Consider the following 57,671-nt stretch of genomic DNA (forward strand, 5'->3'; position numbering starts at 1 on the left):
ATCGCTGGTATCGGCGGTCTGGTTGGCGTCGCCGCTGTCGATCCAGGCCTGCACCAGCGCCGGCGAATCGCCCACGTTGTCGACCTGCACGGTGACTTCGCGCGCCTGCGCCGGATAGATCACTCGCGTGCCATTGACCACCACGCCGGCCAGTGCGTTCTGGCAGAAGGGCAGCGTGAACGCTGCCAGCAGCAGCGCCCGGGGAAAGAATGCTTTCATCGGAAGTACTACGCTCGAGGGGTGTGGCCAGCGGCCGCGGAACACCGGCCGGCGCGAACGCCGGCCAGTGGGGGCATGACTGCGATCAGTTGTAGATGATCGTGTACTTGACGCTGCTGGTGACGTCGCCCGGGGTGGCGGCGGCAGTGGCGTAGTACTCAGCGTAGTAGTTCAGGTCGGCCGAGCCGTCGGTGCCGACGGTGACCCACTGCGAGTTGGTCTGGGCCAGGCCTGCACCAGCCGCCTTGATCGGCAGGAACTGGTTGTTCGAGCCCAGCAGCTGCAGCTGCACGTTGGTGGCAGCGTTGGCCGAGGCCTGGTTGACCAGGCGGCCACTATTGAAGTCGACGGTCGAACCCGGCTCGAAGTAGGTGGCGACGTTGCCGGCGCTGCACTTGGTCAGGTTGATGGCGAACGGGGTACGGCCCGCAACGGCGCCGGCGGTGGCCAGGGTGTTCTTGGACACGGTCGGCAGCGTCACGGCGAAGTCCTTGCCGCCCGGGGTCGAGATGGTGCAGGTCTTGTCGGTCACCTTGCCATTGAAGGTGATGGTGCCGTCGGCGGCGTTGGCGGCCAGCGGAGCGGCGGCCAGCATCAGAGCGGCGATGATATTGATCTTGTGCATTCGCTTTTACCTAACCCTACTGAAGAGATGAGAAGTAGAGGAGGAAGCAAGGAGCACTGCCGGGCTAACAAGACCCATCCTTGCGTCTCACCTGTGGCCGGACTCGGACGTAGCTTTCCCTGAATCCGTGACGCAAGTATAGGTACAAGTGTGATGAAAGTCTCATTATTTTTCTGAACGTCAATTCATTGACGCTGGAAATGTGACGTGATAGCCGAAATCAGGACCCACGCGGGTTCGGGAACCCGACGGTCGCCGGATCAGGTCAGAAGCGACCCTGGATGACGCTTCGGGTGGCGCGTTCGGCATGCACGGAAACAAACCTTTTCCCGGCGGAAATCGGCTTCTTTGATGCACATCACTCTTTCTTGGTGATGTCCCTAGCAGATTCGAAATCGTCCTATTAAAGGCTGATCGAAGCTGTCGCTAACTAGGACACACCGAACCAGAGAACGTGTCATGAGGAATTCCATTCTGCTGTGCGTGGCCCTGATGTCCGTCAGTGCGCTGGCCCAGGCCAGCAGCGGCAGCATCCGTTTCAGTGGCCGCATCGCCGAGCCGGGCTGCACGACGAATCTGTCCCAGGGCGAGCTGAGCCTGGCCGCCTGCCCGCCGTCGGCCAAGGGCTCGACGGTGGAAGTGACGGCGCTGGCCAACGGCCCGGCCGCGACGCTGCGCGACGGCAAGCGCCACGGCCAGAAGCTGTCGGTGTCGGCCAGCGCGCTGCGCGCCGGCGATATCGCCTTCTCCGAGCGTTACAGCGTGCAGGCGTCGACGCAGCAGCCCCTGCAGGGCGCCTATCTGGTGGTGGTCGACTACCTGTAAGCCGGCACGCTTACGCCGGCGGCAGCTCGAACACCTGGCGCAGGTAGGCCAGGTAGCCCGGGTCGTCGCACATGCTCTTGCCTGGCGAATCGCTGAGCTTGGCCACCGGCTGGCCATTGCAGCGGACCATCTTGATGACGATGTTGAGCGGCGTTGGCCCCAGATCATTGGTCAGGTGGGTGCCAACGCCGAAGGCGACCTGGCAGCGACCACGGAAGTAGTCGTACAGGCGCATCACCTTGGCGATGTCGAGCCCATCGCTGAACACCAGCACCTTGGTGCGCGGATCCACCCGGCGCTGCTGGAAATGCGCCAGCATGCGGTCGCCCCAGTCGAACGGATCGCCCGAGTCGTGGCGGACACCGTCGAACAGCTTGCAGAAATACATGTCGAAATCGCGCAGGAACGCGTCCAGGCCAACCACGTCGGACAGCGCGATGCCGAGGTCGCCACGGTACTCGCGTGCCCACGATTCCAGTGCCGCCACCTGCGAATCACGCAGGCGCGGGCCCAGTGCCTGGAATGCCTGCAGGTACTCGTGCGCCATGGTGCCGTGCGGGGTCATGCCGTACAGGCGGGCGAAGTGCACGTTGCTGGTGCCGACCAGTTGCGGGCCGAGCGCATCGCGCAGCAGCGGCAGCAGGCGCGCATGCCAGTCACGCGAATAACGGCGGCGGCTGCCGTAGTCGGCAATGCGGCACTGTTCGAAACCGGGAGTATCACGCAGCAGCGCGGCCTTGGCCTGCAGCCGACGCTCGCCCTCGGCAAAGTCGGCGGTGGTGGTGTTGCGGAACCAGACTTCGTTGATGATCGCCAGCAGCGGGACTTCGAACAGGATGGTATGCAGCCACGGGCCAGTGATGTCCAGTTCGATTTCGCCGGGCACGGCCGTCGACGCGCGCAGCTGGATGTACTTGCGGTCCAGATGGAACAAGCCGAGGAAATCGGCGAAGTCGGGCTTCACGAAGCGCAGGCCGCGCATGTAGTCCAGTTCCGCGTCGCTGAAACGCAGGCTGCACAGGTGGTCGATCTCTTCGTCGATCTGGTCGATGTAATGGGCCAGGTCGATGCCGGGCGTGCGGCACTTGAACCGGTACTGCACCTGGGCACCGGGGTGCTGGTGGAGCACCGCCTGCATCATGGTGAACTTGTACAGGTCGGTGTCGAGCAGGGACTGGATGATAGGCATGAGGCGGATTATGCGCCCGGACGGGTGAACCGGGGTGGCCGCGGGCACGCTCGGCTCTCCGCGTGGGTAGATCCGCGCCATGCGTGGATGCAGGTTCGGCCCTACAACGACCTGCGCAACAGGCGCGGTACCAGCATCAGGGCGTGCCCCCAGATCGCGGCCCACACCGCCACGCGCACCGGCAGCGAACGCTGCCTGGCCTCGAACTTCTGAAAGTAGCGCCACAGGCCCCTGTGCTTGTGCCATTCAACGAAGAACGGCCGCGATCGGCTCGAGACGCCACGTACATGGGTGACCTGCAGGTCGTTTGCAATCGCCACCACGGCCCCGGCTTCGCGTGCACGCCGGCACAGGTCCAGGTCTTCGGCGTGCAGACGATACCCGGCGTCCCAGCCTCCGATCCGGTCGAACAATGCACGCGGCATCATCAGCAGTGCGCCAGACAGTGCCGGCACCCGCTGCAGCACCTGCTGCGGGTCACGCGGCAGCGCCAGCTTCGAGCCCTTTCCCGGCGAGCGCAGCATCATCAGGAAATCCGGGTCGCGGCGGCGCACGGCTTCGTCGGCATGGCCCTGCTCGTCCACCTGCTCGACACCGAGCAGGCAATCGCCCAGTGCTTCCGCCCGGCTGCGCAGTGCGGCCAACGTCTCCGGCTCGACCATCAGGTCCGGGTTGATGAAGGCCAACCAGGGGCTGCGCGAATCGGCCACGCCCTGGTTGTTGGCAGCGGCGAAGCCGGGATTGTCCGGGTTGCCGACGAAACGCACGCGCGGATCGTGGCTGGCATGGCGCTGCACGATGTCCAGCGTGCCATCCATCGAGCCATTGTCGATCACCCGGATCTCGGCCACGTCCTGCGCCTGGCGAAGGCGCGAGAGGCAGGCATCGATGGTGCTGGCACTCTGGTAGGTCACGACGATGGCGGCGATGGCAACATTCAAGCGAGTGACTCCGGCGCGGAAGGAACGAACAGGTCGCCCTGTTCCTTCGGCATTATCGCCTGCCGCATGCGCTGCTGCAGGTCGGCGCGCAGCCCGTGCAATGGATCGTGCATCAGGAAATCGGCCAGGCGCGGCACCCAGCCAGGCCAACGCGCAGCCAGCGCCTCAAGGTCGCCATCGCGGCTGGCCGCCTCGCCCGCCCGGCTCACAAAGGCGGTCTCGCACAGTACGTTGCGCCAGCCCAGGCCGGCCATGCGCAGGCTGAGGTCGACCAGGGCCGCGTTCCAGCCAGCGTAGCTGTCCACATCCAGGCCACCGGCGCGGCGGCGCGCATTGCCACGCACCAGAACCGCATGGGTGACCGCCGATGGCAGTTCCGGGTGCAGCGCCGGCAAGGCGGCGCAGGTCTGTGCCAGCAGCGCCGCATCCTCGGGCTCGGGATTGATCTCGCCCAACCGTGGCCACGCTGCGGTTTCGCCGGCATTGCACCACGGGGTTGCGGTCGCGATGGCGGCATCGCGGGCGAAGGCGTCCTGCAATTGTTGCAGCCAACCCGGCGCAGGCACGCTGTCCGGTGCCAGCACGGCCACGTCCAGGCCATCGCAGGCGCGCAGCATCTCGTCCAGATGGGCGACCTCGCCCAGTGGCCGCGCGCGCCGGGTGTACTCGGCCTGTAGTGGCGTATGTGCCAGCCAGTGTTCCACCACCGCCTGCGCACGCGGCCCGGTCTGCGCATCGTCGGCCAGCCAGACTGCGGTGCCCGGCGCGGTGCCCGCATCCAGTGCGGCCAGGCAGCGGTCGAGCGCGGCATCGTCCACGCACAGCGGCAACAACACGATCGCCCCCATCCCGCCTCCGTGGTTGTCGGTGGCCACAGCCTAGCACCGGGAGGGTATCGGCCGGGTTGCTCCCGGCACCCGCTTCAGGCCAGGGCAACAGCAACAGCCGAAGCAAGAGCTGGGTTCCTGGGGTTGGCGGGGTGGGTCCGGTTGCGGGGGACGCTGCAAGTACGTCCATGTAGGTCGGTCGCCGCATCCATGCGGCTCACGCCCCCACAACCGGACCCACCCCACCGTCGACAGTTTTCCGCGACCTGCCTGCTCTTCTGTAGAGCCGAGCCGTGCTCGGCTCAGATCTCACAGATATCGAAATATTCGATTTCGATGGAGAGTCATCCACGCATGGCGTGGATCGTGTCGACCAAGGTCGACACCTACCAACAGCAAGCAGGAAACTGTCGAAGGCGGGGCACTGCGGGTTTGCGGGGTGTGAGCCGCATGGATGCGGCGACAAGCCTACATGGACGTATTCACGGCGTCCCCGCAAACCCACAGTGCCCCGCCATCCCTCAGTAAACCCGCTGTTGCTGTTGCTCCGGCCTCGGCGGGTGCCGGGCGCAGCCCGGCCGCAAACCCCTTACTTCTTTGCGCGCGGCTGGTTCAGTGGCTCCATCGCGCGGAAACGCTGGCTGTACTCGTCGGTCAGATTCCGCGCTTCCAGGCTGTTGCGCACGATGCTCGGGGTCAGCAGCACGATCACTTCGGAACGGCGGCTGGAGCGGCTCTTCTGCCCGAACAGCGCGCCAACCACCGGAATCCGGCTCAGGCCGGGAATGCCGCTGCTGCCATCGGTGCCCGAATCGGTGATCAGGCCGGCCAGCATGATGGTGTCGCCGCTCTGCACCGCCGCTTCGGTCGACAGCTTCTTTGTGGAAATGCGCGGGTTGCAGTTGCGCTCGGTCGGATTGCAGTTGTCGGGCACGTTCGAGGCGCTGCTCACTTCCTGCACGATGTCGAGGAACACCGTGCCGTCGCGGGTCACGCGCGGGCGCACCTTCAGGATCACGCCGGTGTCGATGTACTGCACCGAGCTGTAGCTGCTGGTGCCGATGCCGGTATTCACCGTGGTGGTGTTGATCGGCACCTTGTCACCGACGTTGAGCGTGGCCTCGGCGTTGTTGCGCACGAACACCGAAGGCGTCTGCAGCAGGCGTACATCCGTGACCTTGTCCAGCGCACTCACCACCGCCGCGCCATTGTGGCCGGTGAATGCCCAGCCCAGACCTTCGCCGCCCGTTGCGGCACCGGCGAAGCTGCTCCACGAGCCACCCGCTGCCGCCGGCAGGGTCACGCCGCCCAATGCGCCCGTCAGGGCACGCCCGGCCACGGCGTTGTCGAAGAACCAGTTCACGCCGTACTTCAGGTCGCCATCGAGCGAGACCTCGGCCACCTGGGCTTCGATGTGCACCTGCAGGGGCATCACATCCAGCTTCTCGATCACCTCGCGGATCGACCGCCAGGCCTGCGGGGTCGAACGCACCAGCAGGGTGTTGGTCTCCTCCACCGCCGACACGCCCACGCGGTCGCCTTCCACTTCCAGGCTGACACTGACGTTGCCGGACTGGCGCTGCGGCAGGTTCATGCTGCCGTTGCCACCGCCACTGGAGCTGCTGCCCGGGACCGAGCCGAAGCTGCTGCTGTTGTTGGTGCTGTCCATGCCACGATCGGAGTCGCTGCCCAGCTGCGACGGCATCGCCCCCGGGGCCAGCGAGGCCGGACTGGAACCGCCGCGGTTGCCACTGCTGGCAAATGCTTCACTGAGCCGTTCGGCCAGGTCACGCGCCTTGATGTAGCGCAGCTCGTAGGAAAACAGGCGGGCACTGCCACCGGCGGTATCGATGCGGTCCAGCCACTGCTGGATCTGGTCCAGGTAACGCACCTGCGGGGTGATCACCAGCACCGCGTTGGCGTTTTCCAGCGGCAGGAAGCGGAACATGCCGGCACTGGGCGTCTTGCTCTCCTCGCCGAATACTTTCTCCAGGTCGGCAGCCACCTGCTCGGCCTTGCCCGACTGGATCGGGAACACGCCCACCGACATGCCCGACAGCCAGTCGACGTCGAAGATCTCGACGGTGCGCATGTAGTTTTCCAGCTCTGCGCGGGTACCGCCCAGGGTGATCACGTTGCGGCCGCTGTCGACGTTGACGATCGCATTGGGCCGCGCATAAGGCTCCAGCACCTTCTTCATCTCGGTGGCGGAGATGAACTGCAGCGGGACCACGCGGACCTCGAAGCCACGCGCGCTGGCGGCTGGCGCCGTGCTCGGCGCAACCGTACCGGCCAGCGCCTGGTCGGCGGCAACGATGTTGTAGCGCCCACCGCTGTAGACCATGCGTGCGTTGTTCCAGCCCAGCACCATCTCCAGCAGGTTCAGCGCCTGTGCCGGCGACACCGGCTTGGGGGTGGCCAGGGTGACCGTGCCCTGCACCCCCGGTGCGATCACGTAGTTCTGGCCCAGCATGTCGCCGAGGATGGCCTTGACCACCGCATGCAACGATTCGCCTTCGAAGTTGAAGGTAGCCTCGCCGGTGCTGGCGCCATGCAGCGCCGGTGCCGGTGCGCGGGCTGCTTCGCGGTTGATCATGGTGCCGGTGCCACGGCGGATCACCGCCTGCGGCGCGCCCTGGGCGTCACGGGCGGCGTCAGCGGTGACATCGGCCGCCCGGCCAGCCTCGGAGGTGGGCGACAGATTGCCCTTACGCTGCACGTGCGGCGCGGACACGGTGCTGCAGCCGACCAGCAGCGCGAGGGCAAAGGACCAGGGAAGGAAACGCAGGCTCATGCATTCACTCTATCGGTTGGTGCCATCGCCCGGGGGCGGCGACGGTTGTTGCTGCTGTTGTTGCTGCTGTTGTTGCTGCAGCTGGCGGCGACGGGCCTGGATGCGTTCGCGGATGGCCTGCATCTGCGCTTCGCTGGGGCCGTTGTTGGTGGCAGGGGCGGATGCCGCAGCCGAGGGCGCTGGCGCACTGCCAGCAGGCGACGGCGATGGGGTTGCCGCAACCGGCGGCGGTGCCGGCGGAGCGCCTGCCGGGGGCGGCACAACGATCGCACCTGCCGGCGGCACACCATTGGCGCCGCGCAGTACGGTCGGCGGTTCACCGCCCTGCCCGTTGAATACCGCCAGTTCCAGCACCTGGTTGCCACCGGGGCCGATCACGGTGGCCTGGCGCGGCTGCAGCGCCACCAGCTGCCAGCCGTCGACAGCTTCACCGTTGAGGCGCAGGCGCAGCGAGCGGTTCTGCTCGGTGGTGAAAGTGGCCATCCCGAAGTTGCCGGTCAGCAGCACGCCGGTCAGGCGCAGCGCGGCACTGGCGGCGGGCTCGCTGCCACCGAGCAGGTAGGGCTTGGGCCTGCGGTCCTCGGCGAACAGCGGCCGCTCGCTGATTGCGCTGTAGCTGTCGGCGCTGGGCATGCGTTCTGCAGCCAACGGCGGCAGCACCGGCAACGAGGGCACCGCGTCGGCATTGCCGCCGGCAGCTGGCAGCTGGCTGCCCAGCCCGAAGCCGGTGGCCAGCCAGACCGCTGCCGCCCAGCCGGCCAGTGCCAGCAGGAAACCGGTGCGCAGGCTGATCTGCTCAAGCTTCATCGGCCACCTCCTGCCCCTCTTCCGGCGCAGCCGGTGAGGGTGCCGGTGCAGCCGAAGGCGGTTGCGGCGCCGCGCCCGGCTCGGCTGCCGGTGCCGCCGCAGCGCCATCGGCAGCGGCACCGGGCAGCAGGTAACCGGCCAGTTCGAACGACACGTCCAAGCCGAGCCCGGATTCATTCGGCGACTGCTGGAAGCGCTGCGCGATCAGGTTGAGGTTGTCGACGAACAGGCGCGGGCTGCCGGTTTCCAGGCTGTGCAGCACCGTGGCCAGTTCGGCCACACCGCAACGCAGGCGCACCTGCATGGCCACGCGCACGAACTCGGCGTCACGACGGTTGTCGGCCAGTGGCGTGCGGTTGCTGATGGTGCAGCTGCGGTTGCCCGGGCTGGCCATCGCCACCGCATCCTGCAGCTTCGCGCCGAGCGCAGCGGCTGCAGCTTCGGCGGTGGCTTCACGCAGGAAGCCCGGCCGCTGCTGCAGTGCCTCGCGGGTGGCGCGCAGGCGTTGTTCGATCTGCGGCTGCTGCTGCAGCTGCGCCTGCACGCGCTGTTCGCGCTCGCGCAGGGCGGCCACGTCGGCGTCGATTTCACGCAGTGGCCGGGTGAACCAGGGGTGCACCAGCAGCAGGTAGGCCAGGCCCAGCACTGCCAGCAGCAGCGCCAGTGCCAGCCAGCGGTCACGGCGTGCGCTTGGCATCGGCATCGGCCGCCTCCCGGGCCGGGGCTGCAGCCGGCAACGGCTGCAGTTCGGCAGTCATGGTGAAACGGTCACGGCCGCTGGCAGCACCATCGGCCTGCAGTACGCCGGTCAGATTGACCTTGCGCCACTGCGGTGCGTCCTGCAGCAGCTGCACCAGCTGCGACGCCTCGCGGCTCAGGCCGATCAGCTGCAGGTTGTTGTTCTCGATGGCCAGCTTTTCCAGATAGGTGCCCTCCGGCAGGCGCCGGGTCAGTTCATTCCAGATTTCCACCGTTCCGGCACGCTGGCTGCGCTGCTTTTCCAGGAATGCGGCACCATCGATCAGCGCCTGCAGCTGCGCGCGTTCGCTGGCGACACCACGCGCACTGCGTGCACTGCGCTCGACCTGCGCACGCAGCGCATCGGCAGCGTCACGGCGGTTGTCGAGCAGCTGCACGGCGGCCAGCACCAGCATCACCAGCGCGGCCACGGCCAACAGCACGTTCCAGCGCCGCATGGGATCCGCGCGCAACTGGCGCTGCGCCGGTGGCAGCAGGTTCACCTGCAGAGGCTCACCCTCGCTGTCGATGGCATCGACACCGGCCAGTGCATCGGCCCACTCGCCCACGCTGGCCCGCCACGCTTCCAGCTGGCGCAGCGGCCAGGCGATCAGTTCGACCTGCAGCTGGCCCTCGGCTGCGCCCCCCAGCTCACGCACGTCAAAGCTGACCTGGCTCGATTCGAACGGCGTCTGGCGGTCGATCTCGAAACCGACCACGGCGCGCAGGCGGCCGGCCGCAGCCGCGGGCAAGCGCAGATGACGACGCAGTACCTCGCTGGCCGGCAGCAGCCACACCCGTGGCAGGCTGCGCAGCCGCGGTTCCAGCACGCGGTCCAGTTCCACCGGCGACAGCGGCCATGGCACGCTGGCAACCGCTTCGCGGCGTTCACCGGCCTCACGCCAGACCTGCAGCTGGTCACCCTGGCGCTGCAGCAGCAGGCGCGCCTGTGCCCAGCCCAGCGCCCACTGCCAACGGGCCGGCACCCACGCCAGCAGCGATTGCCGCCACCAGCGCAGGAAACGACCGGCGCCCGGGCCGATCCGGCCCTGCACCTGCCGCACACTGTCCTGCCATGCCGTCATCTTGCTGTCATTCCCTGCTCCCAGCGAAGCACTGTGTAGGACCGCCCGGGAACCCCGCCCGAGCCATTGCGTACCACTGCCTGCAACACCGACCGGCGTCCACTGCTGTCGGTTGCACGGGACTCGATACTATAGGTGCCGCTGCTGCTGGCAAGCGTTGTCGCACCGCCAGCGGTATCTGCGTCACGCTCCTGCTGGGCGCGCTGCGCCAGCACGGTATCCGCATCCAGCCCCAGTGCGGTCAGCACCGGCGCGCTGGCGAACTGGGGATCCGGGCGCGCCTGGCGGCTGTACAGGGTCAGGTGGGGCAGCATGGCCTTGTACAGCGGGCCGCGCATGCCCAGCACCCGCTGCAGTTCGCCGAGTGTCTCAAAGCGCTTGTTGCGCGGGCCATACGGCAACCCGGCCGCCGCGTAGTCCGGCGCTTCGGCACCGCCACCGGGCTGCAGCAGGCTGTCTTCATCACGCCAGTCAACAATGGCGCCGGCCATCTGCCGGGCAGCGCCTTCGTCTTCACCGAGTGCCTTGAGGAACGCCGTCAGCAGGGTCACGTCGGCCAGGTTGAGGTTGATCTTGCCATTCTCGTCCAGCACCTTGATCTCGATGCTGGCGTCATCGAACTGCCAGCGGTAGGTGCGGCCATCGGCACGCCAGGGCGCCCGCAGCGGATCAGCGGACAGGCGCAGCAGCGCGTACTCCAGGCCGGCGCGCGCACGTTCCTGCCCGCGTGCATCGTCATCCAGTACCCGCTGCTGCAGATGCTCGACCCGTGCGCTCAGCGCGAACGCACCGACCAGCGCGGTCATCAATGCGATCAGCCACAGCACCAGCACCAGCGCCGCACCGTGTTGCCGGTTCATCGCGCACCTCCACTGCCACCGGCGCGCGGTGCCACCACCAGCAGTGGCCAGGGCGCGCCCTTGGCGGGCACAATCCTGATCTCCACCAGCATCGGCAGCCGCCGGGTATCGTCCCAGCGCGGCATCCAGTCACTCATCTGACCGGTGCCCGCATCGATGCCGCGATAGCGCAGCTGCACCGACTTCAGGTTCTCAACCAACACCTCCGGCGGGCGTGGCGGATTCTCGGCGATGCGCTCGCCTTCCTGCAGCAACACCAGGTCCAGCAGCAGGCGCTGTTGCCCCTCGCGTCCGTCCACCTGCAGCGCGTGCAGGTAGGAGCCGCCACGGCCGAGGTAGCCGGGCAGGTCGGCGGCGAACAGCATGCGCTGTTCTTCGCCCTGGAAGAACACCGGTTCGCGGGTGGGGTCCGGGACCTCCAGCGGGGTGCGCAGTGCGCCGGCCAGCTGCCTGCGCAGCAGAGACTCGACCGCCCGCATGCGTTCACTTTCGGCGGCGATCTGTTCGCCGCGCTGGCTGACCGCCATCGCCGAGCGCACGCTGGCAAAGGCCAATGCCAGGCCGCCGGCCAGCAGCACGGTGGCCAGCATTACTTCGACCAGGGTGAACCCTGCGGCACGGCGCTTCACCGCGCATTCTCCAGGTCGGGCGGCAACAGGCGCAGGCTGCGCCAGCGCAGCTGTTCGCGCTCGCTGTCACCCCAGCGCACCTGCAGCTGCAGTTCGGCCAGCCAGGGGGTTCCCGGTGACGTTGCCTGCGCGACATTGCCTGCGCGCGGCTCCGCCCACGGCTGGACCTGCAATTCCCAGTGGTAGCGCCCCTGCTCCCAGTCTCCCTGCTGCCTGCCTGCCTGCAGCGGCGAGGCGACGCCGGTTTCGGCCAGCAGCGACTGCGCATGCAGCACCGCGCGCGTGCGCAGCTCGGCATCGCGCACCTGTTTTGCGCCGCCGGACAGGCTGCCCAGCAGCAGCGTCAGCGCCAGGCCCAGCAGGGCGAAGGCGATGATCACTTCCAGCAGGGTGAAGCCGCGGGCGCGCCGCTTCATTGCGCCCGCCAAGGGCCAGAGCGGACCTCACCGGTCAGCCAGCCCACGTCGATGCGCCACTCGGCGTCGTCACGCTGCAGCCGGATGCGGCCACCGCTGGAGCCGCCATCGGGGTGGAACTCGATCACGCCCTGCCCCGGCGCGGTGGCCAGCTGCGCGGCGCCTTCGAACTGCACCTGCAGCTGTGCCGGCACGTCACCGTGGCGCTGGTTGGCGCCTTCCCAGCGCCGCTTGGCCGGCTCGATGACAAAGCGCTGCGGCTCGCCGCGGGTGATCGCCTGCGCGCGCACCATGCGCAGCTGGTTGGCGATGTCCTTGCCGGCGCTGCGCAGCTGCATGCCAGCGAAACCGCGTGACAGGCCGGCAGCGGTGATCAGGCCGATCGCGGCGATCAGCGCGATCACCAGCAGCATTTCCAGCAGCGACAGGCCCGCTGCGCGCCTGCCGGGCAGGCGCGGGCGTTGCAACCGGCGCGGCAGGAAACGCGACATGCCCGGTTACGGCTGGTAGCGGATGTCGGCGTCGACACTGCTGCCACCGGCCTTGCCGTCCTTGCCCAGGCTGATCAGCTCATACGGCTGGCCCTCGCCCGGCGTGCGGTATTCCAGCGCATGGCCCCACGGATCGTTCAGATCGGCCGGCTTGGCATAGGGCCCCAGCCAGCCAGCCACGCCAGCCGGCGCAGTCACCAGATCATTGAGCGAGCCGGGCAGCTTGCCGGTATCGATCTGGTAGTTGTCGACCTTGGATGCGACGGTCTGCACCTGTGCCTTGGCAATGTTGGCCTTGCCGCGGTCGGCGCCACCCAGCACGCGGCTGGCGACCAGGGTCAGCACCGCGCCGATCAGCACGATGACGATGATGATCTCCAGCAGGCTCATGCCCGACTGGTTGCGCGCTGCGGTGAAGGAAAGGCGGATCGGTCGACGGGAAGCAATCATGGTCGGTCCTTTCAGTTGCGGAGTGTCGGGGTTGCGTAGGGATCCATCGTCAACCGATGGCATTGGTCAGGTCGTACAGCGGCACCAGCACGGCAACGATCACCGCACCCACCACCGAGGCCAGCACCAGGGTGATCGCTGGCACCATCGCCGCCAACAGGCGGTCGATGCGGCGGGCGCTGTCCTGTTCGAAGGTGTCAGCCGCTTTCAACAGCATGGTATCGAGTGCGCCGGACTCCTCGCCAACCTGGATCATCTGCAGGGCCAGGCGCGGGAAACGCCTGCCTCGCGAAAGCGCCAGCGACAGGCCGGCACCGTTCTTCACTTCATCGGCGGCGGTTTCCACATCGGCAGCCAGCGCGCGGTTGCCCAGCACGTTGCGGGCGATGCCCAGGGCACCCAGCAGCGGTACGCCATTGCGCAGCAGGGTACCCAGCGTGCGCGCCAGCCGGGCAGTCTCCAGTTCACCCAGCAGGCGGCCGATGCCGCGACGCTGCAGCAGCCAACCATCCAGCGCCAACCGGAAGGCCGGCTGCCGCGCCTTGCGTTCGAAGAACAGCGCCACCAGCGCCGGCACCACCAGCAGCAGCACCCACCAGTCACGCACGAACAGGCCCAGCTGCAGCACTGCGTTGGTGAACCACGGCAGCGCCACATCCAGGCTCTCGTACATCTGCGCGAACTGCGGCACCACGTAGCCAAGCAGGAACAGCAGCGCACCACCCACCACCACCAGCAGGATGGCCGGGTACACCAGCGCGTTGATCACCTTGCCTTGCAGGGCCCGGCTGCGTTCGAGGTAGTCGGCCAGGCGCTGCAGGGTTTCGTGCAGGCTGCCGCCGGCCTCACCGGCACGCACCATGTTCACGTACAGGCGCGAGAACAACCCGTGCTGGCGTTCCAGTGCGGTCGACAGCGGCGCGCCACCGCGCACCACATCGCGGATGTCGGCGATCGCGCGACGCGAACGATCGTCTTCGGGCAACCCGAGCAGGATCGACAGCGCGCGGTCCAGCGGCTGGCCCGCACCGAGCAGTGTCGCCAGCTGCTGGGTGAACTGCAGCAATGCCGCGCCCTGCAGCGGCCGTTGGCGGAACAGGTTGCGCCAGGTACCGCCACCGATCGCACCGCCATCGGCCAGCTGTGTCTCCATCGGCAGATGGCCCTGGTCCTGCAGGCGCGCGACCAGCTCGGCCTCGCTGGCCGCTTCCATCTGCCCGTCGAAGATCTCGCCGTGCGGATTCAGTGCCTTGTAACGGTAGGTCGGCATGTCAGCCCCGTCGTCCTGCGCGCATCAGCTTTCCTCGGTGACACGCAGGACTTCCTCGATGGTCGTCTGCCCACTGAGGGCCTTGGACAGGCCGTCTTCGTACATCGTGCGCATGCCGGCTTCGCGGGCAATGCGTTCGATCTCGCCCATGCCGTCGCGGCGCATCACCGAACGCCGCAGCGCATCGTTCATCACCAGGAATTCCATGATGGTGGTACGACCGAGGTAACCGGTCGGCGCCAGCGCCGAGGGCCTGGGGCGGAACAGATGGATCGGCCCTTCCGGCTGCAGGCGGCGCAGCTCGAAGCGTTTGATTTCCTCCGGCGAAGCCTCGTAGCGCTCGGCGTGGGTCGGTTCCAGCCGGCGCACCAGGCGCTGGGCCAGAATCCCGTTGATGGTGGAGGTGAGCAGGTAGTCTTCCACGCCCATGTCGAGCAGGCGGGTGATACCACCGGCGGCATTGTTGGTGTGCAGGGTGGACAGCACCAGATGGCCGGTCAGTGCCGACTGGATCGCGATGCGCGCGGTTTCCAGATCGCGCATTTCGCCGATCATGATGATGTCCGGATCCTGGCGCACGATGCTGCGCAGCGCGTTGGCGAAGTCCAGGCCGATCTGCGGCTTGGCCTGGATCTGGTTGATGCCCTCGATCTGGTACTCGACCGGGTCCTCGACCGTGATGATCTTGACGTCGGCGGTATTGAGCTGGCTCAGCGCGGTGTACAGCGTGGTGGTCTTGCCCGAGCCGGTCGGGCCGGTCACCAGCAGGATGCCGTGCGGCTGTTCCAGCACCTTGCGGAACTGCGGCAGGAACGCATCGGTGAACCCCAGCCGGTGGAAATCAAACACCACTGTCTCGCGGTCGAGCAGGCGCATCACCACGCTTTCGCCGTGCGCGGTCGGCACGGTGCTCACGCGCAGGTCCAGCTCCTTGCCCTGCACGCGCAGCATGATGCGGCCGTCCTGCGGCAGGCGGCGCTCGGCAATGTTGAGCCGGGCCATGATCTTGATGCGGCTGATCACCGCTGCGGTGAGGTTGGCCGGCGGGCTTTCGCCCTCCACCAGCACGCCATCGACACGGTAGCGGACCTTCAGGCGGCTCTCGAACGGTTCGACATGGATGTCCGACGCGCGCAGTTCCACCGCACGCTGGATCACCAAGTTGACCAGGCGGATCACCGGCGCTTCCGAGGCCAGGTCGCGCAGGTGCTCGATGTCATCGACCGCACCGCCCTCGCCATCGGCGGTTTCGACGATCGCGCCCATCGCGCTGCGGCCCTGGCCGAACCAGCGCTCGACCAGGTCATCGATCTCCGCACGCATGCCCAGCACCGGTGTCACCGGAACCCCCAGCGCCAACTGCACGGCCTGCTGCGGATAGGCATCGTGGGCATCGGCCAGCCACAGACGCACCCCGTGTTCATTCAACTCCAGCGGGCACACATGGAACTGCTTCAGGAAGCGCAGCGACAGTGGCATGCCCTCGGCCAGTGCCTGTGGCGGGGCCTCCGGCACCTGCCTGCCCTCCAGCAGCGGCAGGCCCAGCACCTCCGCGCTGGTCTGTGCCTGGTCGCGTTCAGACACCAGGCCCAGGCGCACCAGCAGGCCCAGCAGGCTGCCGCCGGCCTCGGCGTGCAACGGCCGCGCGCGCGCCAGGTCTCCTTCCTTGAGCCGGCCGCGTGCCAGCAGCGCATCCAGGATGCGGCCTTCGGCATCGTCGGTAACGGTTGCAGCGAGCGCGTTCACGTGACTCTCCTGTCAATCGGACCGACTTTAGCAGTTAAGCCATGATTTCCGCCGCCCTGCGGCCAGCTTTCGCAAAAAGACGAAGCCCGTCACACAGGATGACGGGCCTCGGCCGTTCAACTACGACACGTCAGGCTTACTGCGTGGCGAGGATGCTCACGCCGTTGTAGGCCGCTTCGCCCACTACCTTGATGTAGTAGGTGCCTGCCACCGGCTTGTTCACCCGTACCGTTTCGGACGTGCCGGGACGGGTCGACTTGCCATCGTTGTCGCTGGCGCTCGGCTCGCGACCCTGGGCGATGTAGACGGACACGTTGCCGGTGCCACCGTAGGTGATCACGCTGAGCTGCTTGCCAGCGGCTGCCTCGAAGCTGTACAGGCGGCTGCTGCCGGCCGTGCCGTTCAGCCCCCCCACGGCGGCCTTGTTGGTCAGCGGCGTCGCCACCGGTCCACAGTTCTCGGTGCACGGCTCTTCCAGCGCCTTTGCCAGCGCCGCCTTGGCATCGACGATGCCGGTGCCGATCGGAGTGGCGGTCGGGATGCTGACCGGGAACGGACGCGCGGTTTCCTTCAGCAGGGTGCGCATCGCGGCGGGGGCCAGCGGATCCTTGCCCTTGGCGATCAGCGCGCTCTGCACCAGTGCAGCGACGGCAGCCACGTGCGGCGAGGCCATCGACGTGCCGCCCATGCCCATGTAGCTGTAGCTGCCCGACTCCGGCGTGGTGGCCGCATCGGAACCGGACTGCCAGACGTAGCCGCCGGGATTGCCGTCGACGCTGCCACCACCACCCGGACCGGACAGGTCCACGCGGGTGCCGTAGTTGGAGTAGTAGGTGATGCCGCCGGTAATGCGGGTGGCGCCGACGGTCACCACGCCGTCGCAACTGGCTGGACGGTATTTGGAGGCGTTGTCGGTCTCGTTGCCGGCCGCCACGACCACCGTGGTGCCACGCGAGATCGCGCCATTGATCGCTTCCTGGTAGGTCCCGTCGCAGCTGCCGCTGCCGCCGAGGCTCATGTTGATGACTTCGGCCGGGTTGGCATTGGCGGGTACGCCGGCCACCGTGCCGCCGGAGGCCCAGGTGATGGCGTCGGCTATATCGGAAAGGTAGCCACCGCACTTGCCGAGCACGCGGACCGGCAGCACCTTGGCCTTGTGCGCGACACCGGCCATGCCGACGCCGTTGTTGGTCTGCTCGGCCACGGTACCGGCCACATGGGTACCGTGCCAGGAACTGTCCTCGGCGACGGAGCCGGTGTAGCACTCGTTGTCGTTCTCGACCCAGTCGCCATAGTCCTGCGCGCCCGGCACGCGATCGTTGGTGGCACGGCGCGACGTCTCGGCATCGCTGATGAAGTCGTAGCCTTCCAGCAGGTTGCCGACCAGGTCCGGGTGCTGCGGCAGGATGCCGGTGTCGAGTACCGCCACCACCACGCCTTCGCCCTGCGATACATCCCACGCCGACGGTGCGTTGATGCCGCCGGTGGCGTTGTGCAGGTGCCACTGGTACTGCTGGTAGTAGGGATCATTCGGCGCCAGCGCCGGCTGCACGTCACCGGCACGCAGCTCGGTACGGCGCAGCTTCACATCGGCCTCGGCGTACTGCACAGACGGATCGGCCTTCAGTTCCTTCAGCACGCGCTGCAGTTCGGCAGGCGCCAGGCGCCCCTGCAGGCGGATCAGGTCGGCACCGACGCCCAGCCTGCGCACGACCTGCGGGCCGAGCGCGCTGGCGCGGGTAGTGCCACCGGACAGGCTGGCGCGGGTCAGCGCGGACTGCACGGTGGACAGCTTGGCCGACCGGTCGCCCGCCGCAGCGGTGCCGGCACGGTACTTGACGATGATGCGCTGGGTGCCCGGCTCGGCGGTGCTGGCCTGGCGCACCGGTTCACGGGTCGGCAACCCGGCGGCGTGGACGGCACCGACGGCGGTCATCGACAGCACGGCGGCGGCAAGCACATTGATGCGAAGGTTCTGCTTCTTGATCACGTCGAATTCCTCTTCTGGGTCATGGATCGAACCAACACTGCGGCCATCATTCCTTGACGACTCCCGGCCGGCCCAGCCGGGATTGCCGTGACCTCCCCCCAGGCCCTGTTTGCAGGTTTGGCGCCGGCGTGGGTGGCCGCCGGCGCAGTGGTTTGGCTTACCAGCCGAAGCCGGCACCGACGCCAACCGAGCTGTCGTCACTGCTGAAGGCACCGCCGAAGGTAACCGTGGCGCGATCGCTGATCGCACGCTGGTAGCCCAGCGACAACGCCGACTCGCCGCCCTGGAAACCGATGCCGACGCCGACCCGGTTCTGGGTGCGGATACCGGCGGCACTGGTGGCCATGTTGAGCATCGCCGCACTCATCGCACCCTGGCGGTCGATGCGGCGGTCCATGTGGCGCAGGCGTCCATCGATTTCACCCTTGAACACATCGAAGCTGTCGGCGACGGCCTGGACGCGGCTGTCGGTGTAGCTGTTCGCCGTGGCCACGCCACGGTCCAGCTGGCCCTTGTTGACGGCGTCGGTGGCGGTGGTGCCGGCGGCGACGTTGGTGACCTGGCGTTCGTTGCCTTCGCTGCCGACCGACACGGTGTTGGCACGATCAGCGACCGAACCCTGGCCCAGTGCCACGGCGTTGGCAGCCGTGGCACTGGCACCCTGGCCGACGGCGGTGGACGACGCGCCGCTGGCGACGGCGCCCTCGCCCATGGCCACCGCATTGGCGCCGGTCGCCGGGGTCCCGACCGGAATGCCAGCACCCGCCGCGGCGGCCGTCGGCGTGCCCTGCACCCGCGCGGTGCCGGCCGGTGCTGCATCGGCTGTTGCACGCGCATCCGCGGCGCTGGCCAGCGGGCTGTCATCCAGCGAGGCACTCATCGCGCGCAGGCTGGCGGTTCCGGCACGCGTGCCACCGGCGGTGCGACGGTCGATCTCGCTGACCTTGCGGTCCAGCGCGCCCAGCGCATCGCCGACGTTGCTGTAGGTGGCGCCCTGGATCACGTAGTTCGGCGCCACGAACACGCCCTGCATGCCAACGCTGGCGCCACCGCCGAGGAAGCTGGCGGCATCACTTAGCGACTGGAACAGCTGCCCGCCGTTGATCGCCTGGCGGCTACCGGCGGCGATGCTGCCGGCACCGACGTTGTCGATGGTGGTGCCCTGGAAACCGGACAGGGTCAGTCGGTCACGGCTGGCGTCGTCGTAGCCGACCGCACTGGCCGCCGTGGTCTCGACCGTCGCGATGCGCGAGTCGAAGTCACCCACGCGGGTTTCCACTGCTCCCACCCGCTGGTTGGTGACGTTGAGCTGGGAGCCGGTGATCGCATCGGTGCTGCCGGCAGCGATGCGGCCGTCGGCGACGTTGACGATGCGCCGCGTGGCCGGACCGGCGGTGCCGTTGCCACCGCCGACCGAGACCACGTTGGCCTCCAGCGCGCGCGAACCGGCACCCAATGCCACCGAGTTGTTGCCGCTGGCGCCGCTGTTGGCACCCAGTGCCAGCGTCGCATTGCCGATGGCCGCGGCACCGCTGCCCAACGCATTGCTGCGGCCGCCACTGGCGTTGGCGTTGCCGCCAATGGCCACGGCATCGGTGCCGGTGGCACTGGCGGTACCCGAACCGTTGGCCTTGAAGCGTTGGCCGACCGCATCGGCGGTGGCGGCCACTGCATCGAGCTGGCCCTTGTTCACCGCATCGGTGGCCTGCGTACCCGCCGCGACATTGGTGAGCTGGCGGTTGATCGCGCTGTGGGTGACGCCGGCGGCATCGACCCACTCCTGCGCAGCACCCACCGACACCGTGTTGGCGCGGTCGGCCAGCGAGCCCGCGCCCAACGCGACGCTGTTACCGGCGTCCTTGGTGGTCCAGGTGTTGCTGCCGAGCACCGTCGCGTTGCTGGCCTGCGCATAGCTGTTGTAACCGACCACGGTGGCGCCATCTTCGGTGGCCCACGCTTCACTGCCGATGGCGGTAGTGAACTGGCCGGCGCTGGCGCTGGCGGCATCCTGTCCGGCCAGTGCGTTGAAGCCGACCGCCACGCCGTTCAACCCGGTGGCGGCGTTGTTGCCCAGAGCGGTGCCGTACTCGCCAGCCTTTGCCTGCACGCCGAAGCCGGCGCCGGCGATCTGCGCGATGGTGCCCTGGCCCACCGCCGTGGAAACATCGGCGGCCTGCGCAGCACTGCCTACGGCGGTGCCGAAGAAGCCGGCGCTGGCACCTGCACCAAACGCCGTGGCGCGCCAGCCGCTGGCCTGCGCGAAGTTGCCGACTGCGGTCGTTTCGCGGCCATCGGCGATCGCGCCGTAGCCCACTGCGGTAGCCGCAAGGCCGGCGGCCTCGGCCATGCCGCCGACAGCGGTCGCCCCGATGCCCTGCGACTGCGACTGCGCGCCGATCGCAATGCTGGCGGCGCCGCCGCTGCTGCTCTGTGCACCCAGCGCAACGGCACTGTCTGCGGTGCTGCTGGCACCGCTGCCGATGGCCACGCTCTGCTCGGCCGTGGCCAGTGCGTCGACGCCGACCGCCGTGGCATTGGCAGCGACCACCGTTGCGCCGCTGCCCAACGCGGTAGCGCCGTTGCCAATTGCATTGGCCGCATTGCCAGCGGCGAGCGCGTTGTCACCCTCCACCAGTGCGCCTGCTTCGCCATCGGCATTGCCGCTGGCCTGGAACTGGCGGCTGGTCTTGTCGGCAACGCTGGCCACCGCGTCCAGCTGGCCCTTGTTCACCGCATCGGTGGCTTCAGTGCCGGCTGCAACATGGGTCACCTGGCGCTCACCGCCCGCGGTTCCCACAGCCACGGTATTGTCGCGCTCGGCCTTGGAGCCGGCGCCCAGCGCCACGCTGTTCAACCCACTGGCGGTGGCACCGGCACCCAGCGCAGTGGCATCCGCCGCATCCGCCCACGAGTTCCAGCCGATCGCGGTCGCGTAGTCTTCGGTCGCCCACGCACCCGCACCGAATGCCGCTGCACCAGTGCCGCTGGCACGCGACGGGATCAAGCCGAAGAAGGTGCTGCCACCAATGGCCACACTCTCCTCGCCACTGGCCTCGCTGGACTGACCTACGGCCACGGCACCGGTACCGGCCGCGGCAGCGCCGAAGCCGACTGCCGTGGTGTTGGCACCACTGGCCGCCGAGCCATAGCCCAACGCGGTGCCGAGGCGTCCGCTTGCTTCGGCATAGCCACCGACGGCGGTGGTGCCATCGGCCGAGGCGGCGCTGCGGAAGCCGCTGGCCAGTGCCTGCGTGCCGCTGGCGTTGGATTCAGTGCCGGTCGCGGTGCTGTATGCACCACTGGCCTGTGCACGCGCACCCACGGCACTGGCACCCAGCTCGCTGGCGCTGGCGCCGGTGCCGAGCGCAAGGCTGTCTTCGCCGGTGGCCTGTGCGGCACTGCCCAACGCTGCGGCGTTGTCGCCGGTGGCCAGCGCATCGAGGCCCACCGCCGTGGCGTTGGCCGCCAGCGCATTGGCGCCGCTACCGAGTGCGGTGGCGCCGTTGCCGATGGCGTTGGCCGCATCACCGGCGGCCAACGCGTTGTCGCCCTCAACCAGGGCGCCGGTTTCACCATCGGCGTTGCCACTGGCCTGGAACTGCCTGCTGGTCTTTTCCGCTGCAGCGGCTACGGCGTCGAGCTGGTTCTTGTTGACCGCATCAGTGCCCTGCGTGCCAGCAGCCACGTTGGTGATCTGGCGGGTATTGCCACCACCGCCCACCGACACGGTGTTGTCGCGGTCGGCGATCGAATCGGCACCCAGCGCCACGCTGTTGGCCGCGCGCGATTCGGCGGCGTTGCCCAGTGCGGTGCTGTTGATGCCACCGGACCAGGCGCCACCACCGACGGCGGTGGAGTAGTTGCCCGATGCTTCGGTGGCCAGCACGCCGAACAGCGAACCGCCGACGGCAACACTGTTGGTGCCGGTGGCCAGGCTGCCCTGGCCGGTGGCCGTGCTGTAGGCACCGGAGGCTTCCGCATCGCCACCCACTGCCACACTGTTGGAACCGGAGGCATTGGCGAAGTTGCCGAAGGCGGTGGCGTTGAACGCCGAGGCCTGCGCATAGCCACCGATGGCGGTGCTGTAGCCACCGGTCGCTTCTGCACCGATGCCGAACGCTGCCGACGCGGTGCCGCTGGCCACGCTCTCGCTGCCGACAGCGGTGGCCGCATCGCCGCTGGCATTGCTGAAGTAGCCCATGGCTACGGCCTCTTCACCGGACGCTTCGGACAGAACGCCATTGGCAGTGCTTCCGGCGCCACTGGCAACGCTGGCCGCGCCGAACGCCGCGCTCTGCTCGCCGCTGGCTTCGCTTTCCGCGCCCTGTGCGGTGGCGTACTCACCGGTGGCCTGCGCGTTGGCACCGACGGCGCTGGCGTTGGCGGCGCTGGCCAGCGCGTTGAAGCCGATCGCCTGCGCGTTGTTGGCCAGCGCATTGGCACCACTGCCGAGCGCGGTGGCGCCGTTGCCGATGGCGTTGGCCGCATCACCGGCGGCCAGCGCGTTGTCACCGTCCACCAGGGCACCAGTCACGTCGTCGCCGTTGCCGCTGGCCTGGAAGAAGCGGCTGGTGGTGGTGGCGGTGGTTGCCACTGCATCCAGCTGTGCCTTGTTCACCGCGTCCGTGGCTTGGGTACCGGCAGCGACGTTGGTGACCTGGCGTTCGTTGCCGCTGCTGCCCACCGACACCGTGCGTGCACGGCTGGCAACCGAACCGGCACCGAGCGCGACAGCATTGCTGGCGCTGGCGTTGCTGCCGGCGCCCAATGCGATCGCACTTTCGCCGCCGGCCACCGTATTGGTACCGATGGCGATGCTGTTGATGCTGTTGCCCAGCGCCTGGAAGCCCAGTGCCACGCTGTTGTCGCCATAGCCGAACGCACCGCGGCCGACCGCAGTGGAACTGGCCCCATTGGCCCAGCTGTTGTAGCCGATGGAGGTTGCGCCGCTGCCACTGGCCCAGGCCGCGTTGCCAAAGGCCGACGCGTTGGTGGCGGTGGCCCACGCACCCGAACCGAACGCTGCTGCGCCACTGGCCGTCGCCCAGCTGTAACCCCCTACCGCGGTGCTGTCATCGCTGCTGGCGAAGGCGCTGTCACCAACCGCGACCGCATAGCTGCCGGTTGCACGCGACGTGCCGCCAGCAGCGAAGCTGTTGTCCCCGCTGGCCTTGGCCGCATTGCCGAACGCGCTGCTGGCGGCGCCGGTGGCCTGTGCGCCGCTGCCCACTGCGGTGGCGTTGGCGACGGCGGTGGTGCCTACCTGCTGCGCCGTGCCGTCGGCACCGATGATCGGCTGGTTGTACTCGTCGTAGGCCTGGCCGAGGCCACCGATGGCAACACCGCCGTTGCCGGTGGCGCTGCTGTTGCGACCCACCGCCACGCTGTCATCACCGATCGCCGAAGCGGCGGCGCCATGTGCAACCGCACCGGCGCCGATCGCATTGCTCGACGAACCGGCCGCCACCGCGCCTTCGCCCTCGGCGAGCGCACCGGCATTACTGCCCGCTTCCGGCTGGGCCTGGAAGAAGCGCGCGGTGTTGTCCGCGGTACTGGCCACGGCGTCCAGCTGCGCCTTGTTCACTGCATCGGTGGCTTCGCTGCCGGCAGCGACGCTGGTGATCTGCCGTTCGTTGCCGGCACTGCCGACGGCCACGCTGTTGGCGCGCACCGCTTCGGAATTCGCGCCAAGCGCGACACTGTTGGCGCCACGCGCGGTGGCGTAGTACCCGACGGCGGTACTCTGCGCGCCGCTGGCCCAGGTCTGCGCGCCGAGTGCGCTGGCATTCTCACCCGGGGCGTAAGCGAAGTAGCCGACGGCGGTGGATTCCGCACCGGACGCTTCGGTCAGGCTGCCGTTGGCCACCGCACGATCACCGCTGGCGATGGCACCGGCGCCGACGGCCGTCGCCGCTTCACCGCTGGCCTGGGTCTGCACGAAGAAGCCCAGGCCCGGAATCAGGTCGGCCGGGCCGCCGATGGCGACGCTGCTGCTACCAGTGGCGGTACTCTGCGTACCCAGTGCGGTGGAGTAGTCACCGATGGCATTGGCGACCGCACCGAATGCCGACGACTGCGCACCGGCGGCATACGCGCCAACGCCGTAGGACGACGCCGCAAATCCACTGGCTTCGGCACTGGCGCCCACCGCGGTGCCACCGACACCGGCGCTGGTGGCGCCGGTTTCCACCGGCACGCCGCCACTGGTGATCAGCGGATTGCCATCGGCATCAACAGCGGCACCACCGACGGCGACGCTGCCCGGGCCGTTGGCCTGTGCGTTGTTGCCGAACGCGGCACTGTTCTGGCCCGAGGCCAGTGCGTTGTTGCCCACGGCGGTCGCATTCTGCGCAATGGCGTTGGCGCCCGCGCCCACAGCGGTGGCGCCGTTGCCGATGGCGTTGGCCGCCTCGCCGGCCGCCAGTGCCTCGTCACCTTCGGCCAGCGCGCCGGCATCGCTGTTGCTGCTGCCAGTAGCCTGGAACCGCTTGGCGGTGGCATCGGCCACGGCAGCCACGTCCTTCAGCTGGCCGACATTGACCGCGTCGGTATCTTCAGTACCTGCCGCAACGCTGGTGATCTGCCGGGTCAGGCCGTACTCGGTCGCACCGACGGACACCGTATCGACACGGTCGGCCAGCGAGCCTGCGCCCAGCGCCACGCTGCCGGTGGCAACCGCCGCCGAATTGGAGCCCAGTGCGGTGCTGTATTCGCCCACGGCGGTACTGAATGCACCCACCGCAATCGAGGCTTCGTTTGCGGCAGTGGCGCCTCGACCCAGTGCGGAACTGCCTGGGCCCATCGCCACAGCGCCACCACCTACGGCAGTGGCGCCGTCGGCGCTTGCTTCGGACAACGCACCCAGCGCGGTGGCCGCGCCGTTCTCGCTGGCGGCATAGGCGCTGGCGCCAACGGCGGTGTCACCGAGACCGAACGCTGCGGCGCTCTGCCCGACCACCACGCTGGCATCGCCGATCGCCAATGCGCCTTGTCCGAACGCACTGGCGCCGAGACCGGCGGCAATGGCCTGGGTGCCGACGGCGGTGGTGGCATTGGCCAAGGACTGGGCGCCGGCACCGGCGGCTACCGCGCCTTGCCCGTCGATCTTGGCCGCGTCGCTGTCATCACCTGCGCCATCAGCCTTGAAGTAGCGGTCCCCAGCTGCGGCGACATCCGCCAGCGCGGCCTGCGTGGCGCGCGCCTGCGCATCCAGCTGCCCCTTGTTCACCGCATCGGTGGCCTGGGTACCGGCGGCCACGTTGGTGATCTGCCGTTCCTTGCCGGCATCGCCGACAGACACCGTGTTGGCGCGCGTAGCCTTGGAGCCTGCGCCCAGCGCAACGCTGTTGGCTGCACTGGCGCTGCTGTTGCCACCGATCGCCACCGCGTTGCTGCCCTTGGCACTGGCCGTGCCTTCAACCAGGCACTTTTCCAGCAGCTTGCCGCTGAGTGCCACACAGGTGGCGCTGCCACCGATCTGCACCGACTGTGCAGCGGCGGAACTGCTCATGCCCAATCCCAATACCAGGCCCAGTGCCACCGCCAACAGCGCGGGCGTGGCCTGTGTCGTATCGCGGCGCTGGTCGACAACACCACCGCTGCTGTCGGAGGAGGCCAGCTCCGAGGCCACCACCAACTGACCCAATGCTTTGTTCCAGACCTTGCGATAAATCCGATTCATCGGTACGGCTCCTGATTGGACTGGTTTTGGGCAAAGCGACGCCATCGCCGAGCCTTCTGGCCCAGCGTCCCCTGGGGGCGTCTATTCGCGTGATTTACTGCGGGTAATGCCGAACGGCGCGCAGCGACAGAAACCCGAGCGCATGCGCCAAGCGGTTACTGCGAAATGAATGATTCTGAAACGGGCTTCAAGTGTTAACGGCAACTTTGCAGATCGTCAAGACTTTGACACGGCAAATCCTATTGCCGTGAAGCAGTTCACCATTTCGCGTGTTTATAAAAGAACTTCGTTATGCACACGTGACGAACTGCTGGCGCATGAAAACCGATGTAACTAGCGGACGCGACAAGGGTTTCGCGCGCGCAAAGAAAAACCCGCCGGCAACGCGGCGGGTTTTCCATACGCGATGGCATTGCGCCGTGCGCGCAATGCTGCGATCAGCCGCACCACACCCGTGCGTTGCGGAACATGCGCATCCACGGCGAATCACCCTGCCACTCGGCCGGTGCCCAGCTCAGGTTGAGCGCGCGTGGGGTACGTTCCGGATGCGGCATCATGATGGTGACGCGGCCGTCGGTGCTGGTCAGGCCGGTGATGCCGTCCGGCGAACCGTTCGGGTTCAGCGGGTACTGGCTGGCAACCTTGCCATTGCCATCGATGTAGCGCAGCGAGACACGGGCCGCGGCCTGGTCGACGGCGTTGTCGAACACGGCCTGGCCTTCGCCATGCGCCACCGCCACCGGCAGGCGCGAACCGGCCATGCCACGCAGCAGGATCGACGGCGACTCCACCACTTCCAGCAGTGCGGTACGCGCTTCGAACTGCTCGCTGGCATTGCGGCGGAACTGCGGCCAGTGCTCGGCACCCGGAATGATGTTCTTCAGCTGGCTCATCATCTGGCAGCCATTGCACACGCCCAGCGCGAAGCTGTCTTCGCGTGCGAAGAACGCGGCGAAGGCATCACGCAGTGCGCTGCGCTCCAGGATCGAGGTAGCCCAGCCACGGCCGGCACCGAGCACGTCGCCATAGCTGAAGCCACCACAGGCCACCAGGCCGGTGAAGTCCTGCAGCGCCACGCGGCCTTCGATCAGGTCGCTCATGTGCACGTCGAAGGCGCGGAAGCCGGCGCGTTCGAAGGCGTTGGCCATTTCGATCTGGCCATTGACGCCCTGCTCGCGCAGCACGGCCACGCGCGGGCGCGCACCGCTGCTGATGAACGGTGCGGCCACGTCTTCGTTGAGATCGAAGCTGAGCTTCGGCTTCAGGCCCGGTGCGTTGAAGGCACGTGCCACCTCGCGCTCTGCGTCGGCATTGGCCGGATTGTCGCGGCGCTTCTGCATCGCGTGGGTAACCGACCACCACGCGTCGAACAACGCTTCCCAGCGCCATTCGGCCAGGTTTTCGCCACCCAGCGACACGCGCACCACCGGTGCGGTGGTCGGCTTGGCGATGCGCTGCGCGCATTCGGTCAATGCATGGCGTTCGACAAGGTCGGCAAACGCGGCGCGGTCTTCGCGTGCGATCTGCACCACCGCACCCAGTTCTTCGTTGAACAGGCTGCGGAACGGATCGTCACCCCAGGCATCGAGGGTGATGTCCAGGCCCAGGCGCGAGGTGAAGGCCATTTCGCACAACGCGGCGAAGGCACCGCCGTCGCTGCGGTCGTGATAGGCCAGCAGCAGGCCGGACTGGCGCGCATCGCGGATCAGTTCGAAGAAACCCCGCAGGCGCTGCGGATCGTCCAGGTCCGGGGCGGCACCGGCAAAGGCCGGCAGTTCGCTGTGGTCGGCATGCACCTGGGCCAGGATCGAACCACCCAGGCGTTGCTTGCCGGCCCCCAGGCCGATCAGCCACAGCTCGCTGTCCACCTCCCGGTCGAGCAGCGGGGTCAACTGCTGGCGCACGTCGGCCACCGGCGCGAACGCCGAGATCACCAGCGACACCGGCGACACGCTCTTGTGCGCCTCACCCTGGTCGTGCCACTGCGCCTGCATCGACAACGAGTCCTTGCCCACCGGGATGCTGATGTCCAGCTGCGGGCACAGCTCCATGCCCACTGCCTTCACCGCGTCGTACAGCAGTGCGTCTTCGCCCGGGTGGCCGGCCGCGGCCATCCAGTTCGCCGACAGCTTGATCTCATCCAGCGCATCGACCGGCGCCGCGCACAGGTTGGTCAGCGCTTCACCCACCGCCATGCGTGCCGAAGCAGCCGCATCGAGCAGGGCCAGTGGGGTGCGCTCGCCGATCGACATCGCTTCGCCGGCGACGCCGTCGAAGTCGGCCAGGGTGATCGCCACGTCGGCCACCGGCAGCTGCCACGGACCGACCATCTGTTCGCGTGCGGTCAGGCCACCGACGCTGCGATCACCGATGGTGACCAGGAAGTTCTTCGAGGCGACCGTCGGGTGCGCGAGCACGCGCAGGCCGGCTTCCTGCAGATCCAGGCCACCGGTCTTCAGCGCCGGCCAGCGCGGTGTCGGCGGGTGCGCAGTGTCGCGGTGCATCTTCGGCGGCTTGCCGAACAGCACGTCCATCGGCAGGTCGATCGGTGCGTCGGCCGGGGTGTGGCCCGGCACGGCGCCATAGGCCACCACCAGATGTTCCTCGGCGGTCGCCACGCCAACTGCAGCGAACGGGCAGCGCTCACGAGCACACAGCGCGGCGAACTCGGCCAGGCGCTCCTGGGCCACGCCCAGCACGTAGCGTTCCTGCGATTCGTTGCACCACAGCTGCATCGGCGACAGCGACGGATCATCGGTGGGCACCTTGCCCAGATCGATCACGCCGCCGACCCTGGAGTCGTGCAGCAGTTCGGGGATGGCATTGGACAGGCCACCGGCGCCGACATCGTGGAAGAACTTGATCGGGTTGTCGGCGCCCATCGCCACGCAGCGGTCGATGACCTCCTGGCAGCGGCGTTCCATTTCCGGGTTGTCGCGCTGCACGCTGGCGAAGTCCAGGTCCTCGGCGCTTTCACCGGAGGCCACCGAACTGGCGGCACCGCCGCCCAGGCCGATCAGCATCGCCGGGCCACCCAGCACGATGACCGCATCACCGGCCTGCAGCGGGATCTTGTCGACCTGCACGCGGTCGATCGCGCCGAGGCCACCGGCCAGCATGATCGGCTTGTCGTAGGCGCGCACCAGACCGGCGCCTTCGGGCAGTTCGAAACTGCGGAAGTAGCCGAGCAGGTTCGGGCGGCCGAACTCGTTGTTGAACGCCGCGCCACCGAGCGGGCCGTCGGTCATGATTTCCAGCGCCGGTGCCATGCGCGGGTTCAGCGCGCGCGGCGCCTCCCACGGCTGCGGCAGTTCCGGAATGCGCAGGTGCGAAACCGAGAAGCCGGTCAGGCCGGCCTTGGGCTTGCCGCCGCGGCCGGTCGCGCCTTCGTCGCGGATCTCGCCACCGGCACCGGTCGAGGCGCCCGGGAATGGCGCGATCGCGGTCGGGTGGTTGTGCGTTTCCACCTTGATCTGGAACGCGCTGGGCACCTGCGGCTCGCGGCGGTACTCGCCGCTGGCCGGATCCGGGCGGTAACGCGACGCCGGATGGCCTTCAATCACCGCGGCGTTGTCGCTGTACGCGCTGAGCGTGTGCTGCGGGGTCTGCTGGTGCGTGTTCTTGATCATCCGGAACAGCGAGCGGTCCTGCTCCTGGCCGTCGATGGTCCAGCTGGCGTTGAAGATCTTGTGGCGGCAGTGCTCGGAATTGGCCTGCGCGAACATCATCAGTTCCACGTCCGACGGCGACCGGCCCAGCGCAGTGAAACGCTCGCGCAGGTAGTCGATCTCGTCCTGGGCCATGGCCAGGCCGAGGCGCTGGTTGGCGGCCTCCAGCTGGTCCACCGGCACGCGCTCCAGTTCACCCCGGGCCGGTGCCGAGAACAGCGCCTGGCCCTGTTCCACGGTCTCCAGCACGGACTGCGTCATCGGGTCGTGCAGCGCCTTGACCAGCGCCTGCTGGGCGGCGGCATCGGCCGGCCAACCCTGCACGTCGATGCGCAGGCCACGCTCGACCCGGCTGACCGGCTGGCCGGCACCTCGGACCAGTTCGGTGGCCTTGCTCGACCACGGCGACAGCGTGCCCAGGCGCGGCACCACGATGCGGCTGACTGCGCCTTCGGCCACGGCTTCGGCCTGCGGCGCCGCTTCGAGGATGCGGCACAGCGTGGTCAGGTCGGGGGCGGCGCTGCCTTCGGGCTGCACGAAGTAGACGTGCCAGGCACCGCTGATGCGCAGGGAGGGAGCGATGGACTGCAGGCGGGATTCAAGACGTTCGCGGCGGAACGGCGACAGGGCGGGCGCGCCCTCGAGGACCATCATGTCCGGGGAACCGTAGTTGGGAAACGGGCCCGACATTGTACCGGAAGCGGGGGAAGGGCTCTGGCCGGGCGGCGCCCGGCACCCGCCGAGGCCAGGGCAACGGCAACAGCAACAGCAACAGCAAGAGCTGGCTTCCTGTGGGCTGGCGGGCCAGCAGGACACGCCGTAAACCCATCAATGGGGGCTCGATGGCGCCATCCATGGCGCCAACGGTCCTGCTGGCCCCCACCCCCCCGCCCCCGACAGATTTCCGCGATCTGCGGCCATGCGTGAATGCTTCCCGGTAGTGCCGGCCGCTGGCCGGCACCCAGGAAATGTCAGAAATCAGGCATTGAAGAGCGCAGCGACCGGCTTTTGCCTTTGTTTTTTTCTTCTGTCTTTCGTGGCTGGCCGCGCAGGAACCTGTCCGTGGCCGGGCGGGTGGGCTGCGCAGGGGCGTGAGCCGCATGGATGCGGCGACCGAGCTTACATGGACGTACTTGCAGCGTCCCCTGCGCAGCCCACCCGCCCGGCCAACCCCCAGAAATCCGCTGTTCGCGGAAAGCCCCAGCCACGAGGGGCTCCGCCGATGGCCGCCGACCGCGCGCAGCGCGCTCTCCGCCCGATTCCCCGAACCATGCGCTTGCTCACGGATTGACCACACGATTGATGACAACGTTGTCCCTACCTGGCGCCGGACTCTCTCCCCGGCCTCCCAGGTACCTCCGTCCGGCCCCTCCGTCGCCTTCCCCGGCGATGCCCGGACCTGCGTCACGCGCGGCGCCATCGGGGCCCGCGCGCCCTTTGATCGGAGACTTACCCATGTACGACCCGATTGTGCGCAGTGCCGAACGTTCGACCCGAAGCTGTCGTCCCCGCCGCCTGGCCTGGCTGCTTGCCTTGGCCGCCGGTGCCGCCGTCCTGCCCGGCCTGGCGCAGGCCGCCAGCTGTGCCGGGGTGGCCGAATGGGACCAGGCCAAGATCTACCGGGCCGGCGATACCCTGCAGAAAGGAGGCGTCCTCTATCGGGCGAACCAGGACATCTGGAACGCGCCGCCGGACCATCCGGCCGGCGCGCCCTACTACACCAACCTCGGCGCCTGCGATGGCGGCGGCGCCAACCAGCCGCCGGTGGTCAGCCTGACCTCGCCGGCCAACGGTGCCACCTTCAGTGCCGGCAGCACGGTGAACGTGACCGCCACCGCCAGTGATCCAGACGGCAGCGTCGCCAAGGTCGAGTTCTTCCGCGATGGCAGCACGCTCGGCGTGGCCACCAGTGCGCCGTATGCGGCCAGCTGGGCCAACGCCAGCGCCGGCAGCCACACCCTGCGCGCGGTGGCCACCGACAACAACAACGCCACCACCAGCACGGCGACCATCACCATCACCGTCAACGCCGCCAGCGGCGACACCACCGCGCCGAGCGTGCCGGGCGGGCTGGCGGTCGGCACCCGTACCGCCAACAGCATCGCGCTCAGCTGGAGCCCGTCCACCGACAACACCGGTGGCAGCGGCGTGGCCGGCTATGACGTGTACCGCAACGGCAGCCTGGTCGGTTCACCGTCCAGTGCCAGCTACGTCGATGGCGGGTTGACTGCATCCACCACCTACCGCTACCGCGTACGCGCCCGCGACAATGCCGGCAATGCCTCAGCGCAGGGCACCGAGATCAGCGCCACCACACTGGCCGGCGACGGCGGAACCACCGGCAAGCGGGTCATCGGTTACTTCACCCAGTGGGGCATCTACGGCCGCAACTACCGGGTCAAGAACATCGACAGCAGCGGTTCGGCCGCGCGCCTGACCCACATCAACTACGCGTTCGGCAACGTGCGCAACAACCGTTGCGAAGTGGGCGTCACCCAACCCTCGGATCCGAACAGCGGTGCCGGTGGCGATGCTTTCGCCGACTACACCAAGGCCTTCAGTGCCGCCGAGAGTGTCAGCGGCAGCGCCGACACCTGGGACCAGCCGCTGCGCGGCAACTGGAACCAGCTCAAGCAGCTCAAGGCCAAGTACCCGAATCTGAAGGTACTGATCTCGCTGGGTGGCTGGACCTGGTCGCGCGGCTTCTCCAGCGCAGCGCGCCCGGAGAACCGCCAGGCCTTCGTCGCCTCGTGCATCGACGCGTACATCAAGGGCAATCTGCCAGTGACCGACGGTGCCGGTGGTGCCGGTGCCGCGCTGGGTGTGTTCGACGGCATCGACATCGACTGGGAATACCCGGTGGCCTGCGGCATCGACTGCGGCAAGCCGGAAGACAACGCCAACTTCACCGCGCTGATGGCCGAGTTCCGCCGCCAGCTCGATGCGGTGCGTCCGGGCCTGTTGCTGACGGTGGCGGTGGGCGCCGGCATCGACAAGATCCGCGTCACCGATCCGGCCGCGTACCACCCGTACCTGGACTACATCAACGTGATGACCTACGACTTCCACGGCGCGTGGGATGCGAAGACCAATCACCAGTCGGCGCTGTTCGATTCGCCCAATGATCCGTCCACCGGCGACCAGAAGCTGTACAACAGCAACGACGCCATCGAAGCCTTCATCAGCCGCGGCGTGCCCGCGGCCAAGCTCAACCTGGGCATCGGCTACTACGGGCGTGGCTGGACCGGTGTGGCCAACGCCAACAACGGCCTGTACCAGACCGCGACCGGCGCTGCCCCGGGCACGTATGAAGCCGGCATCGAAGACTGGAAGGTGCTGAAGAACCTGGCGTGGCCGGGCTACACCGACAACACCGCAGGTGCCACCTGGATCTACAACGGCAGCACGCTGTGGAGCTTCGACACCCCGGCCAACATCACCCGCAAGATGGGCTACGTGAAGACCCAGGGCCTGGGCGGCGCGTTCGTCTGGGAGTTCAGTGGTGACGATGCGCAGGGCACGCTGACCAAGGCGGTCAGTGATGGCCTGAAGTAAGAAAAAAGCCGGGGGTGCTGCGCGCCCCCGGCTTCCTACCTGTAGAGCCAAGCCCATGCTCGGCTGCGGAAACATCAGCCGAGCATGGGCTCGGCTCTACAGAAACAAGGTCGGTCGCGTCAGCGCTTGGCCGACAGCTTTTCCAGCGCCGCACGCAGCTGTGCCGGCGGCAGGTAGCCCCCCAGCTGGGTGCCGTCCGGCGCGAAGATCGCCGGCGTGCCGTTCACGCCCAGCTGCTGGCCCAGTGCGTACTGCATCGCCACCGGGTTGGTGCAGTTCTTGGCCGGCACGCTGCCACCGCGCTTGGCGTTGGTCAGTGCCTGGCGGCGATCAGCCGCACACCAGACCGAGATCATGTCGGTGTAGTCCTTGCTGCCGAGGCCCATGCGCGGGAATGCCAGGTACTCGACGGAGATGCCGTTGCGGTTGAGCTCGGCGATGTCCTGGTGCAGCTTGCGGCAGTAGCCGCATTCGATGTCGGTGAACACGCTGATGGTGTACTTGGCGTTCGGTGCGGCAAACACGATGCGGTCGCCATGGTTGGCCTTGGCCAGCAGATCGCGGCGGTAGCCGAGCAGGCCTTCGCTGTTGGCCGGGCCCTTGGCACGGGTGTCGTAAGGCTGCGACTGGAACAGGTAACGGCCATCATCGGACACGTACAGGAGCTGGCCGGAGACCACCACTTCACGGAAGCCCGGGAACGGTGCGGCACCGATGTAATCCACCTGGAAACCGGGATTGAGCGCGGTCAACGCGGCACGTACCGCCTGGTCGGCCGACGCGTTGGCGGCGGGGGCGGCCTTGGCCGCAGCGGCAGCAGCAGGCGCCTTGGCGGCCGGCGGGGCCGGCTGGGCGCAGGCGGTCAGGCTGAGCGCACCGAACACGGCGGCGATGGCAAATCGGAGCATGGAATGATCCGCGACAGAAGAAGACCCTGGATTCTGACACAGCCGGCGGTACCGGACAGCGGCACCGCCCATGGTTTGTGGCCGGGATTCAGGGGCCTGCTCAGCCGCGCGGATGGTGGCGGGCGTGCAGCTTCTGCAGGTGCTCGCGCGCTACCAGGGTGTAGATCTGGGTGGTGGACAGCGAGCTGTGGCCGAGCAGCATCTGCAACGCGCGCAGGTCGGCACCACGGTTGAGCAGATGGGTGGCGAAGCTGTGGCGCAGGCCGTGCGGGCTGATCCGCGCCGGGTCGATGCCGGCCACCTGCGCATGGCGCTTGACCAGGTGCCAGAACGCCTGCCGGGTCAGCGCATGCAGCGACGGCTCGATGAACAACGGCGTCTGCCCATCGGCCAGCGCCTGCACCTTGCCCTTCCCGACCAGCTGCGGCCGCGAGTGCTGCAGGTAGCGCTCCAGCCAGTGCTGGGATTCCTCGCCCAACGGCACCAGCCGTTCCTTGCTGCCCTTGCCGGTGACCCGCAGCACGCCCTGGCGCAGGTTGACCGCAGTCGCGGGCAGCAGCACCAGCTCGCTCACGCGCAGGCCGGCGGCGTACATCAGTTCCAGCATGGCGCGATCGCGCAGGCCCAATGCGCTGTCGGTATCGGGCGCTGCCAGCAGCGCGTCGATCTGGCTTTCGGCCAGCGCCTTGGGCAGCAGCCGTGGCAACTTCGGCGGGTCGAGCAGCGCGCTGGGATCCTCGCTGCGTTCGCCGCGGCGCACGCCATCGGCGAAGAACGCCCGCAACGCCGACAGCAGGCGCGCATTGCTGCGCGGCGACCAGCCATGCCGGGTGCGCCAGGCCAGATACTCGAACAGTCCGGGGCGCTCGATGCCGGCCAGGCCACCGTCGCGCCCATCCATCCAGCGCGCCAGCCCTTCCAGATCGCGCCGGTAGCTGTCGAGGGTGGCGCGGGCCAGGCCGTTCTCGGCCCAGATCGCATCAAGGAAGCGCTGGATGCGTGCGCTGTCGTCGGCGCGCAGTTCGGGCAGTTGCTGGACCAGCTGGCGGCGTTCGGCGGGGGTGGAAACATGGGCCATGCGTGCAGGATACGGGGGCCACTGCGGGCACGGCCAGCTTTGCGTATGCTCGACGCATGTCCCAGCCTGCCACCGACACGGCCTCTGCCGCTGCTACCGAAATGCCTCATCCGCGCGCATTGTTGCTGTGGCGCATGCTGGCAATGGTCTACGACGCACTGCCGGTGCTGGCACTGTGGATGCTCGCCGGCACACTGTTCACCCTCGCCTACACCCTCAGCGGCCACGCGCAACGCGAGAACATCGCGCCATTCAGTGCCTGGCAGTGGCTGCTGTGGGCGGTGTGCTGGGCGATCACGGGGTGGTACGCCACGGCCAGCTGGCGCCGCGGCGGACAGACGCTGGGCATGCGTCCATGGCGGCTTAAAGTGCAATCGAGCGATGGCACGCCACTGCGGCGCAACCAGCTGTGGCTGCGCTTTGCGGTAGGTACGCTGTCACTGCTGCTGGGCGGGCTGGGATTCTGGTGGGCGTGGGTCGACCGTCAACGCCTGACCTGGCACGACCGCGCCAGCGGCACCCGTCTGGTGCGCATGCCGAAACGGTGATGCACGATCTGTAGAGCCGAGCCCATGCTCGGCTGGCAGGCGGTGCGCAAAAAGCAGCCGAGCATGGGCTCGGCTCTACAGAATCCAGCACGCTGGGCCGGGATGCTGGTGGTCCTGGCTCGGATGCCGAAGCGGTGGATTGCCCCGGTAGCGCCGGGCATGGCCCCGCGCTACCAGAATCAACCCGACTTGCGCCGGAACAACAGTCCGGACACCGCCAGCATCACGATCGGCGGCAACGCATAGGCAATGCGGTAGTCGAACTTCAACGCGCCGGCCATGCGCCCGAAGAACAGCTGCAGCAGCCAGAAGCCCAGCGCGAACAGGATGCCCAGGAACAGGCGCTTGCCCATGCCGCCGCTGCGCAGCGAACCAAACGCGAACGGCACCGCCGCCAGGCATAGTGCCAGCACGTTCACCGGGTAGAACCAGCGGCTCCAGTAGACATCCTCGAAATCGCGCGCATCCAGCCCGTTGCGCTGGCGGTAGGCAATGCTGGTGCTCAGCTCGGCAACGCTCAGGTTGCGCGGCTTGGCGATGCCGGTAGCCAGTGCCGCCGCATCGAGATTCGAGTTCCACGGCTCGCGCGCCACTTCCTGGCGGGTCGCCGAACGCTCGCCGAAGGTGTCGCGACGCACCCCGGTCAGCACCCAGCCGTCCTTGTCGTGCTCGGCGGTGGCGGCATGGGTCAACGAGGCGATCCCTCCGTCCCCGGCAATGCGGTAGAGACGCACGTCGCGCAGGATCAGGCGGGTGCCCTTGTCACCGACCAGCTGCTCCTCGCCGCTCTGCGCGTTGAGGAAGGTATCGCCTTCGCGTGCCCACAGGCCGGAGTAGCGGCTGGTCGCGATATCCCGGCCCCACTTGGCGCTGGACTTCAGCGCATCGGCGCGGTCCTGGCCCCAGGGGCCCAGCGTCTCGGCGCTGAGCACCATCACCGCGGTCAGCAGTGACAGCGCGATCGCCACCGAAACGCTCAGGCGCTTGCGCGACAGGCCCAGTGCACGCAGCGCGGTCAGTTCAGAGGTCGCTGCCAGCTGGCCCAGGCCCATCAGTGCGCCGATCACCGCGGCCGTGGGGAACATGGTGTAGGCGCGGCGCGGCACCGTGTACAGCACCCAGGCGGCGGCATGGCCCAGCGTATAGCCGTTCTTGCCGATGTCCTTGAACTCGCCGGAGAAGGCCATCACCACGTCCAGGCCGACCAGCACCGCCCAGGTCAGCAGCACCGTGGTGAACACCGACCGGCCCAGGTACAGGTCGAAACGCATCGGGCGCAGCCTCATGCGCGGGCTCCCTTCGGGTGGCCCAGGCGGCCATCACGTGCATACATCCAGATCGCCAGCGCCAGCAGCGGCACCGTCAACCACCACAGGCCCAGCGCGGCCGGAATCTTGCCGTTGGCAATCCAGCCACTGCCGATGAACATCAGGTTGGTACCCACCATGTAGGCCATCAGGGCCAGCATCATGCGGCCATAGCGCTGCTGCCGCGGCGAACTGCGGCCCAGCGGCACGGTCAGCAGGGCGAACGCCAGCGCGATCAGCGGCGGTGCGATGCGACGGTGCAGCTGCGCCTGCGCCTGCGGGCGCGCATCGCCGATCAGCTTCAGGGTCGGCATCAGTTCCGGGTCGTCCTCGGTGCGGGTCTGTGCGCCGTCGGGCAGGGCCACGTCATTGCGGGCGAAGGTCGCCAGCCGGTAGTCGAGCCCACCGGCCACGGGCCCTTCCACCTGGTGGCCATCATCCAGTTCCAGGAAGCGCTGGCGGGTGCCCTCGAAGTACATGCGGCCACTGTTGGCCGAAACCACTTCCAGGCGATCATCCTTCTGCCGCTGCAGGAACACCTTGCCCAGCTGGGTGCCGTCGGGCGAGATCGAGGACAGGTAGACCACGCCGCCGTTGGGCAGCGGCGTGAAACGGCCCGGCTCCAGGCCGGCCATCAGCACGCTGCGGTTGGCCTCGATGACCATCTGCTCTGCCACCCGGCCGGCCCACGGGCCCAGCCACAGCGAGCAGGCGCCGACCAGCAGCACCACCGGCACCACCAGCATCAGCAGCGGCCGCAGCAGCCGCTTTGGGCCTACCCCGATCGCGGTGATGACCGCCATCTCCGAGTCGCGGTACAGGCGGGCGATGGCCAGCAGCAGGCCCAGCATCAGCGCCAGCGGCAGGATCAGCGGCAGGTAGGCGATGAACTGCAGGCCCAGCTGCGAGAACAGCAGCTTGGCCGGCAGGCGCCCGTCGGCGATGTTGCCGAGGATGTCCACCAGCACGCCGCCCACGCTGACCACCAGCAGGACGATCAGGGTAGCCAGGAAACTCTGGACGAAATCGCCCAGCAGGTATCGGTCGAGCTTCAGCATGGGGCGGTGGTTTAAACTCTGGGGTTCGTTCGCGGTGCCGCCCAGTCTACTGTCTGGGCGTAAACGGCCTGCGATTGTACGGACTCGCCAATGGAATCTGCTCAATGGCCCTCGAATTCACCCTGAACCACGTTGCTCCGGCCGCCGCCACCGTTGATTGCCTGGTGGTCGGCGCGTATGCCGACCATACCCTGACCCCGGCCGCGCAGGCGCTGGATGCCGCCAGCGGTGGCCGCCTGGCCGCCCTGGCCCAGCGTGGCGACCTGTCCGGCAAGACCGGCGCCACCACCCTGCTGCACGACCTGCCGGGCGTGAGCGCGCCGCGCGTGCTGGTGGTCGGCCTCGGCGACGCCGCCCGCTTCGGCGTGCCGCAGTACCTGAAGGCCGTGGGCGACGCCGTGCGTGCTTTGAAGGCCGGCGCTGCCCGCAGCGCACTGTTCACCCTGTCCGAAGTGGCGGTGAAGGACCGCGACGCGGCCTGGGCGATCCGCCAGGCGGTGATCGCCGCCGATCACGCCGCCTACCGCTACACCGCCACCCTGGGCAAGAAGAAGGCCGACGACGCCGGCCTGGCCCAGCTGGCCATCGCCGGTGACGACGCGCAGGCCCTGGCCCAGGGCCAGGCCATCGCCGCCGGTGTCGAGTTCGCCCGCGAGCTGGGCAACCTGCCGCCGAACTACTGCACCCCGGCCTACCTGGCCGAGGTGGGCGTGAAGTTCGCCGGCGAGCATGACGGTGCCGAAGCCGAGATCCTCGACGAGCACCAGATGGAAGCGCTGGGCATGGGCTCGCTGCTGGCCGTGGCCCGTGGCTCGGCCAACCGCCCGCGCCTGGTCGTGCTGAAGTGGAACAATGGCGGCGACGCCAAGCCCTACGTGCTGGTCGGCAAGGGCATCACCTTCGATACCGGTGGCGTCAACCTGAAGACCCAGGGCGGCATCGAGGAAATGAAGTACGACATGTGCGGTGGCGCCAACGTCATCGGCACCTTCGTCGCTGCGGTCAAGGCCAAGCTGCCGCTGAACCTCGTCGTGGTGGTCCCGGCGGTGGAGAACGCCATCGATGGCAACGCCTATCGTCCGTCGGACGTGATCACCTCGATGTCGGGCAAGACCATCGAAGTGGGCAACACTGACGCCGAAGGCCGCCTGATCCTGTGCGACGCGCTGACCTACGCGCAGCGCTTCGAGCCGGCCGCGTTGGTCGACGTCGCCACCCTGACCGGTGCCTGCATGGTCGCCCTGGGCCACCAGACCGCCGGCCTGATGAGCAAGCACGACGACCTGGCCAACGAGTTGCTGGCCGCCGGCGAGCAGGTGTTCGACCGCGCCTGGCGCCTGCCGCTGTGGGACGAATACCAGCCGATGCTGGATTCGACCTTCGCCGACGTCTACAACATCGGCGGCCGCTGGGCCGGTGCGATCACCGCCGGCTGCTTCCTGTCGCGCTTCGCCGAAGGCCAGCGCTGGGCCCACCTGGACATCGCCGGCGTGGCCAGCGATGAAGGCAAGCGCGGCATGGCCACCGGCCGCCCGGTGGGCCTGCTGAGCCAGTGGCTGCTGGACCAGGCCGCCCGCGCCTGATGCCGTACCCGACCCTGGCCGGCAGACGCCGGCCCGGGCCTCGCCCGGCACCGCCGGAACCCTGCCTGCCCCGGACCCTGCCATGCCCCGCGCCGACTTCTACCTGATCGCCAAGCCCCGTTTCCTGACCGAGCCCCTGCGCCTGGTCTGCGAGCTGGCGCGCAAGGCCAACGATGCCGGGCTGTTCACCCTGGTACTGGCCCGCGACCAGGCCCAGGCCGAGGAGCTGGACGAACTGCTGTGGGCGTTCGACAACGATGCCTACATCCCGCACCAGATTGCCGGCGAAGACATGGACGAGGAAGAAGCCCTGGTGCTGATCACCGTGCCCGGCACCGAGGCACCGGTGCGTCCGCTGGTGATCAACCTGCGCGACGAGCCCTGGCTGGGCCAGTGCGAGCGCGTGCTGGAAGTGGTTCCGGCCGATCCGGAAGCGCGCGAACCGCTGCGCGAACGCTGGCGCCAGTACAAGGCCGCCGGTTACGACCTGAACAAGCACGACATGTAAGCGCGCCCCGGTCCCTTGATGGGCCGCCGCCGCGCCCTGATCCTTCAACGATTACCTCCTGGTTCCCCCGCATGACCCAACTCGCCTCCAGCTACGACCCGACGTCCTTCGAGACCGACCTCTACGAGGCCTGGGAGAAGGCCGGCCACTTCAAGCCGTCCGGCACGGGCGAGCCCTACACCATCCTGCTGCCGCCGCCGAACGTGACCGGCACGCTGCACATGGGCCATGCGTTCCAGCAGACCCTGATGGACGCGCTGGTGCGCTACCACCGCATGCGCGGCTACGACACGCTGTGGCAGGTCGGCACCGACCACGCCGGCATCGCCACCGAAATGGTGGTCAGCCGCAACCTGGCGCTGGAAGGCAAGGGCGAGACCCGTGATTCGCTGGGCCGCGAAGGCTTCATCGGCAAGGTCTGGGAGTGGAAGCAGCAGTCCGGCGACACCATCGAACGCCAGATGCGCCGCCTCGGCACCTCCGCCGACTGGTCGCGCAGCACCTTCACCATGGACCCGCAGCCGTCGGCGGCGGTCAACGAAGCCTTCGTGCGCTGGTACGAGCAGGGCCTGATCTACCGTGGCCAGCGCCTGGTGAACTGGGACCCGGTGCTGAAGACCGCCATTTCCGACCTGGAAGTGGAGAGTGCCGAGGAAGACGGCTTCCTGTGGTCGATCGCCTACACGTTGGATGAAGGCCTGAGCTACGAGCACGTCGAGCGCGATGCCGACGGCGTGGAAACCCTGCGCGAAATCCGCGACTACCTGGTCGTCGCCACCACCCGTCCGGAAACCCTGTTGGGCGATACCGCAGTGATGGTGCACCCGGAAGACGAACGCTACGCGCACCTGATCGGCAGGAACGTGGTGCTGCCGCTGACCGGCCGCCGCGTGCCGGTGATCGCCGACGACTACGTGGACCGTGCGTTCGGCACCGGCGTGGTCAAGGTCACCCCGGCGCATGATTTCAACGACTACGAAGTGGGCGTGCGCCACAGCCTTCCGATGATCAACCTGTTCACGCCGGTGGCAGCGCTGAACGAAAACGCGCCGGAGCGCTTCCAGGGCCTGGACCGCTATGAAGCGCGCAAGGCCGTGCTGGCCGAACTGGAAGACCTGGGCATCCTGATCGAGACAAAGGCGCACAAGCTGCAGGTGCCGCGCGGTGACCGTACCGGCCAGGTGATCGAGCCGTACCTGACCGACCAGTGGTTCGTGAAGATGGACGACCTGGCCAAGCGTGGCCTGGAACTGGTCGAGGACGGAAGTATCGCCTTCGTGCCGCCGAACTGGATCAACACTTACCGCCACTGGATGAACAACATCCAGGACTGGTGCATCAGCCGCCAGCTGTGGTGGGGCCACCGCATTCCGGCGTGGTTCGACGAAGCCACCGGCAGCTGCTATGTCGGTCGCAGCGAAGACGAAGTGCGCGCCAAGAACAACCTCGGCAGCGACGTGGTGCTGAACCAGGAAAGCGACGTGCTGGAGACCTGGTTCTCCTCGCAGCTGTGGCCGTTCTCCACCCTGGGCTGGCCGAATGAGCAGGCCATGGCCGAGCGCGGCTTCGACCGCTACCTGCCATCGTCGGTGCTGATCACCGGCTTCGACATCATCTTCTTCTGGGTGGCGCGCATGATCATGGCCACCGACAACCTGGTCGGAAAGATCCCGTTCAAGGACGTCTACTTCACTGGCCTGATCCGCGACGGCCAGGGCCAGAAGATGTCCAAGAGCAAGGGCAACGTGCTCGACCCGCTGGACATCATCGACGGCATCACCATCGACGACCTGGTCGCCAAGCGTACCGGCGGCCTGATGCAGCCGAAGATGGTGGAGAAGATCGAAAAGGCCACCCGCAAGGAATTCCCGGACGGCATTGCTGCCCACGGTGCCGATGCGCTGCGCTTCACCATCGCCGCGCTGGCCACCCACGGCCGCGACATCAAGTTCGACATGAACCGCGCCGAGGGCTACAAGAACTTCTGCAACAAGCTGTGGAACGCCAGCCGCTTCGCCCTGATGAACACCGAAGGCGCTGCGTTCACCGGCGTGCCGAAGCCGCGTACCGATGCCGAGCGCTGGATCCTCGCGCGCCTGGCCGCCACCACCGCCGAAGCGCAGGGCCATTTCGCCGCCTACCGCTTCGACCTGCTGGCGCAGTGCCTGTACGAGTTCGCCTGGAACGCGTTCTGCGACTGGTTCCTGGAACTGAGCAAGCCGGCACTGAACGGTGCAGACGCGGCTGATGCCGAAAGCACCCGCCACACCCTGCTGTACGTGCTGGAAGCGCTGCTGCGCCTGCTGCACCCGCTCACGCCGTTCATCACCGAACAGCTGTGGCAGCAGCTGGCCCCGCGCCTGGGCCTGACCGAAACCACGCTGTCGCTGCGCCCGTACCCGACCGCCGCCGAGTTCGAAGGCGATTTCGCCCAGGCCGAGGCCGACGTGGAATGGCTGAAGGCGGTGATCAGTGCCGTGCGCCGCGTGCGCAGTGAGCTGAACGTCGCGCCGTCCAAGCTGGTGCCGCTCCGCCTGCAGGCCGGCCTGGCGCAGGACCGCGTGCGTATTGAACGCTTCAGCGCCTCGCTGTCGTTCCTGCTGAAGCTGGACAGCGTCCAGTGGCTGGCCGAAGGCGAAAGCGCACCGCCGGCGGCCGCCGCGATCGTGGGCGAGCTGAAGCTGCTGGTGCCGCTGGAAGGCCTGGTCGATCTGGACGCCGAGCGCGCACGCCTGGACAAGGAGATCAAGCGCGTGGAAGGCGAGCAGGAAAAGAGCGAAACCAAGCTGGCCAGGTTCACCGACAAGGTTCCACCGGCGGTGGTCGAGCAGGAGCGCGTGCGATTGGCCGACTGGAACACCCAGCTGGCCGGCCTGCGCGAACAGCGCGCGAAGCTGTAACACCTCGCCCTGGTGGGTGCCAACCAAGGTTGGCACCCAGCAAACCCGGAACATTTTCCCGGCATGGCATCATCACCGGATGCCGCTTTCCATCTTCCTGCTGGTCCTCGCCGCCGCGGCACTGCATGCCAGCTGGAATGCAATCGTCAAACGCGGGCCGGACAAGTTCCTCGGCACCGTGCTGGTGACCGGCAGCGCTGCGCTGCTGTCGGCGGTGGCCCTGCCCTTCCTGCCGTTCCCGGCCGCGCAAAGCTGGCCCTGGCTGGCTGCGTCCGTGCTGCTGCAGGTGACCTACTACGGGCTGGTCGCACGCTGCTACCAGCGGGTCGACATGAGCCTGGCCTATCCGCTGATGCGTGGCAGCGCGCCGATCCTGGTCGCACTGGCGGGCTCCCTGCTGGGCGAGCAACTGCCCCCGGCGGCGTGGCTGGGCGTGGTGCTGGTGAGCACCGGCATCCTGTGCATGGCACTGGGTGCACGTGGCGGCCAGCTGCGCCTGCCGCTGCTGACTGCGGCGATGATCGCCACCTACACCCTGGTCGATGCGCACGGCGCGCGCCAGTCCGGCAGCGCGCTCAGCTACACGCTGTGGTTGTTCCTGCTGTCGGGCATTCCGCTGCCGCTGTGGGCGTTGTACACCCGCGGCGGCGCGGTATTGGACTATGCGCGGCAGCATTGGCCACTGGGCCTGGCCGGTGGCGTCGGCACCACCGCCTCCTACGCGATGGCGTTGTGGGCCATGACCCAGGCACCGGTGGCGATGGTCTCGGCGCTGCGCGAATCCTCGATCCTGTTCGCGTTGCTGATCTCGGTATTCGTGCTGCGCGAGCGGATTCCGCGTGCGCGCTGGCTGGCAGCGGCGTTGATTGTGGGTGGCGTGCTCGCACTGCGGATGGCGTGAGAGAAGCGTGCCAACCAAGGTTGGCGGCTAGCGGTAGTGCCGGCCGCTGGCCGGCACCCTTCTCCGTCACAACGGCGGCATCGCCTGCAGGTCACCATCGACCAGCTCGATCGCCATCACCACCGCGTCCTCGCGGCCCTGTGCGGCCGGGTAGTAGCGCGGGCGGCGGCCGATCTCGTTGAAGCCTTCGCTGTGGTACAGCGCCAGCGCCGGCGTATTGGACGGACGCACTTCGAGGAACACACGCTGTGCCCCCCGGTCGCCAGCCAGCTGTACCAGCGCGCGCAGCAGTTGACGACCCAGCCCACGCGACTGCGCCAGCGGATCGATGCAGATGTTCAATACATGTGCCTCATCGGCCGCGATGCTGAGCACCCCATAGCCGATCAACTGGCCATCGCGCTCCATGGCCAGGCCGGGATAGCCCGCACGCAGGCAATCGACGAAGATGCCGCGGGTCCACGGAAACGGATACCCGCGTACCTCAATCGCCATCACCGCGTTGAGGTCACTCTCGCGCAGCGCGCGCAGGCTGACCGGACCAGGCTGGCTGACCGCACTCACGGTGCGCCCCGCTTGCGCAGGGCACGCAGCTGCGGCCACAGCGCGCGCTTGGCGGCGGGATCCTGGCGCAGCTGGTCCAACGGCCAGCTGTCCATCAGCGCCTGCGTGGCCGGATCATTGGGATTGCAGCCGGACGCGCGCAGCAAGGCGATCTGCAGGCGATCCGGCAGCCGCACCACCGGCTGCCGGGCATTGCCGCCGGGCAGCGGGCGGGCCGCCGCCGGCGCGGTATCCGGTGCGTTGACCGGGGTCTGGCGACGTGGTGGCGCCTGGCGTTCCTGCCGGGAAACCGGTGTTGGCGCAGCCAGAGGTTCGCGCGCGGGCGCGGTGGGTGCCCGCGCCTGCTCCACCGCTGGCGCGGCAGCCGCCTCGGCTTCGGCCACGCTCAGCTGCAGCGCGGCGTCCAGCTCGGCGGCCAGCTGGCCGTCGTGATAGACGGTGTAGCCCATGGCCTGCAGCCAGGCCTGCTGGGCCGGAGACCACAGCACGGGCAGGTCCTGGCTCACGCGGCCTCGGGCTTCTTGCGCAGGCGCTGCACGGCCCACATCACCGGGCCGGACAGGGCGTACAGGATGCCCACCGCGAACAGCACGCGCGGCAGGTCGATCACCGCGATGGCGATGGCCACTGGTACCAGGGCCAGCACCAGGAACGGCACGCGGTCGGAACGGGTACCCTTGGCGCCGCCGCCCTTGAAGCTCCAGAAGCGGATGCGGCTGACCATCAGCAGCGCCGCGATGATCGTCACCGCCAGCGCCACGTAGCGCAACTGGTTGCCGTCCCAGCCCAGGTTGCCATCTGCGAACGCCCAGACGAAGGACATCATCAGGCCGGCCGCGGCCGGGCTGGCCAGGCCGACGAACCAGCGTTTGTCGACCACCGCCACCTGGGTATTGAAGCGGGCCAGGCGCAGTGCCGCGCAGGCCGCGTACAGGAACGCTACGGCCCAGCCAACGCGGCCGAGCAGCGGATCGTCGAACTTCAGCCACGACAGCGACCAGTGATACATCACCAGCGCCGGAGCCATGCCGAAGCTGACCAGGTCGGCCAGCGAGTCGTACTGCACGCCGAATTCGCTGCTGGTGCCGGTCAGGCGCGCCACGCGCCCATCCAGCCCATCCATCACCGCCGCCACGAACACGGCGATGCTGGCGTTGACGAAATCCCCATTGGCCGCGGCGATGATCGCGTAGAAGCCGGCGAACAGTCCGGCAGTGGTGAACAGGTTGGGCAGCAGGTAAATCGTGCGCGAACGCGGCGGCGGTGTGATCGGGTCCATGGAATCCAGTTTAATCGACTTGCCAGTGCTCGGCGCCAATGCTGCAATCGGCGTTCTACGCCCATTCCGCGGAGTTTGCCATGCGTGCCCTGTCCTGCCTTGGATGCCTGCTGCTGGCCAGTGCCAGCGCCGTGGCTGGCCCGGTCTATAAATGGAAGGACGCCCATGGCGTGACCCAGTACTCGGAGACCCCGCCGGCCGGCAAAAAGTACGAGACCCGGGAGCAGGCGCGCAGCCCGCAGACTGCGACCAGCACCCAGACTCCGGCTGCACCGGTGCCCGAGCAGTGCAGCACCGCCCGTGCCAACCTGGCCTTGCTGGATGGTGGCGGCCAGGTGATGCAGGACGCCGATGGTGATGGCAAGGCCGATACCCCGTTGAGCCCGGAGCAGCGCACCGCGCAGAAGGGGCTGGCGGAGGCCGCGATCAAGGCGTACTGCCCACCGGCAAGTTAAGGGGGTCGGCAGGGCTGCGCCCTGCACCTGCAGAGGCTGCATGCAACGGCAACGGCAACGTCAAAAGCGGGCATTCCGTGTAATGGCGGGGCGGTGTCGGATTGCGGGGACGCCGCAAGTACGTCCATGTAGGCTTGGCAGCCGCATCCATGCGGCTGACACCTCGCAATCCGACACCGCCGCACCCCCGACAGATTCCCGGTGGCCAATAGATCCACGCCATGCGTGGATGAAATCTGTCGGATCTCGAATTGAATCCGGGGTCAGATCCGTTTTCCTGCGGAAAACGGATCTGACCCCAGGAGCCATTCCGACAGCTCGCAGGAAACTGTCGAAGGCGGGGTGGGTCCGGTTGCGGGAGTGGCCGCGGCATGGATGCCGCGGCCAAGCCCCCATGGGTGAGGGCGCTTTGCTCGCGAAGCACTGCTTCGCAAGCGCCCGAACGCACAGCCGCCGGCGGCTGGGCCGGACCGCGGAGCGGGGTTTACGGCGTCTCCCGCAACCTGACCCACCCCGCCATCCCACGGGAAGCCCGCTGTTGCTTCGACTGTTGCTTCTGAGGTTGCCGGCCAGCGGCCGGCACTACTGCGGGTGCAGGGCGCAGCCCTGCCGATACCCCTCCCCCCGGCCGGGCTGGCAGAATAGGCGTCTCTGCCGTTATCCGAAGCCGACGATGCGCCTCTCCCAGTTCCACCTGCACACCACCAAGGAAACCCCCAGCGACGCCGAGCTCACCAGCCACCGGCTGATGCTGCGCGCGGGCATGATCCGCAAGCTGGCATCGGGCCTGTACACCTGGTCGCCGCTGGGCCTGCGCGTGCTGCGCAAGGTCGAGCGCATCGTGCGCGAGGAAATGGACCGCGCCGGTGCCGTGGAATTCCAGATCCCGACCATCCAGCCGAAGGAACTGTGGGAGCAGACCGGGCGCTGGCAGAAGTTCGGCCCGCAGCTGCTGAAGATCAAGGACCGCAAGGACCAGGTGTTCTGCTACAGCCCGACCGCCGAGGAAGCCGCCTGCGACTTCGCGCGCAGCGAGCTGTCCAGCTACAAGCAACTGCCGGTGAACTTCTACCAGGTACAGACCAAGTTCCGCGACGAGATCCGCCCGCGTTTCGGCGTGATGCGTTCGCGCGAGTTCCTGATGAAGGACGCCTATTCGTTCCACCTGCACGACGAGTGCCTCGTGCGCGAATACGAGAACATGAAGTCGGCCTACAGCCGCATCTTCACCCGCCTCGGCCTGGACTTCCGCATGGTGCAGGCCGACTCCGGCGCAATCGGCGGCGATGCGTCGCAGGAATTCCACGTGATCGCCGATTCCGGCGAAGACGCGCTGGTGTTCTCCACCGGCTCGGACTACGCGGCCAACATGGAAGCGGCGATTGCCGCCGATCCGGCGCCGCGTGCGGCCGCCAGCGAAGCCATGCGCAAGGTCGACACCCCCACCCAGAAGACCTGCGAGGAGGTCGCGGCCCTGCTCGGCATCGACCTGCAGCGCACGGTGAAGTCGGTGGCGCTGATCGCGGGTGAAGGAAAGGCACAGCAGTTCGTGCTGGTACTGGTGCGCGGTGACCATGAAGTCAACGAGATCAAGCTGGCCAAGGTTGCCGGCCTGGACGAACAGCGCTTCGCCAGCGAGGCGGAGATCGCCGAGCATCTGGGCAGCGTGCCGGGCTTCCTCGGCCCGGTCGCCCCGGCCAAGCCCATCCGCGTGGTCGCCGATCGCGAAGTGGCGGCGATGTCGGACTTCGTCGTCGGCGCCAACGAAACCGGCTTCCACCTGGCCGGCGTCAACTGGGGCCGCGACCTGCCGGAACCGGAAGTGGCGGACATCCGCAACGTGCGTGCCGGTGACCGCGCACTGGACGGTGGCGAACTGAAGATTGCCCGTGGCATCGAAGTCGGCCACGTGTTCCAGCTCGGTCGCAAGTACGCCGAAGCGCTGGATGCCACCGTGCTGGATGAAAACGGCAAGGCGGCGGTGATGGCGATGGGCTGCTATGGCATCGGTATCTCGCGCGTGGTAGCTGCCGCGATCGAACAGAACCATGACGACGCCGGCATCATCTGGCCGGACGCGATGGCGCCGTGGCAGGTGGTGGTGTGCGTGATCAACCCGAAGGGCGATGCTGCCGTGGCCGACGCTGCGGCCAACCTGTTGCAGGAACTGCGCGATGCCGGCCTGGACGCGGCGCTTGACGATCGCGGCCTGCGCCCGGGCGCGATGTTCGCCGACATGGAACTGATCGGCATCCCGCACCGCGTGGTGGTCAGCGAACGCGGCCTGGCCGCCGGTACCTACGAATACCGCTCGCGCCGCGCCAGCGAAGCGGAAAGCCTGGACAAGGCCTCCCTGCTGCAGCGTCTGCAGGGCTGATCAGGAAAAAGACCGGGCCCTGCCCCGGTCTTTTTTTTCTGCCGCGGTCTTCCCCGATATTGCAGCGGACATAATCCGGTCAAAATCACCGCGACGGCGCCTGCATGCCGCCACGCCATGACCCGCCTGCATTTGTGCTGTGATTAATTCATCTCTATTCTGTCCGCCGACGCCATGGACTGGCTTGTCCCGTCCACACATTAGTTTCCGGAGTAACCGTAAATGAGCATTGACCTGACCGGCCTGTCAGCACGCGAGCTGGGCGCCCTGATCCGTACCGCCAAGAAGCAGCAGACCATCGTCGCCAAGCGCCGGCCGATCACCAAGGTCCGGGCCCAGCTGACCAAGCTGGCCAAGACCGAGGGTTACACCATCGAAGAACTGTTCGGCAGCGCCCCGGCCACGCGTGCCCGCAAGGCCGCTCCGGCCGCCAAGGCCCCGTCGAAGACCGCCGGCCGCAAGCTGGGCAAGGTTGCCCCGAAGTACCGCAACCCGGCCAACCCCAAGGAAACCTGGACCGGCCGTGGCAAGCAGCCGCGCTGGATGGCTGAGCTGACTGCCAAGGGCAACAAGAAGCCGGAAGATTTCCTGATCAAGAAGGCCTGAGGCCGGATCGGGATGCAATGAAAAACGCCGGCGAAAGCCGGCGTTTTTTGTTTGTAGAGCCGAGCCCACGCTCGGCTATCCATATCCGAAGCCGAGCATGGGCTCGGCTCTACAGAGTCTTGCGGGCGGGCATCAGCAGATTGCCGAACAGCAGGCCGGCCACCAGTGCCATCACCACGTTGAGCACGGTAAGGAACACGCTCTGGCCGGCGCCCACGTCCTGCTGCTGGACCAGGGTCAGCACACCGCGCAGGCTGGTGCTGCCGGGCACCATCATGATGATGCCGGGCAGGCGGATGATCGCGCCCGGACGCCCGACCAGACGACCGAACAGATTGCCACCGGCCGTCAGCAGCATCGCCGACAGGAAGATGCCGGCCGGCGCGCCCCAGGCGTGGCCGCCAAACTTGGAGATCGCATAACCGGCCACCGAGGCGGCAATCACCCACGGATAGTCGCGACGATTGGCCTTGAACAGCATCGCGAACGCGAATGCCGCGGTCAGCAGCGAGCCCCACTCCACCCACGGCCCCTGCGGCCGAGCCGCGCGGATCACCGGGTCGAGGCCGAGCACGTCGGCCAGGGTCACCGCGATCATCGCGCCGACGCTGAGCTTCATGATGGTGGTCAGCGCGCCGGCAAAGCGCGCGGTGCCCGATACCCAGTGCTGGCTGGCCAGTTCGTTGACCGCATTGGTCAGCGACATGCCGGGCAGCAGCACCACCAGCGAGGCGATGATCACCGTGTTGAGGTTGAGCGCACCAATAAAGGACGCAACCAGGGTGGCGACCAGGCCGGCCAACAGCGCGGCCAGTGCCTCGGCGGCTTCGCGGGTGGCCGGGCGACGGTCGGTGACCATGCCGAGCAGGCCGATCATCAGGCCGATGACACCGGCGGTCGCAATGTCCAGCCACGGCAGCTTCCACATGCCGGCCACGCCGGCCGCGCCAAGGGTGAACGAGAGGATCGTGCGCAGCTTGCCGCGCCGGCCCGGATCCTTGTCCAGCTGGCGCAGCGCGGTGTGGCCCTGGGCGATGCTCATCCGGCCGTTGGCCACTTCTTCGGCAATATGGTCGGCGACGCTGAGCTTGTGCAGGTCGTTCTCGCCGGGCGCCAGGCGGATCACCCGGGTGATGTCACTGGAGCCGATCGCCTGCGCCGGATCGCTGAAGCTGAGGATGATGCCGGTGGGGTTCGACCACGGTTCACAATCCAGGTCGAGCTGGCGAGCCAGTGCCACCACCGCCGTTTCCAGGCGCTGGGCCGTGGTGCCATAGCTGTGCAGGCGTCCGGCGATCTCGGAAACGAAGGCCACCCGCTGCGCGTAGGTGGCCTGGGGCGTGGGGATCGTGTGAGCATCTGCGGACATGCGCCGTAGTATTACCTAGGCGGGGCCTGACCGGAGAAATTCATCCGAGTTCGACGCGATGGCCAATACAGAACGGTTATGCTGCGACCGGAATGGCCCAAGTGACCCCGAACCACGCCCCCCAGCTCGAACAGGACGCCCATGATCCGGGCGTGATCCGCCTGTCCGGCACCTGGACCTTGAAGACCGCGCTGGCCGCGGCCGAGGTCCTGCGTGGCGTTCCTGACACGCTGACCGGCATCGATGCCACCGCCATCGAGAAGATGGATTCGGCCGGCGTGCTGCAGGTGCTGCGCGTGGCCCATCGCGCCGACCTCGGCGAAGACGCACTGAAGTTCCGCGCGGATCACCAGGCGCTGGTGTGCACCATCGAGGAAGTCGCCGACGACCGGCCCAAGCCCAAGCGCGACTTCGGCGTGCTGGCGGCACTGGAGCGGCTGGGTGTCAGCGTCCATGCCACCGGCCACAACATCAAGGCGCTGTGCAGTTTCCTCGGCGAGAACCTGGTCAAGGCGGCCCGCCTGGTCAAGGAACCGCGCCGCTTCCGCCTTACCGCCACCGTGCACCAGATGGAGCAGGTCGGGCTGGATGCGGTGCCGCTGGTGGCACTGCTGTCCTACCTGGTCGGTGCGGTGATCGCCTTCCTCGGCTCGACCATCCTGCGCGACTTCGGCGCCGAGATCTACGTGGTCGAACTGGTCAACATCGCCTTCCTGCGCGAGTTCGCGGTGCTGCTGACCGCGATCGTGCTGGCCGGCCGTACCGCCAGCGCCTTCACCGCACAGATCGGCGCGATGAAGGCGCGCGAGGAAATCGATGCGATGCGCACGCTGGGCCTGGACCCGGTCGACCTGCTGGTGCTGCCTCGCTTGCTGGCGTTGCTGGTCACCCTGCCCCTGCTGACCTTCATCGCGATGATCGCCGGCCTGGCCGGCGGCGTCACCGTCGGTGCGTTCGACCTCGACATCCCGCCGCAGATGTACATCGCGCGCATGCACGAGACCATGGAGGTGCGGCACATGCTGGTCGGCCTGTCGAAGGCGCCGGTATTCGCGCTGGTGATCGGCCTGATCGGCTGCCTGGAAGGCCTGAAGGTCGAAGGCACGGCACAGTCGGTAGGCGAACGCACTACTTCCAGCGTGGTGCAGACGATCTCGCTGGTGATCATCATCGACGCTTTCGCGGCGTTGTGGTTCATGCACATGGGCTGGTGACATGAGCACGCATCCGACGCCCGAAGACATTCCCATGCAGGACGACGACGGCCACGAGCTGGCCATCCGCGTGCGCGGCCTGGTCAACCGTTTCGGCAGCCAGACCGTGCACGAAGACCTGGACCTGGACGTGCGTCGCGGCGAGATCCTGGGCGTGGTCGGTGGCTCCGGCACCGGCAAGTCGGTGCTGATGCGCTCCATCCTGGGCCTGCGCACGCCCGACGAAGGCCAGATCGAAGTGCTGGGCCGCGACGCGCGTGCCGACGACGCCGAGAGCCGCCTGCACATCGAACGCAACACCGGCGTGCTGTTCCAGGACGGCGCACTGTTTTCGTCACTGACCGTGGGCGAGAACGTGCAGGTGCCGCTGAAGGAACACCACCGCGAACTGCCCGAGCGCTGGCATTACGAGCTGGCACTGCTGAAGGTGAAGCTGGCCGGCCTGCCCGCCGACGCGATCAACAAGCTGCCCTCGCAGCTGTCCGGCGGCATGCGCAAGCGCGCCGGCCTGGCCCGGGCGCTGGCGCTGGACCCGCCGCTGCTGTTCCTGGACGAACCCACCGCCGGCCTCGACCCGATCGGCGCGGCCGCGTTCGACCGACTGATCAAGACCCTGCAGGAAGCGCTGGGGCTGACCGTGTTCCTGATCACCCACGACCTGGACACCCTGTACGCCATCTGCGACCGCGTGGCCGTGCTGGCCGACCGCAGGGTCGTTGCCAACGCCCCCCTCCCGGAAATCGAGAAACTGGATCATCCGTGGATCCAGGAATACTTCCACGGACCCCGCGCGCGCGCCGCGCGTGGCGAACAGATCGAGAGTGCCTGAGCCATGGAAACCAAAGCCAACTACGTGCTGATCGGCGCGTTCACCCTGATCACCGGCCTGGCCCTGCTGGCGTTCGGCCTGTGGGCGGCCAAGTACTCTTCCGACCGCACCTGGCAGGAATACCGCGTGGTGTTCCGCGAGGCGGTGACCGGCCTGTCGGTGGGCAGCCCGGTGCAGTACAACGGCATCGCGGTCGGGTCGATCGTCGAACTGAACCTGGTGCCGGACGACCCGCGCCAGGTGGTCGCACGCATCCGCCTGAACTCGACCACGCCGGTCAAGACCGATACCCGCGCCAAGCTGGCGATCACCAGCCTCACCGGCCCGTCGATCATCCAGCTCAGCGGCGGTACGCCGCAGTCGCCGGCGCTGACCACGGTCAACAAGGATCCGGCACCGATCATACCGACCACGCCGTCGGCGCTGCAGAACATCACCGATGTTGCCAACCGCATCGTCGAGCGCATGGACCAGATCCTCAGCGACCGCAATGTAGCCTCGATCAACGCCACGCTGGCCAACCTGGAGACCATCAGCGGTGGCCTGGCCGACCGCGACCAGGGTACCCAGGCGCTGCTGCTCAGCGCGCGCGATGCCGCCCGCAGCCTGGACACCACGCTGAAGACCACCAACGGCACCATCGAGCGCCTGGACAGGAACCTGGTGCAGCAGCTGCCGGGCATCATCGACAAGCTCGATGCCACCCTGGCCAAGCTCGACTCGGCCGCCGGCAACGCCGATTCGATCCTTGGCGAGAACCGCGCCGCGATCAACAGCTTCGCCAATGATGGCCTCGGTCAGCTCGGCCCGACGCTGACCGAACTGCGCGGCCTGATCCGCGACCTGCGCCGGGTCAGCGACCGCCTCGAGAACAACCCCGCGCGCTACCTGCTGGGCCGCGACGCACCGAAGGAGTTCGAACCCAAATGAGCCCGCCCCCCCTTCCGCGCCTGCTGCTGGCCGCTTCGATGGTCGCCCTGCTGGGCGGCTGCTCCATCCTTGGCAGCAGCGAGAAAACCGCAGTGACGCTGTACTCGCCCTCGGTGCAGGTGAAGGCCGACCCGGCGTGGCCACAGGCCAGCTGGCAGCTGGTACTGGCCAAGCCGAGCGCCGCACGCCTGGTCGACAGCCCGCGCATCAATGTGCGGCCGACGCCTTCGCAGATGGAAATCTACAAGGGCGCCAGCTGGGCACAGCCGGCCACCGACATGATCGAGGACACCCTGCTGCGCGGCTTCGAGGATTCCGGGCGCATCCGCGGCGTGGCGCGCAGCACCGCCGGCATCCGTGCCGACTACAAGCTGTCCACCGACGTGCGCCGCTTCGAATCGGATTACCAGGGCCAGGCCACGCCGACCGTGGTGATCGAGGTCAACGCCAAACTGATCCACGTCGCCGACCAGCGCGTGGTGGCCGACCGTACGTTCCGCCAGGCGCAGCCGGTCGGCAGCACCGACGTACCGGCGGTGACCGCGGCGTTCGAACGTGGCCTGCAGCAGCTGGCGCAGGATGTGGTGGGGTGGACACTGGTGAGCGGGCAGGCCGACCAGCCTAACGTCGCGCGCTGATCGATCAGCGCGGCGCAATCCAGCGGAACGTCAGGTTGATCCGCTCACCCTGCACCCGCGCCATCTTCGGAAGCGCGTGCTGGTAGAACCTCTGCGTCTGCCCCGCCATTACCAGCAGATCGCCATGGCCGAGCAGGTACTCGGCCTTGCGCGCCGGATCATCGCGCCGGCGCAGCAGGAATCGACGCGATGCGCCCAGACTCAGCGACGCAATCACCGGGGCCGGACCCAACTCCGGCTCGTCATCGCTGTGCCATCCCATGTAGTCGCCGCCGCCGCGATAGCGGTTCAGCAGTACGCTGTTGAAGTGGCCGAAGCCTTCTGCCTGCAAGCGCTCACGCACGGCCTGCAACGCCGGTGGCCATGGGTGCGGCACGAATTCAGCCCCGGAATAGCGGTAGCGCGCCTGCGGATCGCCAATCCAGCAGCTCAGCCTTGGCGAATCCACCCAGTTGCCGAACATGCGGATGCGATGGACCTCCCACGGAACTTCGGCCTGCAGTGTGGACACGAGCCGGTCGGCATCGGCCGCAGCCAGCCAGCCCGGCAGGAGCTGGACGTCGGCACCGGGCAGGTCGTAGGGGAACAGCATGGCCACACGCTAGCACGCCGGCGTTTGCCGTCGTGGCCAGCAGCGTCGAAAATGGCCCCATGACTGTTTCCCAGATGCCGATACCATCCGATTGCCTGACTTGTCGGGGCCCCATCCGATGAGCCTGCGCCAATTGCTGTTCCCGTTGCTGCGCGCCGTGTTCCGGGCCTTGCCGCTGCCGCAGGCGCAGCGCGACCGGTTGCGCACACGGCTGTTGGCACGGCACGGCGACTGGGTACCCTCGCCGCCAAAGGGACAGCAGGACGCGGGTGCTACACGGGCCAGTGCGCAACTCCGCTGGCGCGCCGACGAGGCCGCGATCGGCTACCGCCCGCACCAGAAGGCTGCGCTGCCGGATCCGATGCCCGCCACACTGGTCGCGTTCTACCTGCCACAGTTCCACACCTTCCCCGAGAATGACACATGGTGGGGCAAGGGGTTCACCGAATGGCGCAACGTCACCCGCGCGCTGCCACAGTTCGAAGGCCACATCCAACCGCGGCTTCCGGCCGATCTGGGTTTCTATGACCTGCGCAACCCGCAGGTGATGCGTGACCAGGCGCGGCTTGCCGCCGAGCATGGCATCGGCGCGTTCTGCTTCTATTACTACTGGTTCAGCGGCCGCACGCTGATGGAAGACCCGCTGCGCCAATGGCTGGCCGACGACAGCATCGAACTGCCGTTCTGCCTGTGCTGGGCCAATGAAAACTGGGCACGCCGCTGGGATGGCCGCGACGACGACATCCTGATCGGCCAGCAGCACAGCGCCGCCGACGACCTGGCCTTCATCACCCACGTGGCGCCGTACCTGCGCGATCGCCGTGCGCTGAAGGTCGATGGCCGGCCCATGCTGCTGGTCTACCGCCCGAACCTGCTGCCCGATGCACGCGCCACCGCCGAGCGCTGGCGCCGCTGGTGCCGCGACAACGGTGTAGGCGAGATCCACCTGGCCTATGTGCAGGGCTTCGAACGCCCCGACCCGCGCGACATCGGCTTCGATGCCGCTGTCGAATTCCCGCCGAACATGAGCAACCCACGCTCGTTGTCGGCGCAACAGTGGCTGCTCAATCCAGATTTCAATGGCGATGTCCGCGACTGGCGCGAACTGGCCACGGACATCGCGGCGCGGCCGCTGCCGGACTATCCGCTGTACCCCGGCGTGAACCCCGGCTGGGACAACGAGGCTCGTCGTTCCGGTCGTGGCCGCGTCTACCTGCACGCCTCTCCGCGTGGCTACCGCGATTGGCTGCGCACCACGATCCATGAACGCCTCTCCGCAGCACCGCCGGCGCAGCGACTGGTGTTCATAAACGCATGGAACGAATGGGCCGAAGGTGCGGTGCTGGAACCGGATGCGCGGCTGGGGCATGCCTGGCTGCAGGCCACGCGCGATGCTCTGGTGCCAGCACCGCCCTCCTGCCTGGTACCGGCAGTGCATCTGCACGCCTGGTATCTGGAAACGCTGCCGGAAGTGTTGACCGCACTGCGCGAGGCCGCACTGGAGTGGGCAATCGTGGTGACCACCCCGGTGCAGCAGATGGATCAGGTCCGGCAGGCCTTGGCGGCGCATGGGCTTGAGGGTGAGGTCGTGGCCGTCGACAACCACGGTCGCGACATACTTCCGTTCCTGGAAGTTGCCGAGCGGTTGCTGCAGACGGGCCACGACGTCGTGCTGAAACTGCACACGAAGCGCTCGACCCATCGCACAGATGGCGATCAGTGGCGGCAGGAACTACTGCAACGGCTGGTCCGGGGAGGACGTGCCGCACGCATCCATGCCGCATTCCAGGCCGACCCCGCCCTGGGCATGGTGGTCGCCGAAGGGCATCTGCTTCCCGTTGCCGAATTCGTCGGTGGCAATGCCCCCCTACTGGCACGGCTGCAGGCGCGCCTTGGACTGGAAAAGCCCGTGGACACCAGTCTATTCGGCGCCGGCAGTATGGGCTGGTGGCGGCTGCAGGCCCTGCGCCCATTGTTGGACGCGCACCTGTATCGCAGCGCATTCGACATCGAGCAGGGCCAGATCGATGGAACGCTGGCCCACGCCATTGAACGTGTACTGGGTGCCTGCTGCGAACACGCTGGACTGCGCGTCGCGACGGCCGCAGCCTGCCTCGGCGAGGCCGATGCCAGCAGCGACGAGTACGCCTACGCCCGACGCGGCTGACGTTGAAGGGGGCACAACGCGCCCCCCTTGCCCGTATCGATCAGCCGCGCTGGAATGCGACGCCGGTCTTTTCCTTCAGCTCGTCATCACTGACACCCGGCGCGGCCTCCACCAGCAGCAGGCCCTTGTCAGTCACGTCGAACACCGCCAGGTCGGTGATGATCCGGTCGACCACGCCAACACCCGTCAGCGGGAGCGTGCATTCGGCCAGGATCTTGTGCTCACCGTTCTTGGCGGTGTGCTCCATCAACACCACCACGCGCTGCACGCCGGCCACCAGGTCCATCGCGCCGCCCATGCCCTTGACCATCTTGCCGGGCACCATCCAGTTGGCCAGGTCGCCCTTGTCGGTGACCTGCATGGCGCCGAGGATGGCGAGATTGACGTGACCGCCACGGATCATCGCAAAGCTGTCGTGGCTGCCGAAGTAGCTGGCACCGGCACGCGCGGTGACGGTCTGCTTGCCGGCATTGATCAGGTCGGCATCGACCTCGGCTTCGGTCGGGAACGGCCCGATGCCCAGCAGGCCGTTCTCCGACTGCAGCCACACGTCCACGCCTTCGGGGATGTGGTTGGCGACCAGGGTCGGCAGGCCGATGCCCAGGTTCACGTAGGCACCATCGGTCAGTTCGCGGGCGGCACGCGCCGCCATCTCATCGCGGGTCCACGCCATGTCAGTTGCCCTCCGCGCGGATGGTGCGCTGTTCGATACGCTTCTCAGGATGCGGGTTGTGCACGATGCGGTGCACGTAGATGCCCGGCAGGTGCACCTGGTCCGGATCGATGGCACCCACCGGCACCACCTCTTCCACTTCCACGATGCAGACCTTGCCGGCCATCGCACAGGCGGGGTTGAAGTTGCGCGCGGTCTTGCGGAACACCAGGTTGCCGGCCTCGTCGGCCTTCCAGGCCTTGACCAGTGCCACATCGGCGCGCAGCGCGGTTTCCATCACGTAGTGCTTGCCGTCGAACTCGCGGGTTTCCTTGCCTTCGGCCACCACTGTGCCATAGCCGGTGGCGGTGAAGAACGCCGGAATGCCTGCGCCGCCGGCAC

The 57,671-nt window shown here is 67.9% G+C and carries 45 protein-coding genes (2 of these 45 cut by a window edge); 15 read left to right on the plus strand and 30 right to left on the minus strand.

Annotated features, from left to right (window positions below; translation table 11 throughout):
* Both AC5P8J_RS14100 and AC5P8J_RS14105 read right to left on the minus strand, forming a co-directional pair.
* Positions 1 to 219 carry the start of a fimbrial biogenesis chaperone gene (locus AC5P8J_RS14100; protein WP_021203172.1) on the minus strand. 510 nt of this gene lie to the left of the window's left edge, so 219 of the gene's 729 nt are visible here — the first part of the coding sequence; the start codon lies at positions 217 to 219; the stop codon falls past the left edge of the window.
* A gap of 85 nt (positions 220 to 304) precedes the next feature.
* Positions 305 to 844, minus strand: a complete 540-nt coding sequence (locus tag AC5P8J_RS14105; protein ID WP_019661017.1) for a fimbrial protein — start codon at positions 842 to 844, stop codon at positions 305 to 307.
* Positions 845 to 1,303: 459 nt separating this feature from the next.
* Between AC5P8J_RS14105 and AC5P8J_RS14110 the strand changes: the two genes are divergently transcribed.
* Positions 1,304 to 1,669, plus strand: coding sequence for a hypothetical protein (locus tag AC5P8J_RS14110; protein WP_227853658.1), 366 nt, complete (start codon positions 1,304 to 1,306; stop codon positions 1,667 to 1,669).
* A 10-nt stretch (positions 1,670 to 1,679) separates the two neighbouring features.
* Here AC5P8J_RS14110 and pncB read toward each other — a convergent pair whose 3' ends face one another.
* The 17 genes from pncB to purL all read right to left on the minus strand — a co-directional run bounded on the left by pncB (position 1,680) and on the right by purL (position 29,905).
* Positions 1,680 to 2,858 carry a nicotinate phosphoribosyltransferase gene (pncB, locus tag AC5P8J_RS14115; protein WP_021203170.1) on the minus strand — a complete coding sequence of 393 codons (1,179 nt, stop codon included), beginning with the start codon at positions 2,856 to 2,858 and terminating at the stop codon, positions 1,680 to 1,682.
* A gap of 101 nt (positions 2,859 to 2,959) precedes the next feature.
* A complete protein-coding gene (locus AC5P8J_RS14120; RefSeq protein ID WP_019661014.1) occupies positions 2,960 to 3,799 on the minus strand; it encodes a glycosyltransferase family 2 protein in 840 nt (279 codons plus the stop codon).
* Entirely contained in the window at positions 3,796 to 4,647 is an 852-nt protein-coding gene (locus AC5P8J_RS14125) for a glycosyltransferase family 2 protein (RefSeq protein ID WP_021203169.1), read from the minus strand. Before AC5P8J_RS14125 ends, AC5P8J_RS14120 begins: the two co-directional genes overlap by 4 nt.
* A 568-nt stretch (positions 4,648 to 5,215) precedes the next feature.
* The gene (gene gspD, locus AC5P8J_RS14130) at positions 5,216 to 7,420 is read right to left on the minus strand and encodes a type II secretion system secretin GspD (RefSeq protein ID WP_021203168.1); all 2,205 of its coding nucleotides are present in this window, start codon (positions 7,418 to 7,420) and stop codon (positions 5,216 to 5,218) included.
* A gap of 9 nt (positions 7,421 to 7,429) precedes the next feature.
* Complete coding sequence (locus tag AC5P8J_RS14135; RefSeq protein WP_021203167.1) at positions 7,430 to 8,227, minus strand: type II secretion system protein, XpsN-like; 798 nt, start codon at positions 8,225 to 8,227, stop codon at positions 7,430 to 7,432.
* Positions 8,217 to 8,924 carry a type II secretion system protein GspM gene (gene gspM, locus AC5P8J_RS14140; RefSeq protein WP_238558844.1) on the minus strand — a complete coding sequence of 236 codons (708 nt, stop codon included), beginning with the start codon at positions 8,922 to 8,924 and terminating at the stop codon, positions 8,217 to 8,219. The genes AC5P8J_RS14135 and gspM overlap by 11 nt, the downstream gene beginning before the upstream one ends.
* A complete protein-coding gene (locus tag AC5P8J_RS14145; protein WP_494540199.1) occupies positions 8,905 to 10,050 on the minus strand; it encodes a PilN domain-containing protein in 1,146 nt (381 codons plus the stop codon). The genes gspM and AC5P8J_RS14145 overlap by 20 nt, the downstream gene beginning before the upstream one ends.
* Positions 10,047 to 10,910 (minus strand): type II secretion system minor pseudopilin, encoded by an 864-nt coding sequence (locus AC5P8J_RS14150; RefSeq protein ID WP_019661008.1) that lies wholly within the window; start codon positions 10,908 to 10,910, stop codon positions 10,047 to 10,049. Before AC5P8J_RS14150 ends, AC5P8J_RS14145 begins: the two co-directional genes overlap by 4 nt.
* Positions 10,907 to 11,539: a type II secretion system protein J gene (locus AC5P8J_RS14155; RefSeq protein WP_019661007.1), complete on the minus strand. Its 633-nt coding sequence runs from the start codon at positions 11,537 to 11,539 to the stop codon at positions 10,907 to 10,909. Before AC5P8J_RS14155 ends, AC5P8J_RS14150 begins: the two co-directional genes overlap by 4 nt.
* Positions 11,536 to 11,955 carry a type II secretion system protein XpsI gene (xpsI, locus tag AC5P8J_RS14160; RefSeq protein ID WP_019661006.1) on the minus strand — a complete coding sequence of 140 codons (420 nt, stop codon included), beginning with the start codon at positions 11,953 to 11,955 and terminating at the stop codon, positions 11,536 to 11,538. The genes AC5P8J_RS14155 and xpsI overlap by 4 nt, the downstream gene beginning before the upstream one ends.
* Positions 11,952 to 12,446 carry a type II secretion system protein XpsH gene (xpsH, locus tag AC5P8J_RS14165; protein ID WP_019661005.1) on the minus strand — a complete coding sequence of 165 codons (495 nt, stop codon included), beginning with the start codon at positions 12,444 to 12,446 and terminating at the stop codon, positions 11,952 to 11,954. Before xpsH ends, xpsI begins: the two co-directional genes overlap by 4 nt.
* A 6-nt stretch (positions 12,447 to 12,452) precedes the next feature.
* Positions 12,453 to 12,896 carry a type II secretion system major pseudopilin GspG gene (gspG, locus tag AC5P8J_RS14170; protein ID WP_021203164.1) on the minus strand — a complete coding sequence of 148 codons (444 nt, stop codon included), beginning with the start codon at positions 12,894 to 12,896 and terminating at the stop codon, positions 12,453 to 12,455.
* Positions 12,897 to 12,945: 49 nt separating this feature from the next.
* Entirely contained in the window at positions 12,946 to 14,166 is a 1,221-nt protein-coding gene (gene xpsF, locus AC5P8J_RS14175) for a type II secretion system protein XpsF (protein WP_019661003.1), read from the minus strand.
* Between the two features lie 24 nt (positions 14,167 to 14,190).
* A complete protein-coding gene (gene gspE, locus AC5P8J_RS14180; protein ID WP_227853659.1) occupies positions 14,191 to 15,912 on the minus strand; it encodes a type II secretion system ATPase GspE in 1,722 nt (573 codons plus the stop codon).
* 136 nt (positions 15,913 to 16,048) lie between these two features.
* On the minus strand, positions 16,049 to 17,902 hold the full coding sequence (locus tag AC5P8J_RS14185) for a S8 family peptidase (RefSeq protein ID WP_021203162.1): 1,854 nt from the start codon (positions 17,900 to 17,902) through the stop codon (positions 16,049 to 16,051).
* 157 nt (positions 17,903 to 18,059) lie between these two features.
* Positions 18,060 to 25,583, minus strand: coding sequence for an ESPR-type extended signal peptide-containing protein (locus AC5P8J_RS14190; protein ID WP_494540198.1), 7,524 nt, complete (start codon positions 25,581 to 25,583; stop codon positions 18,060 to 18,062).
* Between the two features lie 437 nt (positions 25,584 to 26,020).
* A complete protein-coding gene (gene purL / locus AC5P8J_RS14195; protein ID WP_227853661.1) occupies positions 26,021 to 29,905 on the minus strand; it encodes a phosphoribosylformylglycinamidine synthase in 3,885 nt (1,294 codons plus the stop codon).
* A gap of 801 nt (positions 29,906 to 30,706) precedes the next feature.
* On the opposite strand from purL, the gene AC5P8J_RS14200 reads away from it, so the two are divergent.
* A complete protein-coding gene (locus tag AC5P8J_RS14200) occupies positions 30,707 to 32,806 on the plus strand; it encodes a glycosyl hydrolase family 18 protein (RefSeq protein WP_197576101.1) in 2,100 nt (699 codons plus the stop codon).
* A 119-nt stretch (positions 32,807 to 32,925) separates the two neighbouring features.
* Here the strand turns inward: AC5P8J_RS14200 and AC5P8J_RS14205 are convergent, their stop codons facing one another.
* Positions 32,926 to 33,714, minus strand: coding sequence for a DsbC family protein (locus tag AC5P8J_RS14205; RefSeq protein ID WP_021203463.1), 789 nt, complete (start codon positions 33,712 to 33,714; stop codon positions 32,926 to 32,928).
* Positions 33,715 to 33,814: 100 nt separating this feature from the next.
* Complete coding sequence (gene xerD / locus AC5P8J_RS14210; RefSeq protein WP_021203464.1) at positions 33,815 to 34,792, minus strand: site-specific tyrosine recombinase XerD; 978 nt, start codon at positions 34,790 to 34,792, stop codon at positions 33,815 to 33,817.
* Between the two features lie 56 nt (positions 34,793 to 34,848).
* Between xerD and AC5P8J_RS14215 the strand changes: the two genes are divergently transcribed.
* Complete coding sequence (locus AC5P8J_RS14215; protein ID WP_021203465.1) at positions 34,849 to 35,340, plus strand: RDD family protein; 492 nt, start codon at positions 34,849 to 34,851, stop codon at positions 35,338 to 35,340.
* A gap of 179 nt (positions 35,341 to 35,519) precedes the next feature.
* On the opposite strand, the gene lptG is transcribed toward AC5P8J_RS14215, so the two are convergent.
* Together lptG and lptF are read right to left on the minus strand one after the other, a co-directional pair.
* Entirely contained in the window at positions 35,520 to 36,626 is a 1,107-nt protein-coding gene (gene lptG, locus AC5P8J_RS14220) for an LPS export ABC transporter permease LptG (protein ID WP_134731792.1), read from the minus strand.
* Positions 36,623 to 37,705, minus strand: a complete 1,083-nt coding sequence (gene lptF, locus AC5P8J_RS14225; protein WP_019660993.1) for an LPS export ABC transporter permease LptF — start codon at positions 37,703 to 37,705, stop codon at positions 36,623 to 36,625. The genes lptG and lptF overlap by 4 nt, the downstream gene beginning before the upstream one ends.
* Before the next feature lie 104 nt (positions 37,706 to 37,809).
* On the opposite strand from lptF, the gene AC5P8J_RS14230 reads away from it, so the two are divergent.
* The 4 genes from AC5P8J_RS14230 (at position 37,810) to AC5P8J_RS14245 (ending at position 43,597) form a co-directional block, all read left to right on the plus strand.
* Positions 37,810 to 39,288 (plus strand): leucyl aminopeptidase, encoded by a 1,479-nt coding sequence (locus AC5P8J_RS14230; protein ID WP_021203467.1) that lies wholly within the window; start codon positions 37,810 to 37,812, stop codon positions 39,286 to 39,288.
* An 82-nt stretch (positions 39,289 to 39,370) separates the two neighbouring features.
* The gene (locus AC5P8J_RS14235) at positions 39,371 to 39,796 is read left to right on the plus strand and encodes a DNA polymerase III subunit chi (protein ID WP_021203468.1); all 426 of its coding nucleotides are present in this window, start codon (positions 39,371 to 39,373) and stop codon (positions 39,794 to 39,796) included.
* Between the two features lie 71 nt (positions 39,797 to 39,867).
* Positions 39,868 to 42,696, plus strand: a complete 2,829-nt coding sequence (locus AC5P8J_RS14240; protein WP_227852426.1) for a valine--tRNA ligase — start codon at positions 39,868 to 39,870, stop codon at positions 42,694 to 42,696.
* A gap of 79 nt (positions 42,697 to 42,775) precedes the next feature.
* The gene (locus tag AC5P8J_RS14245; protein WP_021203470.1) at positions 42,776 to 43,597 is read left to right on the plus strand and encodes an EamA family transporter; all 822 of its coding nucleotides are present in this window, start codon (positions 42,776 to 42,778) and stop codon (positions 43,595 to 43,597) included.
* 66 nt (positions 43,598 to 43,663) lie between these two features.
* On the opposite strand, the gene rimI is transcribed toward AC5P8J_RS14245, so the two are convergent.
* Genes rimI through pssA form a run of 3 tightly spaced genes read right to left on the minus strand, consistent with a single transcriptional unit; the run spans position 43,664 to position 45,440 of the window.
* On the minus strand, positions 43,664 to 44,161 hold the full coding sequence (gene rimI / locus AC5P8J_RS14250) for a ribosomal protein S18-alanine N-acetyltransferase (RefSeq protein WP_019660988.1): 498 nt from the start codon (positions 44,159 to 44,161) through the stop codon (positions 43,664 to 43,666).
* The gene (locus AC5P8J_RS14255; protein WP_058980477.1) at positions 44,158 to 44,667 is read right to left on the minus strand and encodes a hypothetical protein; all 510 of its coding nucleotides are present in this window, start codon (positions 44,665 to 44,667) and stop codon (positions 44,158 to 44,160) included. Before AC5P8J_RS14255 ends, rimI begins: the two co-directional genes overlap by 4 nt.
* Entirely contained in the window at positions 44,664 to 45,440 is a 777-nt protein-coding gene (pssA, locus tag AC5P8J_RS14260; protein ID WP_019660986.1) for a CDP-diacylglycerol--serine O-phosphatidyltransferase, read from the minus strand. The genes AC5P8J_RS14255 and pssA overlap by 4 nt, the downstream gene beginning before the upstream one ends.
* An 80-nt stretch (positions 45,441 to 45,520) precedes the next feature.
* Between pssA and AC5P8J_RS14265 the strand changes: the two genes are divergently transcribed.
* The 3 genes from AC5P8J_RS14265 to AC5P8J_RS14275 all read left to right on the plus strand — a co-directional run bounded on the left by AC5P8J_RS14265 (position 45,521) and on the right by AC5P8J_RS14275 (position 48,878).
* Positions 45,521 to 45,895, plus strand: a complete 375-nt coding sequence (locus AC5P8J_RS14265) for a DUF4124 domain-containing protein (protein ID WP_031270259.1) — start codon at positions 45,521 to 45,523, stop codon at positions 45,893 to 45,895.
* A 673-nt stretch (positions 45,896 to 46,568) separates the two neighbouring features.
* On the plus strand, positions 46,569 to 48,272 hold the full coding sequence (locus AC5P8J_RS14270) for a proline--tRNA ligase (RefSeq protein WP_058981022.1): 1,704 nt from the start codon (positions 46,569 to 46,571) through the stop codon (positions 48,270 to 48,272).
* A gap of 222 nt (positions 48,273 to 48,494) precedes the next feature.
* A complete protein-coding gene (locus AC5P8J_RS14275; protein ID WP_010480700.1) occupies positions 48,495 to 48,878 on the plus strand; it encodes an H-NS histone family protein in 384 nt (127 codons plus the stop codon).
* A gap of 109 nt (positions 48,879 to 48,987) precedes the next feature.
* Here AC5P8J_RS14275 and AC5P8J_RS14280 read toward each other — a convergent pair whose 3' ends face one another.
* Positions 48,988 to 50,247 (minus strand): threonine/serine exporter family protein, encoded by a 1,260-nt coding sequence (locus AC5P8J_RS14280; RefSeq protein WP_019660983.1) that lies wholly within the window; start codon positions 50,245 to 50,247, stop codon positions 48,988 to 48,990.
* Between the two features lie 92 nt (positions 50,248 to 50,339).
* On the opposite strand from AC5P8J_RS14280, the gene AC5P8J_RS14285 reads away from it, so the two are divergent.
* Genes AC5P8J_RS14285 through AC5P8J_RS14300 form a run of 4 tightly spaced genes read left to right on the plus strand, consistent with a single transcriptional unit; the run spans position 50,340 to position 53,858 of the window.
* Entirely contained in the window at positions 50,340 to 51,461 is a 1,122-nt protein-coding gene (locus AC5P8J_RS14285) for an ABC transporter permease (protein WP_019660982.1), read from the plus strand.
* Between the two features lies 1 nt (position 51,462).
* Positions 51,463 to 52,290 carry an ABC transporter ATP-binding protein gene (locus AC5P8J_RS14290; protein ID WP_021202702.1) on the plus strand — a complete coding sequence of 276 codons (828 nt, stop codon included), beginning with the start codon at positions 51,463 to 51,465 and terminating at the stop codon, positions 52,288 to 52,290.
* 3 nt (positions 52,291 to 52,293) lie between these two features.
* A complete protein-coding gene (locus AC5P8J_RS14295) occupies positions 52,294 to 53,220 on the plus strand; it encodes an MlaD family protein (protein WP_019660980.1) in 927 nt (308 codons plus the stop codon).
* Complete coding sequence (locus tag AC5P8J_RS14300; protein WP_021202701.1) at positions 53,217 to 53,858, plus strand: ABC-type transport auxiliary lipoprotein family protein; 642 nt, start codon at positions 53,217 to 53,219, stop codon at positions 53,856 to 53,858. Before AC5P8J_RS14295 ends, AC5P8J_RS14300 begins: the two co-directional genes overlap by 4 nt.
* Before the next feature lie 4 nt (positions 53,859 to 53,862).
* Here the strand turns inward: AC5P8J_RS14300 and AC5P8J_RS14305 are convergent, their stop codons facing one another.
* Entirely contained in the window at positions 53,863 to 54,450 is a 588-nt protein-coding gene (locus AC5P8J_RS14305; RefSeq protein ID WP_021202700.1) for an alpha-ketoglutarate-dependent dioxygenase AlkB family protein, read from the minus strand.
* A gap of 118 nt (positions 54,451 to 54,568) precedes the next feature.
* On the opposite strand from AC5P8J_RS14305, the gene AC5P8J_RS14310 reads away from it, so the two are divergent.
* Complete coding sequence (locus AC5P8J_RS14310; protein WP_134731779.1) at positions 54,569 to 56,617, plus strand: glycoside hydrolase family 99-like domain-containing protein; 2,049 nt, start codon at positions 54,569 to 54,571, stop codon at positions 56,615 to 56,617.
* A gap of 40 nt (positions 56,618 to 56,657) precedes the next feature.
* Here the strand turns inward: AC5P8J_RS14310 and AC5P8J_RS14315 are convergent, their stop codons facing one another.
* Positions 56,658 to 57,290, minus strand: coding sequence for a CoA transferase subunit B (locus AC5P8J_RS14315; RefSeq protein WP_111103787.1), 633 nt, complete (start codon positions 57,288 to 57,290; stop codon positions 56,658 to 56,660).
* 1 nt (position 57,291) lies between these two features.
* Positions 57,292 to 57,671 carry the 3' portion of a CoA transferase subunit A gene (locus AC5P8J_RS14320; RefSeq protein WP_049434964.1) on the minus strand. It continues 352 nt past the right edge of the window, so the window shows 380 of its 732 coding nt (coding positions 353-732); the start codon falls outside the window, past its right edge — the gene reads right to left on this strand; the stop codon is at positions 57,292 to 57,294.

The organism is Stenotrophomonas sp. YJH_SMC_37 (genome assembly GCF_059370035.1).

What these genes read in the sequence shown, in the direction of transcription:
- AC5P8J_RS14125 (WP_021203169.1), bottom strand. Translation starts at nt 4,647, where the DNA reads ATGGGGGCGATCGTGTTGTTGCCGCTGTGCGTGGACGATGCCGCGCTC.
- AC5P8J_RS14215 (WP_021203465.1), top strand. Translation starts at nt 34,849, where the DNA reads ATGTCCCAGCCTGCCACCGACACGGCCTCTGCCGCTGCTACCGAAATG.
- AC5P8J_RS14295 (WP_019660980.1), top strand. Translation starts at nt 52,294, where the DNA reads ATGGAAACCAAAGCCAACTACGTGCTGATCGGCGCGTTCACCCTGATC.
- AC5P8J_RS14200 (WP_197576101.1), top strand. Translation starts at nt 30,707, where the DNA reads ATGTACGACCCGATTGTGCGCAGTGCCGAACGTTCGACCCGAAGCTGT.
- AC5P8J_RS14300 (WP_021202701.1), top strand. Translation starts at nt 53,217, where the DNA reads ATGAGCCCGCCCCCCCTTCCGCGCCTGCTGCTGGCCGCTTCGATGGTC.
- AC5P8J_RS14265 (WP_031270259.1), top strand. Translation starts at nt 45,521, where the DNA reads ATGCGTGCCCTGTCCTGCCTTGGATGCCTGCTGCTGGCCAGTGCCAGC.
- xpsH (WP_019661005.1), bottom strand. Translation starts at nt 12,446, where the DNA reads ATGTCGCGTTTCCTGCCGCGCCGGTTGCAACGCCCGCGCCTGCCCGGC.
- AC5P8J_RS14310 (WP_134731779.1), top strand. Translation starts at nt 54,569, where the DNA reads ATGAGCCTGCGCCAATTGCTGTTCCCGTTGCTGCGCGCCGTGTTCCGG.
- AC5P8J_RS14205 (WP_021203463.1), bottom strand. Translation starts at nt 33,714, where the DNA reads ATGCTCCGATTTGCCATCGCCGCCGTGTTCGGTGCGCTCAGCCTGACC.
- AC5P8J_RS14305 (WP_021202700.1), bottom strand. Translation starts at nt 54,450, where the DNA reads ATGCTGTTCCCCTACGACCTGCCCGGTGCCGACGTCCAGCTCCTGCCG.
- AC5P8J_RS14245 (WP_021203470.1), top strand. Translation starts at nt 42,776, where the DNA reads ATGCCGCTTTCCATCTTCCTGCTGGTCCTCGCCGCCGCGGCACTGCAT.
- AC5P8J_RS14315 (WP_111103787.1), bottom strand. Translation starts at nt 57,290, where the DNA reads ATGGCGTGGACCCGCGATGAGATGGCGGCGCGTGCCGCCCGCGAACTG.
- AC5P8J_RS14285 (WP_019660982.1), top strand. Translation starts at nt 50,340, where the DNA reads ATGGCCCAAGTGACCCCGAACCACGCCCCCCAGCTCGAACAGGACGCC.
- AC5P8J_RS14230 (WP_021203467.1), top strand. Translation starts at nt 37,810, where the DNA reads ATGGCCCTCGAATTCACCCTGAACCACGTTGCTCCGGCCGCCGCCACC.
- xpsI (WP_019661006.1), bottom strand. Translation starts at nt 11,955, where the DNA reads ATGAAGCGGCGCGCCCGCGGCTTCACCCTGCTGGAAGTGATCATCGCC.
- purL (WP_227853661.1), bottom strand. Translation starts at nt 29,905, where the DNA reads ATGATGGTCCTCGAGGGCGCGCCCGCCCTGTCGCCGTTCCGCCGCGAA.
- AC5P8J_RS14290 (WP_021202702.1), top strand. Translation starts at nt 51,463, where the DNA reads ATGAGCACGCATCCGACGCCCGAAGACATTCCCATGCAGGACGACGAC.
- AC5P8J_RS14240 (WP_227852426.1), top strand. Translation starts at nt 39,868, where the DNA reads ATGACCCAACTCGCCTCCAGCTACGACCCGACGTCCTTCGAGACCGAC.
- AC5P8J_RS14280 (WP_019660983.1), bottom strand. Translation starts at nt 50,247, where the DNA reads ATGTCCGCAGATGCTCACACGATCCCCACGCCCCAGGCCACCTACGCG.
- xpsF (WP_019661003.1), bottom strand. Translation starts at nt 14,166, where the DNA reads ATGCCGACCTACCGTTACAAGGCACTGAATCCGCACGGCGAGATCTTC.
- AC5P8J_RS14270 (WP_058981022.1), top strand. Translation starts at nt 46,569, where the DNA reads ATGCGCCTCTCCCAGTTCCACCTGCACACCACCAAGGAAACCCCCAGC.
- AC5P8J_RS14145 (WP_494540199.1), bottom strand. Translation starts at nt 10,050, where the DNA reads ATGACGGCATGGCAGGACAGTGTGCGGCAGGTGCAGGGCCGGATCGGC.
- AC5P8J_RS14105 (WP_019661017.1), bottom strand. Translation starts at nt 844, where the DNA reads ATGCACAAGATCAATATCATCGCCGCTCTGATGCTGGCCGCCGCTCCG.
- AC5P8J_RS14110 (WP_227853658.1), top strand. Translation starts at nt 1,304, where the DNA reads ATGAGGAATTCCATTCTGCTGTGCGTGGCCCTGATGTCCGTCAGTGCG.
- xerD (WP_021203464.1), bottom strand. Translation starts at nt 34,792, where the DNA reads ATGGCCCATGTTTCCACCCCCGCCGAACGCCGCCAGCTGGTCCAGCAA.
- lptG (WP_134731792.1), bottom strand. Translation starts at nt 36,626, where the DNA reads ATGAGGCTGCGCCCGATGCGTTTCGACCTGTACCTGGGCCGGTCGGTG.
- AC5P8J_RS14150 (WP_019661008.1), bottom strand. Translation starts at nt 10,910, where the DNA reads ATGAACCGGCAACACGGTGCGGCGCTGGTGCTGGTGCTGTGGCTGATC.
- pncB (WP_021203170.1), bottom strand. Translation starts at nt 2,858, where the DNA reads ATGCCTATCATCCAGTCCCTGCTCGACACCGACCTGTACAAGTTCACC.
- AC5P8J_RS14135 (WP_021203167.1), bottom strand. Translation starts at nt 8,227, where the DNA reads ATGAAGCTTGAGCAGATCAGCCTGCGCACCGGTTTCCTGCTGGCACTG.
- gspD (WP_021203168.1), bottom strand. Translation starts at nt 7,420, where the DNA reads ATGAGCCTGCGTTTCCTTCCCTGGTCCTTTGCCCTCGCGCTGCTGGTC.
- pssA (WP_019660986.1), bottom strand. Translation starts at nt 45,440, where the DNA reads ATGGACCCGATCACACCGCCGCCGCGTTCGCGCACGATTTACCTGCTG.
- gspG (WP_021203164.1), bottom strand. Translation starts at nt 12,896, where the DNA reads ATGATTGCTTCCCGTCGACCGATCCGCCTTTCCTTCACCGCAGCGCGC.
- AC5P8J_RS14190 (WP_494540198.1), bottom strand. Translation starts at nt 25,583, where the DNA reads ATGAATCGGATTTATCGCAAGGTCTGGAACAAAGCATTGGGTCAGTTG.
- AC5P8J_RS14235 (WP_021203468.1), top strand. Translation starts at nt 39,371, where the DNA reads ATGCCCCGCGCCGACTTCTACCTGATCGCCAAGCCCCGTTTCCTGACC.
- AC5P8J_RS14275 (WP_010480700.1), top strand. Translation starts at nt 48,495, where the DNA reads ATGAGCATTGACCTGACCGGCCTGTCAGCACGCGAGCTGGGCGCCCTG.
- lptF (WP_019660993.1), bottom strand. Translation starts at nt 37,705, where the DNA reads ATGCTGAAGCTCGACCGATACCTGCTGGGCGATTTCGTCCAGAGTTTC.
- gspM (WP_238558844.1), bottom strand. Translation starts at nt 8,924, where the DNA reads ATGCCAAGCGCACGCCGTGACCGCTGGCTGGCACTGGCGCTGCTGCTG.